At 72.2% G+C, this 55,810-nt stretch carries 53 protein-coding genes, 1 pseudogene and 1 riboswitch (2 of these 55 only partly in view); of the genes and pseudogenes, 28 read left to right on the top strand and 26 right to left on the bottom strand.

Annotation, left to right across the window (positions count from 1 at the left end; all coding sequences use genetic code 11):
* The 3 genes from JO379_RS10620 to JO379_RS10610 form a co-directional block, all read right to left on the bottom strand.
* Positions 1-183: the start of a DoxX family protein gene (locus JO379_RS10620; RefSeq protein WP_130877557.1), read on the bottom strand. 297 nt of this gene lie to the left of the window's left edge; the window shows 183 of its 480 coding nt (coding positions 1-183); its start codon is at positions 181-183; the stop codon falls past the left edge of the window.
* A gap of 82 nt (positions 184-265) precedes the next feature.
* Positions 266-2,086 (bottom strand): alkaline phosphatase D family protein, encoded by a 1,821-nt coding sequence (locus JO379_RS10615; protein ID WP_209514733.1) that lies wholly within the window; start codon positions 2,084-2,086, stop codon positions 266-268.
* An 86-nt stretch (positions 2,087-2,172) separates the two neighbouring features.
* Positions 2,173-2,841, bottom strand: a complete 669-nt coding sequence (locus JO379_RS10610; protein ID WP_130877555.1) for an HNH endonuclease family protein — start codon at positions 2,839-2,841, stop codon at positions 2,173-2,175.
* A 214-nt stretch (positions 2,842-3,055) separates the two neighbouring features.
* On the opposite strand from JO379_RS10610, the gene JO379_RS10605 reads away from it, so the two are divergent.
* Positions 3,056-3,847: an ABC transporter permease gene (locus tag JO379_RS10605; protein WP_130877554.1), complete on the top strand. Its 792-nt coding sequence runs from the start codon at positions 3,056-3,058 to the stop codon at positions 3,845-3,847.
* Positions 3,848-4,052: 205 nt separating this feature from the next.
* Entirely contained in the window at positions 4,053-4,634 is a 582-nt protein-coding gene (locus JO379_RS10600; RefSeq protein WP_130877553.1) for a TMEM165/GDT1 family protein, read from the top strand.
* Here JO379_RS10600 and JO379_RS34095 read toward each other — a convergent pair.
* The gene (locus tag JO379_RS34095) at positions 4,606-4,818 is read right to left on the bottom strand and encodes a DUF6255 family natural product biosynthesis protein (RefSeq protein ID WP_372449065.1); all 213 of its coding nucleotides are present in this window, start codon (positions 4,816-4,818) and stop codon (positions 4,606-4,608) included. The two genes, JO379_RS10600 and JO379_RS34095, sit on opposite strands and share 29 nt — an antisense overlap.
* Positions 4,819-5,191: 373 nt before the next feature.
* On the opposite strand from JO379_RS34095, the gene JO379_RS10595 reads away from it, so the two are divergent.
* The 6 genes from JO379_RS10595 (at position 5,192) to JO379_RS10570 (ending at position 8,514) form a co-directional block, all read left to right on the top strand.
* The gene (locus JO379_RS10595) at positions 5,192-5,947 is read left to right on the top strand and encodes a DUF5919 domain-containing protein (protein ID WP_209514731.1); all 756 of its coding nucleotides are present in this window, start codon (positions 5,192-5,194) and stop codon (positions 5,945-5,947) included.
* Positions 5,940-6,416 (top strand): NUDIX hydrolase, encoded by a 477-nt coding sequence (locus tag JO379_RS10590; protein WP_209514729.1) that lies wholly within the window; start codon positions 5,940-5,942, stop codon positions 6,414-6,416. Before JO379_RS10595 ends, JO379_RS10590 begins: the two co-directional genes overlap by 8 nt.
* 30 nt (positions 6,417-6,446) lie before the next feature.
* Positions 6,447-6,875 (top strand): NUDIX hydrolase, encoded by a 429-nt coding sequence (locus tag JO379_RS10585; protein ID WP_245381433.1) that lies wholly within the window; start codon positions 6,447-6,449, stop codon positions 6,873-6,875.
* Between the two features lie 106 nt (positions 6,876-6,981).
* Positions 6,982-7,290: a putative quinol monooxygenase gene (locus JO379_RS10580; RefSeq protein ID WP_209514725.1), complete on the top strand. Its 309-nt coding sequence runs from the start codon at positions 6,982-6,984 to the stop codon at positions 7,288-7,290.
* Between the two features lie 46 nt (positions 7,291-7,336).
* Entirely contained in the window at positions 7,337-7,945 is a 609-nt protein-coding gene (locus tag JO379_RS10575) for an NsdA family TPR-like regulatory protein (RefSeq protein ID WP_245381432.1), read from the top strand.
* Between the two features lie 29 nt (positions 7,946-7,974).
* Positions 7,975-8,514, top strand: coding sequence for a GNAT family N-acetyltransferase (locus JO379_RS10570; RefSeq protein ID WP_209518633.1), 540 nt, complete (start codon positions 7,975-7,977; stop codon positions 8,512-8,514).
* A 224-nt stretch (positions 8,515-8,738) separates the two neighbouring features.
* Here the strand turns inward: JO379_RS10570 and JO379_RS10565 are convergent, their stop codons facing one another.
* From JO379_RS10565 to JO379_RS10555, 3 genes and pseudogenes are all read right to left on the bottom strand, one after another.
* Positions 8,739-9,917: an IS4 family transposase gene (locus JO379_RS10565; protein WP_209514724.1), complete on the bottom strand. Its 1,179-nt coding sequence runs from the start codon at positions 9,915-9,917 to the stop codon at positions 8,739-8,741.
* Between the two features lie 81 nt (positions 9,918-9,998).
* Positions 9,999-10,832: pseudogene (locus JO379_RS10560) on the bottom strand (IS5 family transposase).
* Positions 10,833-10,963: 131 nt separating this feature from the next.
* Positions 10,964-12,322, bottom strand: a complete 1,359-nt coding sequence (locus JO379_RS10555; RefSeq protein ID WP_307841944.1) for a helix-turn-helix domain-containing protein — start codon at positions 12,320-12,322, stop codon at positions 10,964-10,966.
* Between the two features lie 229 nt (positions 12,323-12,551).
* Here JO379_RS10555 and JO379_RS10550 point away from each other — a divergent pair, with 229 nt between their 5' ends.
* From JO379_RS10550 to JO379_RS10540, 3 genes are read left to right on the top strand one after another with little or no spacing between them, the layout of a single operon-like run.
* Positions 12,552-13,553 carry a Gfo/Idh/MocA family protein gene (locus JO379_RS10550; protein ID WP_209514720.1) on the top strand — a complete coding sequence of 334 codons (1,002 nt, stop codon included), beginning with the start codon at positions 12,552-12,554 and terminating at the stop codon, positions 13,551-13,553.
* On the top strand, positions 13,550-14,803 hold the full coding sequence (locus JO379_RS10545; protein WP_209514718.1) for a DegT/DnrJ/EryC1/StrS family aminotransferase: 1,254 nt from the start codon (positions 13,550-13,552) through the stop codon (positions 14,801-14,803). The genes JO379_RS10550 and JO379_RS10545 overlap by 4 nt, the downstream gene beginning before the upstream one ends.
* On the top strand, positions 14,800-15,252 hold the full coding sequence (locus JO379_RS10540; RefSeq protein ID WP_307841943.1) for an NUDIX hydrolase: 453 nt from the start codon (positions 14,800-14,802) through the stop codon (positions 15,250-15,252). Before JO379_RS10545 ends, JO379_RS10540 begins: the two co-directional genes overlap by 4 nt.
* Positions 15,253-15,364: 112 nt before the next feature.
* On the opposite strand, the gene JO379_RS10535 is transcribed toward JO379_RS10540, so the two are convergent.
* The 3 genes from JO379_RS10535 to JO379_RS10525 all read right to left on the bottom strand — a co-directional run bounded on the left by JO379_RS10535 (position 15,365) and on the right by JO379_RS10525 (position 16,846).
* Entirely contained in the window at positions 15,365-15,832 is a 468-nt protein-coding gene (locus JO379_RS10535; protein WP_209514716.1) for a nuclear transport factor 2 family protein, read from the bottom strand.
* 52 nt (positions 15,833-15,884) lie between these two features.
* A complete protein-coding gene (locus JO379_RS10530) occupies positions 15,885-16,061 on the bottom strand; it encodes a hypothetical protein (RefSeq protein WP_165451508.1) in 177 nt (58 codons plus the stop codon).
* 113 nt (positions 16,062-16,174) lie between these two features.
* Positions 16,175-16,846: an HAD-IA family hydrolase gene (locus JO379_RS10525; protein WP_209514713.1), complete on the bottom strand. Its 672-nt coding sequence runs from the start codon at positions 16,844-16,846 to the stop codon at positions 16,175-16,177.
* A gap of 295 nt (positions 16,847-17,141) precedes the next feature.
* On the opposite strand from JO379_RS10525, the gene JO379_RS10520 reads away from it, so the two are divergent.
* Positions 17,142-19,220 carry an MFS transporter gene (locus JO379_RS10520; protein ID WP_130877549.1) on the top strand — a complete coding sequence of 693 codons (2,079 nt, stop codon included), beginning with the start codon at positions 17,142-17,144 and terminating at the stop codon, positions 19,218-19,220.
* A gap of 40 nt (positions 19,221-19,260) precedes the next feature.
* On the opposite strand, the gene JO379_RS10515 is transcribed toward JO379_RS10520, so the two are convergent.
* Together JO379_RS10515 and JO379_RS10510 are read right to left on the bottom strand one after the other, a co-directional pair.
* Positions 19,261-19,776, bottom strand: a complete 516-nt coding sequence (locus tag JO379_RS10515; protein ID WP_209514711.1) for a GNAT family N-acetyltransferase — start codon at positions 19,774-19,776, stop codon at positions 19,261-19,263.
* 88 nt (positions 19,777-19,864) lie between these two features.
* Positions 19,865-20,200, bottom strand: coding sequence for an antibiotic biosynthesis monooxygenase family protein (locus JO379_RS10510; RefSeq protein ID WP_209514709.1), 336 nt, complete (start codon positions 20,198-20,200; stop codon positions 19,865-19,867).
* A gap of 626 nt (positions 20,201-20,826) precedes the next feature.
* On the opposite strand from JO379_RS10510, the gene JO379_RS10505 reads away from it, so the two are divergent.
* The 4 genes from JO379_RS10505 to JO379_RS10490 all read left to right on the top strand — a co-directional run bounded on the left by JO379_RS10505 (position 20,827) and on the right by JO379_RS10490 (position 25,545).
* A complete protein-coding gene (locus JO379_RS10505) occupies positions 20,827-22,281 on the top strand; it encodes an MFS transporter (protein ID WP_307841941.1) in 1,455 nt (484 codons plus the stop codon).
* Positions 22,282-22,395: 114 nt separating this feature from the next.
* Positions 22,396-23,001 carry a response regulator transcription factor gene (locus tag JO379_RS10500; protein WP_130877546.1) on the top strand — a complete coding sequence of 202 codons (606 nt, stop codon included), beginning with the start codon at positions 22,396-22,398 and terminating at the stop codon, positions 22,999-23,001.
* A 249-nt stretch (positions 23,002-23,250) separates the two neighbouring features.
* Complete coding sequence (gene rpmB / locus JO379_RS10495; RefSeq protein WP_130877851.1) at positions 23,251-23,475, top strand: 50S ribosomal protein L28; 225 nt, start codon at positions 23,251-23,253, stop codon at positions 23,473-23,475.
* A 624-nt stretch (positions 23,476-24,099) separates the two neighbouring features.
* Positions 24,100-25,545, top strand: coding sequence for an MFS transporter (locus JO379_RS10490; protein WP_207303887.1), 1,446 nt, complete (start codon positions 24,100-24,102; stop codon positions 25,543-25,545).
* Positions 25,546-25,648: 103 nt separating this feature from the next.
* Here the strand turns inward: JO379_RS10490 and JO379_RS10485 are convergent, their stop codons facing one another.
* A complete protein-coding gene (locus tag JO379_RS10485; RefSeq protein ID WP_207303886.1) occupies positions 25,649-26,323 on the bottom strand; it encodes a TetR/AcrR family transcriptional regulator in 675 nt (224 codons plus the stop codon).
* A gap of 309 nt (positions 26,324-26,632) precedes the next feature.
* Between JO379_RS10485 and JO379_RS10480 the strand changes: the two genes are divergently transcribed.
* Positions 26,633-28,606, top strand: a complete 1,974-nt coding sequence (locus JO379_RS10480; protein ID WP_209518627.1) for a bifunctional glycosyltransferase 87/phosphatase PAP2 family protein — start codon at positions 26,633-26,635, stop codon at positions 28,604-28,606.
* Positions 28,607-28,687: 81 nt separating this feature from the next.
* Here the strand turns inward: JO379_RS10480 and JO379_RS10475 are convergent, their stop codons facing one another.
* From JO379_RS10475 to JO379_RS10460, 4 genes are all read right to left on the bottom strand, one after another.
* The gene (locus JO379_RS10475; protein WP_130877545.1) at positions 28,688-29,371 is read right to left on the bottom strand and encodes a hypothetical protein; all 684 of its coding nucleotides are present in this window, start codon (positions 29,369-29,371) and stop codon (positions 28,688-28,690) included.
* Positions 29,372-29,635: 264 nt separating this feature from the next.
* A complete protein-coding gene (locus tag JO379_RS10470) occupies positions 29,636-30,190 on the bottom strand; it encodes a DUF6114 domain-containing protein (protein WP_242626009.1) in 555 nt (184 codons plus the stop codon).
* Between the two features lies 1 nt (position 30,191).
* On the bottom strand, positions 30,192-30,812 hold the full coding sequence (locus JO379_RS10465; protein ID WP_130877544.1) for a DUF6230 family protein: 621 nt from the start codon (positions 30,810-30,812) through the stop codon (positions 30,192-30,194).
* Between the two features lie 300 nt (positions 30,813-31,112).
* Complete coding sequence (locus JO379_RS10460) at positions 31,113-32,345, bottom strand: cytochrome P450 (RefSeq protein ID WP_130877543.1); 1,233 nt, start codon at positions 32,343-32,345, stop codon at positions 31,113-31,115.
* Between the two features lie 285 nt (positions 32,346-32,630).
* On the opposite strand from JO379_RS10460, the gene JO379_RS10455 reads away from it, so the two are divergent.
* The gene (locus JO379_RS10455) at positions 32,631-33,800 is read left to right on the top strand and encodes a steroid 3-ketoacyl-CoA thiolase (RefSeq protein WP_130877542.1); all 1,170 of its coding nucleotides are present in this window, start codon (positions 32,631-32,633) and stop codon (positions 33,798-33,800) included.
* 134 nt (positions 33,801-33,934) lie between these two features.
* Here JO379_RS10455 and JO379_RS10450 read toward each other — a convergent pair whose 3' ends face one another.
* From JO379_RS10450 to JO379_RS10420, 7 genes are all read right to left on the bottom strand, one after another.
* Positions 33,935-34,378 (bottom strand): aggregation-promoting factor C-terminal-like domain-containing protein, encoded by a 444-nt coding sequence (locus JO379_RS10450; RefSeq protein WP_130877541.1) that lies wholly within the window; start codon positions 34,376-34,378, stop codon positions 33,935-33,937.
* Between the two features lie 230 nt (positions 34,379-34,608).
* Positions 34,609-35,556: an ECF transporter S component gene (locus JO379_RS10445; RefSeq protein WP_130877540.1), complete on the bottom strand. Its 948-nt coding sequence runs from the start codon at positions 35,554-35,556 to the stop codon at positions 34,609-34,611.
* Positions 35,553-37,175 carry an ABC transporter ATP-binding protein gene (locus tag JO379_RS10440; RefSeq protein ID WP_130877539.1) on the bottom strand — a complete coding sequence of 541 codons (1,623 nt, stop codon included), beginning with the start codon at positions 37,173-37,175 and terminating at the stop codon, positions 35,553-35,555. Before JO379_RS10440 ends, JO379_RS10445 begins: the two co-directional genes overlap by 4 nt.
* Entirely contained in the window at positions 37,172-38,341 is a 1,170-nt protein-coding gene (locus tag JO379_RS10435; RefSeq protein WP_209514707.1) for a CbiQ family ECF transporter T component, read from the bottom strand. The genes JO379_RS10440 and JO379_RS10435 overlap by 4 nt, the downstream gene beginning before the upstream one ends.
* On the bottom strand, positions 38,338-39,009 hold the full coding sequence (locus JO379_RS10430; protein WP_372449064.1) for an SCO2322 family protein: 672 nt from the start codon (positions 39,007-39,009) through the stop codon (positions 38,338-38,340). The genes JO379_RS10435 and JO379_RS10430 overlap by 4 nt, the downstream gene beginning before the upstream one ends.
* Complete coding sequence (locus JO379_RS10425) at positions 39,006-40,268, bottom strand: SCO2321 family membrane protein (protein WP_242626007.1); 1,263 nt, start codon at positions 40,266-40,268, stop codon at positions 39,006-39,008. The genes JO379_RS10430 and JO379_RS10425 overlap by 4 nt, the downstream gene beginning before the upstream one ends.
* A gap of 224 nt (positions 40,269-40,492) precedes the next feature.
* A riboswitch (cobalamin riboswitch) is annotated at positions 40,493-40,610 on the bottom strand.
* 148 nt (positions 40,611-40,758) lie between these two features.
* Entirely contained in the window at positions 40,759-41,442 is a 684-nt protein-coding gene (locus JO379_RS10420; RefSeq protein WP_130877536.1) for a helix-turn-helix domain-containing protein, read from the bottom strand.
* Positions 41,443-41,526: 84 nt separating this feature from the next.
* Between JO379_RS10420 and JO379_RS10415 the strand changes: the two genes are divergently transcribed.
* The 8 genes from JO379_RS10415 (at position 41,527) to JO379_RS10380 (ending at position 52,051) form a co-directional block, all read left to right on the top strand.
* Positions 41,527-41,898, top strand: a complete 372-nt coding sequence (locus JO379_RS10415; RefSeq protein ID WP_130877535.1) for a DoxX-related protein — start codon at positions 41,527-41,529, stop codon at positions 41,896-41,898.
* Positions 41,899-41,984: 86 nt separating this feature from the next.
* Positions 41,985-43,097: an NAD(P)/FAD-dependent oxidoreductase gene (locus JO379_RS10410; RefSeq protein ID WP_209514705.1), complete on the top strand. Its 1,113-nt coding sequence runs from the start codon at positions 41,985-41,987 to the stop codon at positions 43,095-43,097.
* Positions 43,098-43,268: 171 nt separating this feature from the next.
* Entirely contained in the window at positions 43,269-44,729 is a 1,461-nt protein-coding gene (locus JO379_RS10405) for an aldehyde dehydrogenase (RefSeq protein ID WP_209514703.1), read from the top strand.
* Entirely contained in the window at positions 44,729-44,965 is a 237-nt protein-coding gene (locus tag JO379_RS10400) for a ferredoxin (protein WP_209514701.1), read from the top strand. Before JO379_RS10405 ends, JO379_RS10400 begins: the two co-directional genes overlap by 1 nt.
* 167 nt (positions 44,966-45,132) lie before the next feature.
* The gene (lanKC, locus tag JO379_RS10395) at positions 45,133-47,814 is read left to right on the top strand and encodes a class III lanthionine synthetase LanKC (RefSeq protein ID WP_209514698.1); all 2,682 of its coding nucleotides are present in this window, start codon (positions 45,133-45,135) and stop codon (positions 47,812-47,814) included.
* A 1-nt stretch (position 47,815) separates the two neighbouring features.
* Positions 47,816-47,953 carry a SapB/AmfS family lanthipeptide gene (locus JO379_RS10390; protein WP_130877530.1) on the top strand — a complete coding sequence of 46 codons (138 nt, stop codon included), beginning with the start codon at positions 47,816-47,818 and terminating at the stop codon, positions 47,951-47,953.
* Between the two features lie 143 nt (positions 47,954-48,096).
* On the top strand, positions 48,097-49,986 hold the full coding sequence (locus tag JO379_RS10385) for an ABC transporter ATP-binding protein (RefSeq protein ID WP_209514696.1): 1,890 nt from the start codon (positions 48,097-48,099) through the stop codon (positions 49,984-49,986).
* Between the two features lie 307 nt (positions 49,987-50,293).
* Positions 50,294-52,051 carry an ATP-binding cassette domain-containing protein gene (locus JO379_RS10380; protein WP_209514694.1) on the top strand — a complete coding sequence of 586 codons (1,758 nt, stop codon included), beginning with the start codon at positions 50,294-50,296 and terminating at the stop codon, positions 52,049-52,051.
* A 34-nt stretch (positions 52,052-52,085) separates the two neighbouring features.
* Here the strand turns inward: JO379_RS10380 and JO379_RS10375 are convergent, their stop codons facing one another.
* Together JO379_RS10375 and JO379_RS10370 are read right to left on the bottom strand one after the other, a co-directional pair.
* Positions 52,086-52,697: a response regulator transcription factor gene (locus JO379_RS10375; protein ID WP_130877527.1), complete on the bottom strand. Its 612-nt coding sequence runs from the start codon at positions 52,695-52,697 to the stop codon at positions 52,086-52,088.
* 217 nt (positions 52,698-52,914) lie between these two features.
* Positions 52,915-53,676: a TetR family transcriptional regulator gene (locus JO379_RS10370; RefSeq protein ID WP_130877526.1), complete on the bottom strand. Its 762-nt coding sequence runs from the start codon at positions 53,674-53,676 to the stop codon at positions 52,915-52,917.
* A gap of 220 nt (positions 53,677-53,896) precedes the next feature.
* On the opposite strand from JO379_RS10370, the gene JO379_RS10365 reads away from it, so the two are divergent.
* Positions 53,897-55,255, top strand: coding sequence for a glycosyltransferase family 4 protein (locus JO379_RS10365; protein WP_130877525.1), 1,359 nt, complete (start codon positions 53,897-53,899; stop codon positions 55,253-55,255).
* Between the two features lie 94 nt (positions 55,256-55,349).
* Positions 55,350-55,810 carry the 5' portion of a class I SAM-dependent methyltransferase gene (locus JO379_RS10360; protein WP_130877524.1) on the top strand. 319 nt of this gene lie beyond the right edge of the window, so only the first 461 of its 780 coding nucleotides appear in the window; its start codon is at positions 55,350-55,352; its stop codon lies off the right edge, out of view.

The following is a 55,810-nucleotide window of genomic DNA, read 5'->3' as shown; positions in this document are numbered from 1 at the left end:
GCCGGGCCAGGTGCCGGCGTCGATCGTGCCGCCGCCGACCGCGCCACCGAGGACGCCGAACAGCGAGGCGGCGCCGTGGCAGGCGAAGAGCAGGCCGACCACGACGCGGAAGGCGGAGAGGACGTAGGGGCGGGCGGCGTCGAGCCGGGCGGTGAGCGCCGAGGCCGAAGACGTGGGGGGCATGGGTGGGCTCCTCGTGGCGGGGACGGGAAGGACGAGGGCTCCAGGTTAGGTACCCCTAACGATACTTGCAAGTTCAAGTTTCTTATTTCATTCGAACGCGCGCCCTGGTATCCGGGGCCTCGTGCACGTCCTTGGCCGGGCCCTTGGCCGGGTCAGTGACCGTGGCCGTGTCGACCTCCATGTCCAGGACCGTGGCCAGCCGCTTCCCGGCGTCATCGGTCTCCGCGCGCGCCTGGTCGAGCCGCAGCCGGGCGGCGCGGCCGCGCAGCGTCAGCGTCATCAGCTGATTGCCGAACCAGGGACCGCCGCCGACCCTGTCCCAGCCGAACGGCGCCCGCCCCACCCGCCCGTGCCGCGTCAGCGCCCGCCCCAGCCACCGCCCCGGCCCGCTCCAGCCGAAGCGGAAGCCGAGCCGCACGATGGTGTGGATGTTGTTGTGCACCGGGGAGCAGGTGAGCTGGAGGACCCGGCTGCGGACGGCGTCCGGCAGGGCGGGCTCGGCGACGTACGCGTGGTGGACGTCACCGGCCAGCACACTGATCGTCGCGGGCGCGTCCGGTCCGCTGCCCGCCGTCGTGATCAGCTCGGTCAGCTCCGCGAACGACGCCGGGAACGCCGCCCAGTGCTCCAGATCCGCCCGCTGGCGCATGGTCTCGGCCACGCGCGCCCAGCGCGGACCGCGCTCCCCGGCGCACAGCGCCGCGTTCCACACCTCGGCGTCGTGCACCGCCGGTGGCAGCAGCCAGGGCAGCGACGAGCCGATGAGGAGGTGGTCGTACGAGCCGTGGCCGGCCAGCACCTCGCCGCGCAGCCAGTCCGCCTCGGCGGGGGCGAGCATCGCCCGCGCGCTCTCCCCGAGGACCCGGGTCGTACGGGTGTCGACCATCACCAGCCGTACGCGCCCGAAGTCCCGTCGATAGCTCCAGCGGGCCTCGGCCGGGTCGTCGTCGACGCGGGCGGCGAACTCCCGCAGCGCCTCGGTGCCGTCCGGGGCGGAGCCGACCGCCTTGTAGAGCTCGTCGCGGGCCAGCTCGTCGGGGGAGAGGTTGCCCAGGTGCTGGTACACCCAGTACGACATCAGACCGCTGACCGCCCGCTCCCGCCACCACGGCGTCGCCCGCATCCGGTCCCGCCAGGCCTCGCTGGTGTTCCAGTCGTCTATGACGTCGTGATCATCGAAGATCATCAGACTCGGGACGGTGGAGAGCAGCCAGCGGACCTCCGGGTCGCGCCAGGACTCGTCGTAGAGCCGGGTGTACTCCTCGAAGTCCGCGACCTGGTGCCACGGCGGCTCGGTGAGCGGGCGCCGCTCGGCGATCCAGCGCCGGGTGGCCTCGGAGGTCTTGTCCGCGTAGACCTGGTCACCCAGCAGCACGAGGACATCGGGCCGGTGACCGCCGGGGTCGTCATCGGCTTCCGTACGCGCCATGTCACGGGCCATGTCACGCGCCATGTCGCTCGCCAGGGTGTCGAGCGCGTCCGGTCCGAACGGGCCGAAGGGTTTCAGACGGGCCCGCGCGCCGACGCCTTCCGCCTCCGGGGGCGGCGCGGACCACCGGCAGGACCCGAAGGTGACCCGCACGGTGTCGTCACCGCCGCCGGCGCCGATCGCGGGCGTGCGGATCGTGCTGTCGGGGAAGGGCGACCCGGCGGGCGGCCACACCGGCTCACCGTCCAGGAACACGCCGTACGCCGTCTCGCTGCCCGGGGTGAGGCCGGTGACCGGCACCAGGGCGTAGTGGTGCCCGGCGACCTGCCAGGTGCGCGCCGAGCCGCCCGCGCCGTCGGCGCAGCGGACCTCCGCCTCGCAACTCCGGTCGCTCTCGACCCACACGGTGGCGCTCGTACCGCTCTGCCAGTCGACGTACCGCAGCAGCGGGCCCAGGCGCAGGGCTGCCGTCATGCCGGTCTCCCCTCCGTCATTCCGTACGGTACGAAACGAGGGAGGGGAGCACGGAGTTTCCCATTCCGGGGTGAAGTCCGCGCGGGTCAGCAGCCCTTGAGGACGGCCGCCAGCTTGTTCTTCTCGGCGGGGTCGACCGTCAGCTTGTAGTGGTGCTTCACCGTGACCCACATCTGGCTGTACGTACAGGCGTAGGACGCGAGCGGCGGCATCCACTGCGCCGGGTCCTTGTCGCCCTTCGCCTGGTTCACCCGGTCGGTGACGGCGATCAGCTGCGAGCGGGTCAGGTCGTTGGCGAACGCCTGCCGCTGCGCGGTCGTCCACGTGTTGGCGCCCGAGCGCCACGCCTGCGCCAGCGGCACGATGTGGTCGATGTCGATGTCCTGGGCGTCCTCCCAGGTGGCGCCGTCGTACGGCGAGACCCAGCGGCCCTCCACCGCGGCGCACTTGCCGTCCTGCTGGACGTCCTCGCCGTCGCGCTTGAGGACGACCTCACGGGTGTTGCAGGCGCCGCCCTGGCTGCTCCAGTGCGGGAACTTGGACCGGCTGTAGCCGTCCATGGAGCCCTCGCTCTTGACCGTCAGCTCGCCCAGGTACGTACGGGCGGTCGCGGCGTCCGCCGGGGCGGGCGGCGCGGCGTGGGCGGCCGGGCCGCTGAGGACGATGGTGCCGACCAGGGCGGCGAGCCCGCCGCCGACGGCCGCACGACGCGCGTAGACGCCGCGCGGAGCAGAGGTGACGCGTATACCGGACATGGGAACTCCCTTGAAGTGGGGGGTTGTCGGCCGTCGGGGCGCGGCCAGCATCGCGGCGACGGATTACCGAGGGGTGGTCGCCGGGTAACAGCGTGGCGACGCGACCATGTCAAAGCAAGGGGGCGGGAGCGTGATCCACCCCTCGGACGGGTTCGCTGACACGCCGCCACCCGCGCGCGTCAGCAGGGATGTTCAACAACCGTAGGGTGACCGGGTGCTCGCCGCCGAAGTCCTGCTGCCCGTCGACACCACCCTCGGGGTGGTCCTCGCGGCCCTGCTCGTCGCCGCCGTCACCGTCGCCGCGCTCGCCCGCCTCACCGGCGACCGGGGCCGGGGCTACGCCCGCCAGATCGCCGTCGCGGGACTGCGCGCCGCCGTGCAACTGGCGGCGGTCTCCGCACTGATCGGCTGGGTGGTCCGGGCGGCCCCGCTGCTGCTGTGCTTCGTGCTGCTCATGTTCGCCGTCGCCGTCCGGACGGCGGGCCGCCGCGTCACGGACAATCGCACCTGGTGGTGGGCGGCCGTGCCGATCGGGGGCGCGGTGCTGCCGGTCGTCGCCGCGCTGCTTCTGACCGGGCTCGTGCCGTACCGCGGTATCGCGCTGATCCCGGTCACCGGCATCCTCATCGGCGGCGGCCTGACCGCGACGGTCCTCGCCGGCCGGCGCGCGCTGGACGAGCTGCGCACCCGGCACGGCGAGGTGGAGGCGGCCATGGCCCTCGGCTTCCTCGACCGCGAGGCCCGGCTGGAGATCGCCCGCCCGGCCGCCTCGGACGCTCTGCTGCCGGGCCTGGACCAGACCCGGACCGTGGGCCTCGTCACGCTGCCGGGCGCCTTCGTGGGCATGCTGCTGGGCGGCGCCTCACCGCTGCTGGCGGGCGCGGTGCAGCTGTTCGTGCTGGTCGCGCTGATGGCCGTGCAGGTGGTGGCGGTGGCCCTCACCCTGGAACTGATCGCCAGGGGCCTGCTGCACCGGGGTGCCCCCACCGAGGTACCTGTACCCTGAAGGGAGCAGAAGGGGAGTAGCTCTTCGCCGGACCGTCGACATACTGCTGAGTTCGCTCAGCCGGCGCCCGGAGGCGGAGGTTTTCACATCCGCCAGCGAGACCTTCGGCCGCAGTGTCCACGACGCTGCCGTGCCGAAGCGACCCCTGATCCCCACGCAGGCCCCGTCCCTCGGTGCGCGCAGCCCCACCGACAGAGGAAACCCTGTGTTCAGCTTCACCGTCGCCGCCCTGGTCTTCGGGGTCGTCTTCCTGGCCGAGCTGCCGGACAAGACCGCTCTCGCCGGCCTGATGCTCGGCACCCGCTACCGCGCGAGCTACGTCTTCGTCGGCGTCGCCGCCGCCTTCGCCGTCCACGTGGCCCTGGCCATCGCCGCGGGCAGCGTCCTGACCCTCCTGCCGCACCGCCTCGTCCAGGCCGTCGTCGGCCTGCTCTTCCTCGCGGGCGCGGCGATGCTGCTGCTGAAGAAGGACGACGGCGAGGAAGAGATCAAGAAGCCCGCCGACCAGTCCTTCTGGAAGGTCTCCGGCGCGGGCTTCATGCTGATCCTGGTCGCGGAGTTCGGCGACCTGACCCAGATCATGACCGCCAACCTCGCGGCCCGCTACGACGACCCCGTCTCGGTCGGCGTGGGCGCGGTCCTGGCCCTGTGGTCGGTGGCGGGCCTCGGCATCGTGGGCGGCCGCACCCTCATGAAGCGGGTGCCGCTGGCTCTGATCACACGGATCGCGGCGGTGCTGATGCTGGCGTTGGCGGGGTTCAGTCTGTACGAGGCGGTGGCGGGCTGACGGCTGTACCGCTTGGGCGCAGTGTGCCGCTGCCTGTGCCCGCGGCCCCGCGAGGCGCGCCTTCGGGCAGACCGATCGCGGGGCCGAGGGCCCGGTAGTCCACGAAGCGCCGCGTGCCGCACCTGCCGCATGCGGCGATGCCGGCGCTTGTGGTCCACTCGTCTTCGGGGTGCGTGCACGGCATGGGCGGAGCCCGGTCACCGTGTGCCGGTACGCGGCATCTGCCAGTTGGCAGCGCAGGCGGCGCACGCTCTGAGGTGCCACGTGCTGGCTACCCCGGCCCAGTCGGTGACCTCGACGCGGCCGGCGGGCACATGGCCTCCTTCTGGGAGACGGCACCAGCAACAGGCGTCACCGCGTAGCTGACTCTCCGAGTAGGCGGTCGGTGAGGGGAGTGACGCACGTCGGTGTGCCGGGGAGCTCGGGGTGTCGTGCTGAATGTCGGACATGACACTTACCTTCATGCCTCGAAGGGGTCGTTCCTACCGCGTTCCGGGGACGTTGGGAACGCAGCAGCCTTAGCGTGCGATGTGTTCCCAACGTCCCCGGGGGTACTCGTGAACGAAGCCCTGCGCCGAGCCATGGCCGATGCACGGTTGACGGACGACCAGCTGGCCGAGCGGTGTGGTGTCGACATCAAGACAGTGGGCAGGTGGATCACTCAAGCGGGACGTGTACCCCGCGCCCGGCACCGGTGGGCGGCTTGCGAGGCACTCGGAGAGGATGAGGCGGTGCTCTGGCCGGAGGCAGCGAGGAAGGCCGTCAAGATCGGGCCGGACCGGGAGATCGTCTCGGTCTACCCCTATCGGTCCGGATGCCCGGCATCCCTGTGGCGTTCGCTGATCACCAATGCCACGGAGGATCTGACCTTCGCCGGATACACCAACTACTTCCTCTGGCTTGAGCAGGCGCGCTTCGGTACGGCGCTACGCCGGAAGGCCGCCCAGGGGTGTCGAATCCGTTTCCTGGTCGGCGATCCCGACAGCGACCTGACGCGCGCAAGGGAGAGGGACGAGGCGGTGCCGCTGACTCTGTCCACCCGCATCCGCGTCACCCTTGCCGAGCTGGAGAAGATCAAGGCCCAGCCGGGGATCGAAGCGAGATTCAGCGGTGGTCATGCCCACCTCTCGGTCTTCCGCTTCGACGACGACATGATCGTGACCCCCTTGCTGACCCATCGAGTCGGCCATGACGCCCCTACGCTTCACCTACGGCGCCGTCAGGACGATGGGCTGTTCGACCGTTTCGCCTCTCACGTAGCGGAGTTGTGGGAGAGCGGGAGCCCAGTCTGGCAGGGAGACGCTCATGGTTAGGCGTGACTTCGAGGACGACCCCGACGCCCCGGCCGCCAACAGCCTCGTCCCGGCGGCTTCGGCCGTGGTCGTGGATGTCGGCGGTCGTGTCCTGCTCCAGCGTCGAAGCGACAACGGGATGTGGGCACTGCCCGGCGGTGCCATGCGTATTGGCGAGTCCCTTCCCGAATGCGCCGTACGGGAGACGAAAGAGGAAACCGGCCTGAATGTCACAGTGACCGGCATCGTGGGCACGTACAGCAATCCCAGGCACGTATTCGCCTACGACGACGGGGAAGTACGGCAGGAGTTCTCCATTTGCTTCCTCGCCCGCCCGGTCGCGGGGGAGACGGGCAACCTTGCGGTGTCGGACGAGTCCACGGATGTGCGCTGGTTCGACCCGGAGGAAGTGGATGCGCTGCCCATGGTTGCCGGTGTGCGCAAGCGCGTGGACGACTGGCGGCACGGGCGTATGCCCGCGATCCGATAGGGCGGGGACGCGATGAGCGGGCACGATTCCATGCCGCTTCACTCGGTCTCGGTGGCGGGAGCTGTCGTGCGCGAGGACGGACGGGTCCTCGCGATCAGGCGCAGTGACAACGGGCGGTGGGAGCTGCCGGGCGGAGTGCTGGAGATCGACGAGGCGCCCGAAGAGGGAGCCTGCCGGGAGGTGCTGGAGGAGACCGGCATCGAGGTCGAGGTGGAACGGTTGACGGGCGTCTACAAGAACATGACGCGCGGGATCGTGGCTCTGGTCTTCCGCTGTAAGCCCGTGGGCGGTGCGGAGCGGACCTCCGATGAGTCCGTGGCTGTCTCCTGGCTGACTGCGGAGGAGGTGCGTGCGGCGATGACCGAGGCCTACGCGGTCCGGATTCTGGACGCATTGGTCGACGGCGGTACCCCGCACGTGCGGATTCACGACGGTCAACGGCTGATGCGTGCCGGCTGAGCGCTGATGCCTTCGAGAACCGTGCAGGCTCGACCGGAAGCCGGGGAATGCCTCTCGCCGGCGGTCGTGATCTGGGACTCTTGGCCCGACCGAAGGGGGAGTGCCCATGACCTCGGGCTTTGGACTTGTCGTGCGCTTCACGCTGCGCGACGCCGACGCGGCGGAAGCTTTCGACGAGCTGGTGTCACGGACCCTGGAAGGGATCCGGCGGCACGAGCCGGGCACCGTCGTCTACATGAACCACCGCGTACCTGGTGAGCCGGAGGTGCGGATCTTCTACGAGCTGTACGAGGACCGCGCCGCGTTCGACGCGCACGAACAGCAGCCGCACATCAAGCACTTCCTCGAAGCGCGCGAGGAGTTCGTCTCCCGCACCGAGGTGACCTTCCTGGAGCACGTCGACGGAAAGGCGTGAGAAGGCTGGCGCCCCCCGAAGGACGGCGTGCGTGTGTGGTCATCGCGTGATTGCCACGGTGGCGAGGCCGCGCAGGAACGCCCTGGAGGGCGCGTGGGAGGCGGCGAGTGCGGTCGAGAACGCGTACCGGCTCGCCACGCGCGCGGGCGCCGGTCACACGGTGCACCTGGTGATTGCGCTGCGGGATACGAATGTCGCGACCCACGCGGGAGACTTGTCCGGGGCGCGCCGCGCGCTGAGTCGGGCCGTCAGTCACCAGGGACGCGCGGACACGGATGCCGAGGTGCCGAAATGGGCTCAGTTCGTCGGCCCGTTCGAGGTCGACTACGCCACAGCGGACATGTACGTGCGGGCCGAGCAGCCGAAACAGGCCGTGCCATTCCTGCGCGCCGCCGTGCGCGGCATCGGCGGCGACCTGGCTCGCAACGGCGTCTCGTACCGCGTGAAGCTCGCAGGCGTGTTGCTCGCCGCCGGGGAGGTCGACGAAGCTTGCGCGGAGATGGGTGCTGCTCTCGACGCGTTCGGCGGTATCGCCTCTCCGCGGCTGCTGGGCAAGATCCGAGGGTTCCAGCGAGCTGCGGCCGGCATCGACAGCATCGCGGCCCGCGAGTGCGGAGAGCGCATCCGCGGGACCATCCGAGGAGGCACGACGTGACGCAGCAAGGGGCCATCACGGTAGAGCGCATGGACGGCCCTGCCGCCGCTCGGGCCGAGGACGCGTTCAGACTGGTCTACGCCGAGGCATTCGCCGAGCCGCCGTACAGCGAGACCGCAGACGATGTGGCAGCCACCTTCCGGCGCTTCCGCTCCCAGACCCGCAAAGGCACCTTCCGCGCCGCCCTGGCCTGTGCCGAGGACGGCGAGCCGGTCGGCATGGCGTACGGCCACCCCCTCGGGCCCAACACGGGCTGGTGGGACCAACTGACCGAACCCGTGCCCGAAGAGATGCGGCGCGAGGACGGGCACCACACCTTCGGCCTCATGGAACTTGCTGTGCGCGAGTCGTGGCGCCGGCAGGGCATCGCGCGCTGCCTGCACGAGACGCTGCTCGACGGCGTCGAGGCCGAGCGCGTGCTGCTCAATGTCCACCCAGACAGCAAGACTGCGTCGGCCGCCTACCGGGCGTGGGGATACCGCAAGATCGGCGAGGCGCGCCCGTGGGAGGGCGCGGACCTCCATGACGTGATGCTGCTCGACGTTAGGCCCGATCAAAAGAGCGTCTAGGGCCAATGCCGTTGCGTTACGGTCTGGCCGTTCTCGGTGGGTGGATGAGGACGGCCTGGGTGGGGGTTTGGGTGGGTTGTGGCCAGTGGCGGTGTGCGGCTCTTTTGAGCCGGTAGTTGGACATCTTGCGTTTCACGACCCGTGGTTGACTGCGAAGTCGGCGTGGGGGCCGAAGGCCGTCCAGGCTGTCGTCACGCCACCGCGTCAGGTGTCCGATCAGCAGTTCAGGGGGAAAAGACACCTGGCGAGGTGGTGACGCTGCGCCGGACGGCGCGCAGCGTGTCGGTGAAGGAGAGCCGGTCCGGATCGGTTCTTTGGGCGGTGGCGCATCGGACCATCAGAGACCGCAGGGCGTAGTGGACCAGCAGGTGCGCCCAGATCTGCTGGCGCACACCCTCGGGCGTCTTGCTGGAGAGCACGACCCGCGGACCGCGCTGCTGCGTCTTGATCTCGGCGAATACCGATTCGGCCTCCCACCGCTCGCAGTACACGGCGGCCAACTCCGCTGCGGGGTAGAGCTCTTCGTCGAGGAGGTCGGTGACCAGGCGGTACTCCTCCACTCCCGAACGGGGACCGATTCCTTCGAGCCCGTAGGCGATCACCCGCACCCGGACCGGGTCACGCTTCTTCCCGTCGGTGCCGGCATGCAGGCGGCTGAGCCAGGAGCCGTCCGCAAGCCGCTGCTGAACGGGAAGCACCCGGTTCGCCGAGACCCGCCACAGCAGATGGGCACCGGTCGCGGTGAAGGCCCGCCACAACGGCACACCGAGGAACTCACGGTCGGCGAGCACGAGCATGTCCGGGCCGGTTGAGCGCACCAGCCGGGCCGACAGGGTCAGCTCGCCGACCCGGCAGCCGCCCAGCTCCGCGTCGAGCACCGCATGCGTCCCGCACTCAACCAACGCGGCCATTCGTACCTGCGGGAACGCCGACCGGTCCGGCTTGCGGGTGTTGCCCGGACGGCCGAACTCCGCAGCATTCGCAGGTGAGTCGGCGACGTCCCAGCAGGTGCCGTCCACTGCCGTCAGCCGAAGTCGCCGCCAGGACGCACCGGGTGTTCCCGTCCCGGCCAAGGGCCTCGCGGTGGCGGCGAACAGCACCCGCAACGGTTCAGCCCCGAGCCTCTCCCGGGCCCTGAACAGGGATGACTTGGCGGGGATCCGCCAGTCGCCCCACAGGCCGGCACTCCGCAGGCCCTCGGCCAGATGCCTCAGCACCTCCAGATACGGCGCCGGGGAGAACAGCGCCAGACCCAGCACGAAATAGACCGTAAGCCGAGCCGGCAACAGCCGTCTGCGCTGTTCGGTCCGGCCGCACGCCGCCACCACCCGATCCACCAAGCCCGGCGGATACACCCAGGTCAACAACCCCAGACCCGCCAGCTCAGGCACACGCTCAGCCATCGGCACCACCCCCGGAACAGCACCCAAAGCCTACGCCCACAGCTATCGCAACGGCATTGCGTCTAGGGCGTGTCCGCAAAGTCAATTGGGGAGCCATAGCCGCAGGCAGGCGAGGGTGACCAGGGCTTTGTAGTGGCGGGCTCGTTTGTCGTAGTGGGTAGCAAGGTCCTTGTTCTGCTCGAGGCGGTTGAAGCAGCGTTCGACGACGTTGCGGCGCCGGTAGATCTCGTGGTCGAGGCGGCACAGGCTTTCGCCGCGTCGTCGGCGTCCGCTGATCTGGTCGGCACGCTCGGGAATGGTGCAGGCGATGCCGCGTTGCCGCAGGTAGGCACGGATCTTGCGGGATGAGTAACCTTTGTCTCCAACCACCCGGGCTGGCCTGGTCCGTGGCCGGCCGGGCCCGCACCGGGCGATCCGGATGCGGGCCAGAACCGGCTCGAGCTGCGTGCAGTCGTTGGCGTTCCCGCCGGTGACGGTGAACGCCAGCGGACGGCCATGGCCGTCCGCTGGCGAGGTGGATCTCCGTGCTCAGTCCGCCGCGGGACCGGCCGAGTGCCTCACCAGTCCAGGGCCCTCTTTTCGGGCTCCGGCGGCGTGCTGATGGGCTCGTACGATCGTCGAGTCGACGCAGACGAGGGACCAGTCCACTGCGCCGACCGCGTCCGAGTGCTGCTGGACATGGGCAAGGAGCCGCTCCCAGGTCCCGTCCGCAGACCAGCGGCGGAACCGTTCGTAGACGGTCTTCCGTGGCCCGTACCGCTCGGGCAAGTCCCGCCAGGCTGCCCCGGTCGACAGCTTCCACAGGATTCCGTTGAGGACCTGCCGCCGGTCCCGGACAGGACGGCCCATCCGGGGCGGGGTCAGCAACGGCTCGATCACTGTCCAGGCCTGATCAGTGAGTTCATGACGACGCACCACGAACGGAGCAACGACCAACCGACTTTGCTGACACGCCCTAGTCCGGGGGAAGCGGCGAGCAGGCCGGAGGAGGCGGGTCCGTTCGGCCCGTACGGTGATGATGGCCCGCCATGCACTCGAGTGAACCGTCAGGTGAGGACACCGACGCGGGCTGCGAGCCCGCGAAGCTCGGTGGTCGTCCGCCCCGAGACCAGCAGGCCGGAGATCAGGGACTTCACCGCCGGGCGGGCGTGTGTCTCTTCCGGGGCGTGGTGTTCGGCGGCAAGGAGCGCGCGGATGCAGTCGTTCCGGCGATTCCAGCGGGCGAAGGCGGTGGCGACGTCGGTGTAGTAGCGGGCCCGCCGCTCGGTGCTCGGTAGGTTCCCGGGCACTACCGCCTTGGCCGCCGCGAGCGCGGCAGAGGGGTCGCCGGCGGAGTTCTCTGCTGAGACCAAGTGGAGCTGGACGGTGGTCGGGCTGAAGCCGCCGCCGTGGTCCCGCAACACGGCGGCCGGGCCGAGCTCCTGGGCGATGGCAGCTGCCTCGCCGGTCAGCTCCCGCATCCCGGCCGCGTCCCCGGCGCGGGCGGCGGTGTAGGCGGCGGACTGGATCAACAGGCCCCGCTGGGCCGCCAGTGCCGGCTCCCCGCCACGGATGGCGGGGTTGTCGGCGGCCGCCAGGGCGATGGACAGTGCCTGCTCGTGCCAGTCGGCCTTACGCGCCAGAACCGCGAGCTGGCGCGCGGCCTCCGCGACCAGTAGGGGCTCGTCGACGGCTTCGGCGGCCTGGCGTGCACGGTCGGCGGCCATCCAGCCGAGCTGCTGCTCGTCCAGCTTGATCAGCATGCGCGTGGCCAACAGATAGCTGCGCACCAGCAGCCCGTCACCCTCGGTGCCCTCACCACCGGCCCGGGCGTGGGCCGCACAGATCAGCCGGGGCAGCCGTACAGCCAGGCTGCCGTACGCGCAGGCGTGGAAGTCCGTGAAGGCCCGGCCCAGATCCGTGTGCAGGACCGCCGTCGACGGCACGGTGACGTCTGTGTGGAGGCCGAGCATGGCGTCCCGCACGCGGGCGACCAGTGCCTCGCCGACGGCGCCTTCCTCGGAGGGCGTCTTGCCGGTGGGAAGGACGGGGACGCCAACGGCCGCGGCAGCTGTGACCGCGAGATTCGCGAGCAACTTCCTGCGCCGCACCGGGTCCTCCCCGCCTTCTCGACGAGCCGTCCCTGCCACCCTAGGGCCCGGAAGGCGGGGGTAGGCGGTGGCAGGGCCGATCGCATGGCCGTGCCGGACGTCCGGTTGCGGGGTCAGGCCGAGGGCGTGTGGCGGGATGTTGAGGGCGTCAGCGAAGCGTCGCAGCACGGTGACGTCGGTCAGCGGCGAGATACCGCGCTCGTACCGTGATACCTGGGCGGCCGAGAACCTGGTCAGCACGCCGAGCTGGGCCAGGGTCAGGCCCTGTTTCTTGCGCGTCTGCCGGACCAGGTCGCCCACGGTCGTCTGAGACACCGGCTGTGCTTGGACCGCGTCCATACCGTCCCCGCTCGTCGGCGAGAGTTGGGCCGCCGCTCACCGTACCGGCGCCCGCCGCCGCAGGACAGGGGCTTTGCACGGGATGCAAACGGCTTTGCGGTCTACGGCAACGCCCCTGCCACCGATGACGAGGCCGCGGTGTCCTCGGAGGGCAGGCGGCCCGGACGGCGGGGCGCCGCGGCGCATCCGAAAGGGGATGTGAGGGATGAGCGTACGCAAGAGGGCCGCGATGGTGGGCCTCGGCGGCCAGGCCACCAACGACCACCTGCCCGGCCTTGCCCAGTGCCACCTCGCCGAGCTCGCCGGGATCTGTGACGTCGACGCCGACCGGGTCACCGCCGCGGCCGCCACGCACCAGGTGCCCGGCTTCACTACCGTCGAGCGCCTGCTGCAGGAGGTTCGGCCGGACTTCGTCATCGCCGCGGTACCGCACCACGCCGGGCAGCAGGTCGTCGCCGCGTGTGCCGAGGCCGGGGTTCACGTGCTCAAGGAGAAGCCGTTCGCCACCGGCCCCCACGAGGCAGCCGACCTGGCCACGCTGTGCGAGAAGACGGGGATCGAGCTGATGGTCACGGTTCAGCGCCGCTTCCACCCCGTCTACGCCGCCGCCCTCCAACTGCTGGAGCGGATCGGCACCCCCTACCTGGTCGAAGGGCGCTACACCTTCCACTGCCCGGACCCGGCCGCCGGCTGGCGCGGCCGCGCGAAGCTCGCCGGTGGCGGGTGTCTGGCGGACATGGGCTACCACCTCATCGACCTGCTGATCTGGTACCTCGGTCTGCCCGACCGCGTCCTCGCGGACACCTCGACCGCCGCCGCGCCGGGCGCCGAGTACGACGCGGAGGACACCGCCCTGGTCCACCTCGCCTACGACCGCGGCCTTTACGGCTCGCTGCTGGTCTCCCGCTCCGCCGGCCCGAAGACCGAGCGCCTGGCCGTCACCGGCCCGCACGGCACGCTCGCCGTCGAGCGCGGCACCGTCCGTCTCCTCGACCCCGGCGGGCAGGTCGTCGAGTCGCTGCTGCGCGACCCGGCCTGGCCCTGCCCGCCCGCCGCACAGATCGACCGCTTCTGCCGCGTCCTGGACGGTACCGCCCCCAACCCTTCCGGCCCGGCCGCCCACCTGCCGCACACCGCGTTCTTGGCCGCCGCCTACGCCTCCGCCACCACCGCCCGCCCCGCAGACCCGAAGGAGTTCCTGGCATGAATGACTCCGCACTCGCCCTGCTCGGCGGCGAACCGGCCGTGACGGCCTTGGGCCCGCACTTCGTCTGGCCGCCGATCGAGGACACCGACCGGCGCGCCGTCGCAGCCCAGTTGGAGACAGCCGTCTCGATCCCCGACCGCTCCGGCGTCGTCGCCGACCTGGAGGACGCGCTCGCCTCCTGCCTGGGTGTCCGGCACGTCGTAACAACCTGCACGGGCACGGCCGCGCTGCACTCGATGTACGCGGCCGCGGGCATCGGTCCCGGCGACGAGGTCATCGTCCCGGCCCTGACCTTCCACGCCACCGCTACGCCGCTGTTCCACCTCGGCGCCCACCCCGTCCTCGCCGACGTCGACGACCGCGGTCGGCTCGATCTCCGCGACGCCGCCCGGCGGCTCACCGCCCGTACGAAGGCCGTCGTCGCGGTGCACCTGTGGGGCCTGCCGGAGGACATGGACGCGCTGGTGTCGTTCGCGGACGAGCACGGGCTGATGCTGCTGGAGGACGGCTCCCACGCGCACGGCGCCACCTGGAACCGCCAGGTGGTCGGCACGTACGGTACCGCGTCCGCGTTCAGCCTCAACGGCCCCAAACCGCTCTCGGCCGGCGAGGGCGGCTTCGTCGCCACCGACGACACCGAGCTGTACTACCGCGTCCTGCTGCACGGTCAGTACAACAAGCGGTGCCGCCGCGAGATCCCCGCCGACCACCCGCTCGCGCGCTTCGCCGTCACCGGCATGGGCTTGAAACTGCGCATCCACCCCCTCGCGGCCGCGCTCGTCCGCGCCCAGCTCACCCGCCTGGACAGCTATCTCGCCGGACGGCAGGCCATCGCGGCCCGCATGTGCGCGGCCCTCGACGATGTGCCGGGCATCCGGGTACCGCACGTACCGGTCTCCGCCCGGCCGTCCTGGTACGCGCTGCCGCTGCGGTACGAGCCGGCCGAGCTCGGGGGGCTGCCGCTTCAGCGGTTCCTCGACGCCCTACGTGCCGAAGGCGCCACCGAGGCGGACCGGCCGGGCTCGACCTGCCCCCTGGGCACTCATCCGCTGTTCCAGGCTCCTGGAGCCCTGCTGCCTGGATACGCTGACCGACAGGGCCCCGCCGCCGGTGACTGCCCGGCAGCGGAGTACGTGCACTCCACCACCTTCAAGCTGCCGGTCTGGCACCGCAAGGAGGACGTCCGCCTCGCCGACGCCTACACCGCAGCCCTCGCCAAAGTCGCCTCCCACGCCAAGGATCTGCTGTGAGCTCCCTCGACACCGCTCTGCTCGCCGACCTCGTCCGCACCGCCGAACGGGACGGCATCACCAAGAGCGTCGTCGGCGCGGTCATCGCCGACGGCGACGGCAAAGTGCTGCTGCTGCACCGGTCGGCCGACGACTACCTCGGCGGGCTGTGGGAGCTGCCCTCCGGCGGCGTCGACGCCGGTGAAACCCTGGTCGAGGCCCTGCGCCGGGAGGTCGCCGAGGAGACGGGGCTGACGGTCACGGCCGTCGGCGGCTATCTCGGCCACTTCGACTACCGCTCCGGCAGCGGACGCGCCACCCGCCAGTTCAACTTCACCGCTACCGTCGCCGGGGAGACGGTCACGCTCACCGAGCACGACGCGCACCTGTGGGCCGACCGCACCCGGCAGAACCAGGTGTCCAGCGCCGTCCGGACCGTCCTCGACACCTGGCGCCGCCAGATCGCCTGACCGGCGCCCGAGGCCCGTAGCTGTACGCGGCCGGACCGGGAGCCCAGGCGTATGCCGAGCCCACGGCCGGACGTGTCCGCCGCTGCCGGTGGCGCCGGGAGCCGATGCGGCCTCAGCCTCGCGTGAGCTCGGGCGGCAGCACCGGCGGGTTGCCCTGCGTCCATGTGATGTGCAGATCCGCGCGGCGTAGCCGCCAGCCGTCCACGGTCCACACCAGCTCGTTGTCCGTGCGGCCGCCGGAGAGGAACAGGGTGCCGTCGTCGGCGAGTACATGCGTGCTGAGCTGGTTGCCGCGCAGGGTCGCGCGCTCGCCGTCCACCTCGATGATGTAGTTGGAGCCGAAGTGCACTGTGCGGTCGAAGAGCCGCATCGCGGTGCGTACGTTCCCGAGGACGGCGTCACGTCCCCGCACCGCTCCCGCGGGGGTCGCGGTGGTCGCGTCCTCGGTGAAGAACGACGCGGCCCACGATGCGTCGAACTTCCGGTCGTCGAGGGATCGCAGATAGCGGTCGAAGAGGTCCGTGATCTCGGCGCGGTGGATCAGGGCCAGGATTTCGGTGCGCGACGTCTCGTTGTCCATGACGGCGATCATCCGACCTCAACTTCGGTCGAGGTCAAGCGGGACGCCGCCGTCACACCCCCGCGCCGCACCGATCGCGGCGGTCCGCCGCGTGCCACGCCGCGAGGAGGCGCTCGTACATCCTCCGCTCCGACCTGGTGAGCAGGCCCCGGCGCGTGGCCAGGAAGGCGCGGATGGTGTCGTTTATCTCCTCGGGCGACAGCTGGTCGGTAGTCGAGTCGGGTGACATGGGACCAGGCTACGAGCAGGAGGCCGCCTTAAACCCCCAGACTCGATCAAGTTCGCGGAACGCTCATCAAACGGTCATCAAGACGAACGCTCATCGAGACCCGTGGCAGCTTCTTACCCGACCGTCAGCGCGATGCCGCCGTCCGGCCCCGCCGTGACCCGGACCTGCTCCAGGTCCATGACGTGTACGTCCGGCGCGTGGGCCGCGGCGCGCGGGCCGACGCCCACGACGCGCATGCCGGCCGCCTTGCCCGCTGTGATGCCCGCCTCGGAGTCCTCGAAGACGATGCAGTCCTCCGGGGCGAAGCCGAGGGCGGCGGCGCCCTTGAGGAAGCCCTCCGGGTCCGGCTTGCTCGCGCCGACGCTCTCCGCCGTGACGCGGACCTCGGGCATCGGCAGGCCCGCCGCGCCCATGCGGGCCGTGGCCAGGGCGCGGTCGGCCGAGGTCACGAGGGCGTGCGGGAGGGGGGCGAGGGCGGCCATGAAGGCCGGGGCGCCGGGGACCGGGACGACGCCGTCGACGTCGGCGGTCTCCGCCGCGAGCATGCGGCGGTTGTCGGCGTGGTTCAGCTCCATGGGGCGGTCCGGGAGGAGGACGGCCATCGTCGCGTAGCCCTGGCGGCCGTGGACGACCTTCATCACCGCGTCCGCGTCCAGGTCCTGCTCGGCCGCCCACTGGCGCCAGCAGCGTTCCACGACGGCATCGGAGTTGACGATCGTGCCGTCCATGTCCAGGAGCAGGGCGCGGGCGGTCAGCGTGATCGGGGTGCTTGCGTTGGCCGGCATCGGCGGACTCCAGGGCGCGGGAGCAAAAAAGACAAGTGGCTCCGCCCGCCGGTCAGGGTATACGGACGGAGCCACTTTGTTTCTTCACGATACAAAAAGGGCGCAGCGAACGCCAATGTCGCTGGTCGCAGCCGTCCGGGAGCGGGCCGGGAGCGGGCCTGAGGCGGTCCGGGGGCCGTCCGGGGGCTGCCAATGGGCTATTCCAGCGGGCCGCGGGCGCGGATCCGGATCACGATGGATGGACGCGGGGCGCCGAGCGCATCCGCAGGACCCGAACCGCATTCGAGGAGCGCTCATGGCGGAGGACACCCCGGGCCGGGCCGAGCACCCCCCGGGCCCCTCCCTGGCCGCGGCGAAGCCCTACGTGCCCGGCGAGGGGCAGTCCCCGCGCACCGTCCTGGTCGCGATCGGCGCGCTGCTGCTCGGGCTGCTGCTGGCGGCGCTCGACCAGACGATCGTCTCCACCGCGCTGCCCACCATCGTCAGCGACCTCGGCGGCCTCGAACACCTCTCCTGGGTCGTCACCGCCTATCTGCTCGCCTCCACCGCCGCGACCCCGCTGTGGGGCAAGCTCGGCGACCAGTACGGGCGCAAGAGGCTCTTCCAGACCGCCATCGTCATCTTCCTCGTCGGCTCCGCGATGTGCGGCGCCGCACAGAACATGCCGCAGCTCATCGGCTTCCGGGCCCTGCAGGGCCTCGGCGGCGGCGGGCTGATCGTGCTGTCGATGGCGATCGTCGGCGACATCGTGCCGCCCCGTGACCGCGGCCGCTACCAGGGCCTGTTCGGCGCCGTCTTCGGCGGTACGAGCGTCCTCGGGCCGCTGCTCGGCGGGCTGTTCGTCGACCACCTCAGCTGGCGCTGGGTGTTCTACATCAACCTGCCCATCGGCATCGTCGCGCTGCTCGTCATCGCCGCCGTGCTGCACATCCCCACCCGGCGCACCCCGCACCGCATCGACTACCTCGGCACGTTCCTCATCGCCGCCGTCGCCACCTGCCTGGTGCTGATGACCTCACTCGGCGGCGTGAGTTACCCCTGGGGTTCCTGGCAGATCATCGGCCTCGGCGTGCTGGGCGTCGCACTGCTCGTCCCCTTCGTGCTCGTGGAACGCCGCGCGGCCGAGCCCGTCCTTCCGCTGAAGCTCTTCACCATCCGCACCTTCGCGCTCTGCTCGGTCATCGGCTTCGTCATCGGCTTCGCGATGTTCGGGTCCATGACCTATCTGCCGACCTTCCTCCAGGTCGTCCAGGGCGTCTCCCCGACCATGTCCGGGGTGCACATGCTGCCGATGGTGGCCGGCATGCTGATCTCCTCCACCGCCTCCGGCCAGATCGTCAGCCGCACCGGCCGCTACAAGGTCTTCCCCATCGCCGGCACCGGGCTGACCGCCCTCGGACTTCTCCTGCTGCACCGGCTCGACCCCGCCAGCGGCGTCGGCGAGATGAGCGTCTACTTCTTCGTCTTCGGCTTCGGGCTCGGCCTGGTCATGCAGGTCCTCGTGCTGATCGTGCAGAACTCCGTCGGCTACGAGGACCTCGGCGTCGCCACCTCCGGTGCCACGTTCTTCCGCTCCATCGGCGCGTCCTTCGGCGTCTCCATCTTCGGCACGATCTTCGCCAACAAGCTCGGGCCGCGCATCACCGAAGCCCTCGCCGGCGCGAAGCTGCCCGCCGGTGTCACCCCCGAACAGCTCCAGGGCGACCCGCGCGCCGTGTCCGCGCTGCCACCCGCGGAACGGGCGGGGGTGCTCGACGCCTACTCCGTGTCGATCACCGATGTCTTCCTCTACGCGGTGCCCGCCATGGCCGTCGCCTTCGTTCTCGCCTGGCTGCTCAAGGAGGAACCGCTGCGCGGCAGCGTCACCGCCCCCGACACCAGCGAGGTGCTCTCCAGCAACCCCATCGAGCGCACCTCGCGGGACGAGTGCGCCCGCGCACTGTCCGTCCTCGGCAGCCGCGAGGGCCGCCGCAAGGTCTACGAGAAGATCACCGAACGGGCCGGGTTCGACCTGCAGCCCGCCTCCAGCTGGATGCTGCTGCGCATCAACCGCTACGGATCCGCCGAACCGGCCATGCTCGCCGAGCGCGTGCCCGTACCGCTACGGGTCATCACCGAGGCCGCACGGGAGTTGGAGGTGCGCGGCCTGGCCGTCCGCGAAGGGCTGCCGCTCGTCCTCACCGACCGGGGGCGCGACGTCGCGGCCAAGCTCTTCAGCGCGCGCGAGGAATCGCTCGCGGAACTGCTCGGCGACTGGTGGACGCCGGACCGGCCCACCGACCTCATGGAACTCGTGCGGGAACTGAACAGCGAGCTGTGCGGCTCGGACGCCGAACAGCCCCACAACGGACAGAAGGGCGACCACCGGCGCTAGCCGTGGCCGCTCCTTCCGCTGGCTGTAGCCGCACCTTCGCTCAGGCCAGTTCCTTCGCGAGCCACACCTCGGCGTACGGGCTCTCGTTGTAGCGCGGAATCGGCAGGTACCCGTGGCGTGCGTACAGCGCCCGCGCCTCCACCAGATCCATCCGGGTGTCCAGGACGATCCGCTCCACGCCCCACGCGCGCGCCGCGTCCTCGGCGGCGCCCAGCAGCACGGCCGCGCCGCCGAGACCGCGCTTCGTGGGCCGTACGTACATCCGCCGCAGCTCGGCGGTACGGGCGTCCAGCCGCCGCAGCCCCACGCACCCCGCCTGCTCACCGTCGTGCCGGCCCACCAGCAGCACGCCGTGCGGCGGGGCGAGGTCGTCGCTCGGGTCCTCGGCGAGGTGACGGTCGATCTCCTCGGGTGTGGAGGTCCGGGCGTGGTTCAGCTCGTACCAGCGGTCGGCCACATCGGTGAGGTACTCACGCAGCAGCAGGGCCGACCCGTCGGAGCCGACCGGCTCCGGTCCGACGGTCCAGGGCAGGCGAGTGGTCGAGGCATCGGTCATGCCGGGATCCTCGCACGTGGGACGCGCGCGACGCCCGGGATTTCCCCGGCGGGGGCGGGCGGCCCGTCCCCGCCGGAGTGCGGGGCGGTCAGCCGTTCTCCGGCGCCGCCTGCTGGACGACCTCGAAGGACCACAGCGTGGAGCCGGACGCCGCGGGCTTCTGCTTGGGGGCGCCGTCGCCGCCGCCCTCGCCACCGCCGTGCGCGGCCTTCATCGAGCCGTTCATCCACGCCTGGAAGTCCTCCTCGGCACGCCAGCGCGTGTAGACGAGGTAGGTGTCCGTTCCCTCGACGGGCCGCAGCAGCTCGAACCACTCGAAGCCGTCGGAGTTCTCGACGGAACCGGCCCGCGCCGCGAACCGCTTCTCGAGCGTCTCCCGCTGCTCGGCGGGGACGGTCAGCACGTTGATCTTTACGACGCTCACATGACACCTCTCATCGGGAGGAGCCCCTGGCGGGCCCCTGCTCCGGACCGTGTTGTTGCAGTCTCCTACACCGGCCGTCCGGGCAGGTGCGGGGGCCGCTCCGGAGCGGCGCAACCGCCTGCCCCACCGGGAAGGGGGTGCGCCCTGAGGAGCGCGTGCTGAATGCACGAAGCGGCGTGCGTTCAGCACGACCTGGCACCGGGACGGCACGCCCGGCGCGGCAGCCCGCTGGGAACCTGAAGTCCACTGGTGCTCAAGGGAGTTGTACTGACGGGTCGTTGTCCGGTCCGAAATGCGTGACTGTGTCCCCAGGTGGCGAGTCGGCCTGGAAGGCCCAAAACCACTCGCGCCTTCGCGGTCGGGGACGTAGCGTGATGGCGCTCATGGAGCCGTGTGCTCCGTTCGTATGCGTCGCGAGGTGATGACTTATCTCCCAGGCCTGATCGCCGCCTGTCGTGAGGCTTGACCCCCTGCCCTTTTTCCGGCAGCGCGCGGTCGCCTCAGCAGCGGCCCACCCATCGGCCTGGGCATCGTCGTACCCGTGTCCTCCTGTCACGCAGTGAGCGGGACGGGCGTGCCTGGCCTGCCCATTTCCCCCTTCTGCCCGCCAGAACAGGAACCTCGCCGTGTCCGCCGACACCGACACCCTCCCCCTTCGATCCACCTCTCCCGAGATCCGCACAGGACGCCGCCGCACCATCACGCTGGTCGTCGTCCTCGTCGCCGAGTTGATGAACGCCCTCGACGGTTCCGTCGTCTACACGGCCTTGCCGGCCATCCAGAACGACACCGCCGCCTCCGCCGCCGCCGTGCAGTGGATCCACGCCGCCTACGCGCTGACCTTCGCCCTCGGGCTGATCACCGGCGGCCGCCTCGGTGATCTCCACGGCCGCAAGCGGGTCTTCCTGCTCGGCACCGGTGTCTTCACCGCGGCGTCGTTGCTCTGCGGTCTCGCCGGCACCCCGGCCCTGCTGATCACGGCCCGTGTCGTCCAGGGCGGCGCCGCGGCGGTCATGGTCCCCCAGGTCCTGGCGACCCTGCACGTCACCTTCGACGAGGGATCCAGGGCCAAGGCGTTCAGCCTGTACGGCACCATCATGTCGCTCGGCAGTGTCGCCGGGCCGGTCCTCGGAGGCGTCATCACCGGTGCCGATCTCTTCGGCCTCGGCTGGCGCCCGATCTTCCTGATCAACCTGCCCATCGGCCTGGCGGCGCTGCTCCTCGGCCTGCGTCACCTCCCCGAGTCCTGGGACCACCAGGCCCTGCGCCTGGACCTCGGGGGCGTGGCGCTCTCCGGCCTGGGCCTGCTGCTGATCGCCCTTCCGCTCACGGTCGGCGGCGAACGTCACTGGCCCGCCTGGAGCTTCGTCATGCCGGCAGCGGGTCTCGTGACCCTGACCGTCTTCGTGCTCCACCAGCGAGCCAGGACAGCACGGGGCGGCGCCCCGCTGGTCGTCATAGCGCTGTTCGGGAACCGGGCCTTCAGCGCGGGGCTGGCCGCTCAGCTCGTCTTCGGGCTGCTGTCCGGCGTGTTCTTCCTGACCTGGACCCTGTTCATGCAGGACGGCCTCGGCCTGACCCCCGGGCAGGCCGCCCTGGGCTTCGTGGCGGCCTCCCTCGGCGAGATGGGCGGTGCCTGGCTGGCGATGAGCCTCGCCGCCCGGCAGGGGCGGCGTGCCCCGCAGGCCGGAGCCCTGCTGGCCGCCGTCACGCTGGGCGGCTACGCGTGGCTGATCGCCGGACAAGGACCCGGCCTGCCCTTGGTGTGGACCGTGGCGCCGATGCTGCCGTTCGGGCTCGGCCTGGGGATGATCGGTGCAGCACTGGCCGACATGACGCTGAGCGAGGCCGACCGCGCCCACGCCGGCTCCGCGTCGGGGCTCTTCAACACCTCGACCCAGCTCGGCATCGCGCTGGGCACGGCACTGACGTCCGTGGTGTTCTTCGCCCACGCACCGGCGAGCAGCCGGGGGTCCACGGTCACCACGGCGTTCACCGGCGCCATCTGGTACGTCGTGGGTGCCCTGTTGGCGATGTGGGCCCTCATGCTGCTGCTGCCCAAGCGCACTCCCGCAGGCTGAACTCCCGTCCCGGCCTCGGCCCGTGCGGCCGGGGCCGGGACCGCCGCGGCCCGAACCCCCGAACTCACCGGCCGACAGGTCTTTCAGGTCTTTTGAAGAGGAACAACCACCCCCATGATCCGAGTGCTGATCGCCGATGGTCTGCGACTGCCACGCGAAGCGCTGTCCGCTGTTCTCTCGTTGGAGGCAGGCATGCACGTGGTCGCGCAGGTGCCGCGGGGCGACGACGTCGTGCCGAGCGCCCTGCGCGCCCGTCCGAACGTGGCGCTGCTGGACGTCAACCTCCCGGGGCTGGACGGGATCTCGGCCGCGGCGCAGCTCAAGGCCGCCCTGCCCGCGTGCCGCGTCATCGTCGTGACCGCTCACGAGCGCCCCGACGTGCTCGGGGCTGCCCTGAAGACAGGGGTGGAGGGGTTCATGGGCAAGGGCGCGTCGGTCAAGGAGCTGGCTGAAGCGGTCCGCAAGGTGGCCCGCGGCGACCATGTGCTCGATCCGCGGATCGTCGCCGACGCCCTGCAGGCCCCCGACAATCCGCTCGGCCCGCGCGATATCGACATCCTCCGACTGGCCGCACAAGGGCACACCCCCGCAGAGATCGCCGAGGCCCTGCACCTCTCGCCGGGAACGGTCCGCAACAACCTGGCCGCCATCAACCGCAAGGTCGGCACCCGCAACCGCATCGAGACGATACGAACCGCTTCCGCGCGCGGCTGGATCTAAGGGGCCCGACTTCCCTGCGGCGGCTTCCCGTTGGCATGCAATCTGCACGCCAATCGAGGCACTTTGCCTTTGTCGGAAGCTGTCACGGGGGTGCCCAGATGGGCCCGACATCCGCGTATTCCCTGGTCAGCGCGTTGCCGACAAGGAATTCTCGCAGCGGAAAGCGGTCAACGGTCCCGCGTGGATCCGGCAGCATTCGAGTCAGTCAAGGAAGAGCGGCGACGACAGCCGCCCGGATCGGGAGAAACCATGTCCAGTCGATGTGACGTATGCGGTAAGCAGCCGGGCTTCGGGAAGCGCGTGGCCCGCGCCGGGCTCCGTGCCCAGGTGCGGCACGTCAAGGGACGGTCGAATCGCCGATTCAATCCGAATATCCAGCCGGTCCGGGCCGTCAAGGACGGCACGCCCGTGCGTATGAAGGTGTGCACTTCCTGCATCAAAAAGGGCAAGGTGGAACGTCGCGTCTCGGCGTGAGTCCCATGTGGCATCGCCGCCGCCTCGAGCGGGACGAGTTCCCCTGCCACGATTGCGGATTGCCGACCGCGCCCCTCGACGGTCCGCACGAGTGGTACATGGTGTTCGACAGTGTGTGGGGGCGCGCTCGGGCCTCGGAGGACAGTGTCCTGTGTGTCGGGTGCCTTGAGGTCCGGCTCGATCGCCGGCTCCTGCCCACGGATTTCACCGCCGCTCCTCTCAATGATCCGAGTGACGGCCGGCACAGCAGGCGATTGCTGAATCGTCTGCGGCCCCGGGGTAATGGCTGACGGAACACCTGTGGGCGCGGGACGGATCTTCGCCACCGGAAAATCAGTTTGCCCGGGTCGGAGCCCGCTCTACCCTGGAGGACTGCGAGTCGCGTCCGCGCCTCGCCCGTGTTCTGTTTCGAGGTGATGACGTATCTCCCAGGCCCTGTAGCCACTCGTTTTGAGGCGCTCTTTCCGGATGTCCGCTGCGGCGGGCTTCCGACGTATGCCTCGACGGTGGCGCACCCCATGGCCTGGGCTTCGTCATACCCTTTTCCGCTTCTGCGCGCAGTGGACGTACGGGCATGCCCAGGCTTGCCCTTCCCCCTATACGCGAACAGGAATTGTTGTTTCCGTGTCTACCGACACCCATATCTCCGATGGGCCGCGCGCCGGCGCCGAGCCGGGCCGTGCCCGCACCATCACCTTGGTCGTGGTGCTGATCGCGGAGCTGATGAACGCGCTGGACGGCTCGATCGTCTATACCGCGCTGCCATCGATCCAGGCCGATACCGGGGCCTCCAGCGCCGCGGTGCAGTGGATCCCGGCCGCGTACACCCTCACCTTCGCCCTGGCTCTGATCACCGGCGGCCGGCTGGGCGATCTCTGCGGCCGTAAGCGGATCTTCCTCGTCGGCACGGGGGTGTTCACGCTGGCGTCGCTGCTGTGCGGCGTCGCCACCGGGCCCGAGCTGCTGATCGCGGCCCGGGCCGTCCAGGGTGCCGCCGCGGCGGCGATGGTGCCGCAGGTCCTGGCCACGATCCACGTCACCTTCGACGGGGAATCACGCGCCAAGGCCTTTGGTCTGTACGGGATGATCATGTCGCTCGGCGGGGTGCTCGGCCCCGTCCTGGGCGCCGCCCTGACCAGTGCCGATCTCCTCGGCCTCGATTGGCGGCCGATCTTCCTGATTAACCTGCCGATCGGTCTGGCCACCGTCCTGCTCGGCCTCCGGTTCCTCCCGGAGTCCCGCGACCTGCAGGCCCGGCGCCTGGATCCGCTGGGCATGGTGCTCTCCAGCGCGGGTCTGCTGCTGATCGCCTACCCGCTCACCGTGGGCGGCGAGCGGCACTGGCCGGCCTGGAGCTTCGCCATGGCGGCGGCCGGGGTCGTCGTGCTGGCCGTTTTCGTGGCGCAGCAGCGGGCGAAGACCGCCAAGGACGGCTCGGCGCTGGTCGCCCTCTCGCTGTTCCGGGGCAAGGCGTTCGCCGGCGGGCTGGCCGCCCAGCTGGTCTTCGGACTGGTTTCCGGTGTGTTCCTGCTGACGTGGACGCTGTTCATGCAGGAGGGCCTGGGCTTTTCGCCGGCCGAGTTCGCTCCGGGGTCGATCGCCGTGTCGATCGGCGGCATGGCCGGCGCCATGCTCGCCTCGAAGGTGACGGCACGTCAGGCACGGCGCGTACCGCAGGCGGGTGCCGTGCTGGTCGCGGTCACCCTGGTCGGCTACCACCTGCTGATCACCGCCCAGGGCACCGGTCTGCCGTTCGCGGCCGCCGTCGCCCCGATGATCCTCTTCGGGGCCGGCTTCGGCATGATCGGCGCCGGGCTGGCGGGCCTGACGCTCGGCCAGGTGGGGCACGAGGACGCGGGGTCCGCGTCCGGGCTGTTCAACACCGCGATGCAGCTCGGCACCGCCCTGGGCATCGCGCTGGCCTCCGTGGTGTTCTTCCGTCACGCCCCCGCGGGCAGCCACGGCGCCACCGTGACCGGTGCCTTCGCCGGCACCATCTGGTACGTCACCGGGGCGCTGGTGGTGATGTGGGGCCTGATGTTCCTGCTTCCCCGCAGGGCGCGCGGCTGACCACCCCGGCGCCCCCTCCCGCATCCGCGGAGGGGGCGCCGGCTTTTTGCCCGGAGCCACCGGCCCCCGGCGGGTCGGCTTTTGACCGTGCCGTGGAGCCGTCTCACCCCGTTTGCGGCCTCGGGCGGCCCGAGCCGAGGTCGGCCAGGACCGTGCCGAGCTGTTCGAACGTCAGCGGGGGTGCGGGCAGGGGGCGGGCGGCCTCGGCGCGGAGGCCGTCGAAGAGGAGGGCGAGCTGGCGGCGCCAGGAGCCGGGGGCGACGGCGGCGGAGGAGGGGACGCAGCGGCCGACGGCGGCGAGGGCGAAGAGGAGGTCCTCGGCCACGATGTCCGGGCGCATCGTGCCCTGTTCCTGGGCCCGGCGGACGAGCAGGCCGACCGTCTCGTGGTTGTGCTCGCGCAGGGTGGCCAGGGTCGGGCCGGCGGGAATGGCGGTGGTCATCAGGTCGATGGCGCCCCGGTCGGCGGCCAGCCCCTCGAAGACCGCCTCCATGTAGCCGACGAGGGCCGCCCAGGCGTCCTCCGCCCGGCGGGCCTCCTCGCCGAGGCGCAGCCCCGTGCTGAGGGTCTCGTGGAAGACCGCCTCGATGAGGTCCTCGCGAGTGGGGAAGCGCCGGTAGAGGGTGGCGTTGCCCACCCCCGCCCGGCGGGCGATGTCGTCCAGGGGGGCCTCCAGGCCCTGCTCGGCGAACAGCTCGCGGGCCGCCGCGATCAGCAGCTCCCGATTGCGCTGCGCGTCGCGCCGCAGGACTGGCGGCTTGTCTGCACCGGTGCTCATGGTGCGCACCCTAACAAGTGTGGACTCATCCCCGTTTGTATCGAGTCCGCCGTCGGGTCCGGTGCCGGGGCCGGTGCCGTGCGCGGCGCGGCGCCGGCCGGCCCGGTCCGGTTGCGACGAAATAAGGACACCTGTGGGAGGTTGTCAAGTGACCTGGGGGTGACCTGCGTCTGTTCTTCAGGACTCAGTAAGGTCTCAAACAGCCCTACGAGGCTGACCGAGCTGGGCGTAGTGGAGGAGCGGCGGGGCGTGGCGAACGCAGAGGGGGGCGGGCTGGGGAGTCCGCCGAAAACGTTTTCGCGGATCGGCATGGCGCTGGGAGCGCTGTGGCTGCTCGCCGGGATGCTGGCGGTGCGTCAGGCGGCGGTGGTGCTGCGGCTGCCGCCGGAGCGCCGCTTCACCGACCTCGAACGATGGATCGGTGACAACGGTGTCCTGCACGTCCGGGGCTCGCTGTACGACAAGGACGGCTTCACCGGCACCCCGTTCGCGGGCCTGGTGCTCAAACCGCTGACCCGGGCCGCCGAGCAGAGCCTCGGCATCGCCTTCACCTTCGGAACCCTGCTGCTCGTCGTCGCCCTCGCCCTCGTTGCCGCCCGCGCCCTGCCCGGCCCGGTCTCCCGTCGCACCGCCCTGCTCGCCGCCCCGGTCACCATCAGCCTGACCGTGCTGTCGCTGCCCGTACGGAACACCTTCACCCTCGGCCAGACCAGCATCCTCCCCGTCCTGCTCGTGCTCCTCGGATGCTGCCTGCCCCGCGCGGTGAAGGGCACCGGGCGCACCACCGGCGTCCTCGTCGGCCTCGCGGCGGCGCTGCAGCCCGTCGTGCTGCTCTTCGCGGCCCTGCTGTGGTTCACCGGGCGCCGTCGCGCCGCCCTCACCACGGGTGCCACCTTCGTGGCGTGCTCCGCGCTGGCGTGGGCGACCATGCCGGACGACTCGTGGACGTACTGGGTGCACCACATCGCCGGGGCCGGCCTCGGGCAGGCGCCCGACGGGCTCGCCAACCAGTCCCTGCACGGCCTGCTGCTCCGCATCGGCCTGCGCGGCCCCGTCGAGACAGTGCTGTACGCGCTGCTCGCCGCCGGTGTCACCGCGCTCGGCCTGCGCCGGGCCGTGGCGTACGCCAAGGACGGCCAGGCGCTGCTCGCGATCGCCATCACCGGCTGTGTCGCGGTCGCCGTCTCGCCCACCGCCTGGCAGCACCAGCAGTTGTGGATCCTGCTCGCCGTCGTCGGCCGGGTCGGCAAGCGCCGCGCCGACCGGCTGGTGTGGCCCGTGCTCGTCGTGCTCGTCATGACGCTCACGAGCACCGCCCTGATGCCGCACAACCGCGTCCAGGGCCCCATCGCCGACCACGCTCCGCTGCTCGCCGCCCTCATCGCGGCCTGCGCGGTGCCGTTCCTGACGCGCACCTCGCCACTGTGGGAGAAGCCGCTGCCCACCCCGGTCAGCGAGCCGCAGCCGGGCCGCTTCTCCTGGGTGCCGCTGCTGCGCTTCTGGAAGCGCCCGCTGTCCCGGCCGAACGTGCTGCTGGAACTGATGCTGATACGCGCCGGTTACTGGCTCTACTCCTTCATCCGCTCCCAGGTGCCCGACGAACGGGCCCTCGCGGAATCACACGGCCGGCAGATCCTCGATGCCGAGCAGTTCCTGCACATCGACATCGAACACGGTTTCAACCAGTTCGTGGCGCGCACCGGCTGGCTCACCGACAGCATGAACTACTACTACGGCACCTTCCACTTCCTGGTGCCCGTCTCCCTGCTCGTCTATCTGTACCTGCGCCGCCCCGGCACCTACCGCTGGGCCCGCACCGCGCTGTCCCTGGCGACGCTCATGGCGCTCATAGGGTTCTGGGCCTACCCGCTGGCCCCGCCACGGCTCATGCCGGGCCTCGGATACGTCGACACGGCCAACGGCCCGCAGGACCTGGAGAACCCGGACTTCGGTGCGCTGACCGAGCTGTCCAACCAGTACGCGGCGATGCCCTCGCTGCACATCGGCTGGTCGCTGTGGTGCGGCGTCGTGATCGCCATCATCGCGCCGAAGCTGTGGATGAAGGTGCTGGGCCTGCTCTACCCGCTGCTGACGTTCTCCGTCATCCTCGGCACCGCCAACCACTACGTGCTGGACGCGGTCGGCGGCGCGCTGGTCGTAACCGCCGGGTTCGCCATCCAGTACGCGCTGACCGGCCCCGGCCGCACGGAGGGGGTGCCCACAGCAGGGCGCCCCGGGAACGACGACGCCCGGGAACGGAAACCGGCCGAGGTCGCCGGCTGACCCGGGTGGGGACACAGGTGCGGGGTGCGCGTACGGGAACGGTCCGTACACGCACCCCGCTCTCCTTTCACGGTGTCCGGGTCAGCCGCTCACCGTGATCTGGGAGGCCGGGTCCGTCACGTCCGTGACGTCGTACACCGCGTTGAACGCCGACGTCACGGCACCGGTGGGACAGCCGAAGCCACCGGTGACCTTCACCGGGACCGCCGCGTTCACGAAGGTGATCTTCGACGGGCTGCCGTTGGTCCAGGACCCGGTGACGGAGCTGGGTCCGGTGGGCGCGGACGTCACCGTACAACTGGCGAGCCCGCTGGTCTGGAGCACGAAGCCCGCGGTGGGCACGGTCAGCGTGGCGCTCGCCGGCGAACCGTTCTGCATCGAGACGCCCCAGGTGCCGGTGGTGGTGACGGTCGCGGTCACGCCCGGCATGTTGGTCGTGCAGGACGAATACGTGGGCGGGTTGATGTCACTGGCCACCGGGCCCGCGGGGTTGGTGTTGTCCGGCGCCTGGGGGATGTGGTTGTTGGTGCCGGTGTCCGACGGCTGCGACACGGACACCGAACACGTGAGGGTCACCGAACCGGCCTTGAACGTGGCCTTGCCGTTGACCTTGGCGGCGAAGGCGTGGCCCGCCGGGGTGACGGTGGTCGAGTCGGCCGGGGCGGCCGGCGCGGGCCGGGCGTCCGCGACGCCGGTGCCGGTCAGGGTGAGGGCGGCGGTGACCAGTCCTACGCCGGAGGCGAGCCACGTTCTTGACTTCGTCATGGGGGGACTCCTTGTGTGGGAGGTGAGTGGGGGACGTGGTGCGGTACGCACTGCGTGCGTGCGGTGCGGGTCTGTGAGGTGTGCGGTGCGCGCCGTTGCGGGGCGGGCCCGTGCCGCTCCGGTGGGTCGCGGGACTGCTTCGCTTTGCGTCCCGCGACCCACCTGCGCGTCCCGGGCCCTCACGCCGGTGGGTGAGTGGCTGCCGGCCGGTGTGCCCGAGCGTTTTCGGGCAGGCCGGGACACCGGACTGCTCGGGCTGCCGGACTAGCGGGTGGGGCGCGACTCGGGAGGCGGCTCGGTCCCGAGGGTGGGTGGACTGACGAGATCAGGCTTCTGGCCGGGGGGTACGGGCTGGTGCCCCGGCGTCGATTCCGGCTCGGGGCCCGGCTCGTTCCCCGATTCGGGGCCGGGATCCGGTTCCGGCCCCGCCGGCAACGGTTGCCACGCGAAGATCATGGCGCCGCCGATGGTGCCGATGATCGTGCCGAAGAGGAACCCGCCGAGGTTGGACATGACCAGCGTCGCCGTGGCGACCATGACCGTGAGCACCCCGGCGAGCGTGCGGTACTGCGGGGCGAACCACGCGGTCAGCCCCATCACCACCATGACCAGGCCCATCAGGACCGACGGGATGCCCGCGATGCCCTGATGGAGCATGATCTTCAGCGGTGCGAGCGGGATGGCGCTGATCTCCGCGCCCGCGACGATCGCGGCCAGGCCGCCCCAGAAGGGGCGCCCCTTGCGCCACTGACGCCACGCGACCCACGGGCTGCGCCGCACGGTGCCGGGCTCGGTGCCACGACGCGAGGCGGTGGCCACGTCAGAAGCATTCCCGCTTGCCCTTGGCGACCTTCATGCTCAGCCCGGAGAGCTTGAACGTGCCCGCGTTGGTCGCCCAGGCGACCTGCTGAAGGTTGGTGATCCTGACGGAGTCGGCCTGCTGGGCGAAGAGGTCCTGCATGCCCTGGGCGTTGTCCGGGCCCTTGTCCAGCGTGGAGGCGTCCCGGCCGATCTCGATGTTCTTGAAGACCGCGTTGCCGGAGAGCTGGGTCGCGTCCACGAACAGGTCGCTGGCCTCGACGGGGTCCTTCCCGCCACCCGCGCTGAGGTTCAGTGAGATGTCGCCGATGATGGGCAGATGGGTCACCACGGACTGGCAGAGCTTCTTGAGCTCGGCCTTCTTGATGGCGGTCACGGCGACGGGCAGCAGGTCGCCGCGGGCGTTGGTGTCCACGCTGCCGTACTGCGCGAAGCCCTGGCCCTCCAGACTGTCCGCGGAGACCTTGAACTGCTGGCCCGACACGGCGAACGAGGCAGCCAGTGCCCCGTCGGCCAGCGCGACCGCCAGCGCGGCCGTGGCCGCGAATCCCGGGACGGCCAGAACGGCGAACTTCCGCCACCGCACGCGGCCCGTCACCTGTCTTCCTTGAGCGTCTTTCATGCTGATTGTCCCCTCGGAGAGCGTTGCACAGCGCAGGCAGCGCTGCTGGGGTGCTGGGGCCCGGTGGTGCGCACGGGGAGAAGCGGCTCTTGCGGTGCGCGAAGCCGATCACGGCGGCATGCGACGGGCATACGGTGCGGAGATCGTGCGGCGCGACGGGTCGTGGGGTGCGGCGCACACGCGACGTATCGAACATGCCACCCTCGAAGGTGTACCCGAGAGTAAGTCCGCGCATGACGGCTGACAAGGTTCTGGTACGGACCGATTCCGGCCTATCCAGGGCCAGTTGACGATCTGCGGCTAGGCGTAGCGCACCCGCAGCTCCTTGATCCCGTTCAGCCAGGCCGACCTCAACCGCCTTGGTTCGCCCGCGAGTTGGATGTCCGGGAGGGCGTCGGCGATCGCGTGGAAGACGAGGTCGATCTCCATGACGGCCAGCGACTTGCCGAGGCAGAAGTGCGGACCGCCGCCGCCGAAGCCGAGGTGGGGGTTGGGGTCGCGGGTGATGTCGAACTTCTCGGGGGTGTCGAAGACCTCGGGGTCGTGGTTGGCGGAGGCGTAGAAGAGCCCGACGCGCTGGCCCGCTTCGATCCGGGTGCCCGACAGTTCGGTGTCGCGGGTGGCCGTGCGCTGGAAGGAGACGACCGGGGTCGCCCACCGCACGATCTCCTCCGCCGCCGTCGCCGGCCGCTCCCGCCGGTAGAGCTCCCACTGGTCGGGGTGGGTGAGGAAGGCGTGCATGCCGTGGCTGATGGCGTTGCGCGTGGTCTCGTTGCCGGCGACGGCCAGCAGCAGGACGAAGAAGCCGAACTCGTCGGAGCCGAGATTGCCCTCGCCCTCGGCCGCCACCAGCCGGCTCACGATGTCGCGCGCCGGGCACTTCGCGCGGTCGGCGGCGAGGTTCATGGCGTACGCGATGAGCTCCGCGGCGGCCTCGGTGCCGATCTCCTCGGTGATGGCCAGCTCGGGGTCGTCGTAGCCGATCATCTTGTTGGACCAGTCGAAGATCCGCGCCCGGTCGTCCTGGGGTATGCCGATGAGTTCGGCGATGGCCTGGAGGGGCAGTTCGCAGGCGATGTCGGCGACGAAGTCGCCGCTGCCGCGCTCGCGCGCCCGCGCCGCGATGGCCCCCGCCCGTTCGCGCAGGGCCGCCTCCAGGGCGCGGACCGAGCGCGGGGTGAAGCCGCGCTGGACGATCTGACGGACCCGGGTGTGTTCGGGCGGGTCCATATTGAGCATCATCAGCCGCTGGGCCTCGATCTCGTCCCGCCCGATGTGCTCGCTGAAGCGGATCACCGAGGTGTTCAGCCGGGCCGAGAAGTCCTCCGGCCGGGTGGAGACCTCCCGGACGTCCGCGTGCCGGGTGACGGCCCAGAAGCCCTCGTCGTCGAAGCCCGCCACGCCGCGCCGCTGGGCGTTCCACCACACGGGGGCGGTCCGGCGGCAGGCCGCGAACTCCGGGAGCGGCACGCGGTGCTGATAGAGATCGGGGTCGGTGAAGTCGAAGCCCTCGGGCAGCGCGGGACAAGGCATCGGGCACTCCGTTCCTGACGGCATCGCTGCCGTCATTGCTGACGGCCCATCAGAAATGCCCGAAGGTAATGACGGGCCCCGAAGGAGGCAAGGCCGACGACGCCATCTGTTGCGCACGCGCTGGTTGCGCGACCCTTGCGTACCGAGGTGGCAGTCATAAGACTGCGAGCGGAACTAGAACGCGTACCAGTTCGGCCAGGGGTCGGTGGTGGTCAGGCAGGGCCCCGGGAAGACACAGCTCCGTGGGCGCCGGGACGTCCCGCGGCGCTCACGAGAGGACGAGTCATGGCCGCGGAACCCGTCATCGTCGAAGCCGTGCGCACCCCCATCGGCAAGCGCCAGGGGGCGCTCGCCAATCTCCACCCCGCCTATCTGCTGGGGGAGACCTACCGAGAGATCATCGCCCGCACCGGCATCCAGCCCGACTGCGTCGAGCAGATCGTCGGCGGCACGGTCACCCACGCCGGTGAGCAGTCCATGAACCCGGCACGCACCGCCTGGCTCGCCATGGGCCTGCCCTACGAGACCGCCGCGACCACCGTGGACGCCCAGTGCGGCTCCTCCCAGCAGGCCAACCACCTGGTGGCCAACATGGTCGCGGGCGGGGTCATCGACATCGGCATCGCCTGCGGCGTCGAGGCCATGAGCCGGGTCCCGCTGGGCAGCGGCTCCAAGCACGGGCCGGGAAAGCCCTTCCCCGACGAGTGGAACGTCGATCTGCCCAACCAGTTCGAGGCGGCCGAGCGGATCGCCCGCAGGCGCGGTCTGACCCGTGAGCGGGTCGACGCGCTCGGGCTGCTCTCCCAGGAGCGGGCGGCCCGGGCCTGGGCCGAGGAGCGCTTCAAGCGGGAGGTCTTCGCGGTCCAGGTGCCCACCACCGAGGAGGAGCAGTACGCCGGGCAGGGCATGTGGCGGCTCGTCGACCGCGACGAGGGATTACGCGACACCTGCGCCGAGGCGCTCGCCGGGCTCAAGCCCGTCATGCCGACGGCGGTGCACACCGCCGGGAACTCCTCGCAGATATCCGACGGGGCGGCGGCCCTGATGTGGGCCTCCAAGCGCATGGCCCGCGCCCTGAAGCTGCGCCCCCGCGCCCGGATCGTCGCCCAGGCCCTGGTCGGCGCGGACCCGCACTTCCACCTCGACGGCCCGGTCGACGCCACGCGGGCCGTGCTCGGCAAGGCGGGCATGTCGCTGCGGGACATCGACCTGGTGGAGGTCAACGAGGCCTTCGCGTCCGTGGTGCTGTCGTGGGCGCAGGTCTTCGACCAGGACCTGGAGAAGGTCAACGTCAACGGCGGCGCGATAGCGCTCGGCCACCCGGTGGGCGCGACGGGCGCGCGGCTGATCGTCACCGCGCTGCACGAGCTGGAGCGCGCGGACAAGGAATTCGCGCTCATCACGATGTGTGCGGGCGGGGCGCAGGCCACGGGCACGATCATTCAGCGCTTGTAGTGCGGGTTGTCCTGCGGACTGCGGGCCGTCTTGCCGCCTGCGGCGGCGGGCGCCCTGCGGGCGCGTCCTCAAACGCCGGACGGGCTGCTTGTGGCTGAGCTCAGCCACAAGCAGCCCGTCCGGGGCGGCTTCCATCAGTACCAGTTGTGCGTCTGCCAGAAGGCCCACGCGCCACAGGGGCTGCCGTAGCGGTCCTTCATGTAGTCCAGGCCCCACTTGATCTGGGTGGCGGGGTTGGTCTGCCAGTCGGAGCCGGCCGAGGCCATCTTCGAGCCGGGCAGCGCCTGGACCAGGCCGTAGGCGCCGCTGCCGGCGTTGGTCGCCTTGTGGTTCCAGCCGCTCTCGTGCTCCACGATCTTGCTGAAGCACTGGAACTGCGCGGAGTCCTTGATCATCTGCTTGGCGGTCTCCTGCGCGGCGGCCTTCGGGGCCGCGGTCGCGGCCTGAGCCGGCACGGAGGCGAACACGACTCCGGCGGTACCCAGGGCGAGAGCGGCACCGGCGACAGTGGCCAGCTTGCGGGAGGCGGCACGGCTGATGGTCGAGAACGTCACGTAGGAACCTTCCGTGGGGGACATGGGCGGTCGCCGGGCCGACTTGCGCTCCGGCGACTCCACCGACCATGGACGACACGGCGGGGCCTGGCAACGACCCCCCTCTCCTACCCGGCCTCGCAGGAAGGGGGCCGGGGCACGGGCCGCCGGGCCTTCGCGGAGGGGCGGACGGGCGTACGAAGCGGGGCCGTATGTGAACGGGGTCACGTGGGGGCGTTCACACATCGGTAATGGTTGAGCGCGGCTCTTGGCTGTTACTTGGCGCCCGTTTCGGCGTCCCCGAAGCGCACCGGGGCGTCGAAGGCCGCGCGGCGGGTGGCGCGGCGCAGGGCCTTCAGCACGGTGGGGCCCAGGGCGAGGGTGGCCGTCACCGTCACGATCGCCCGGGGCACGTCCCAGCCCAGGGACGTCGCCAGGCAGTACGCGACGAAGCGGGCGAGATTCTCGGGGAGCGGGTCGCCGGGGACGAAGGAGACGCCCGTGGCGAGGGAGCCGATGTACGGCCAGCCCTGAAGGTTCATGATCGTGCCGTAGAGGAGGGACGCCACCGCCCCGTATCCGGCGAGCAGCACCAGCTCCCGCCGTCCCCGCAGCCGGTCCGGCCCCGGCAGCAGTCCCGCGCCCATCGCCACCCAGCCCATGGCCAGCATCTGGAAGGGCATCCACGGCCCGACCCCGCCCGTCAGCAGCGCGGACGCGAACATCGACACCGAGCCGAGGACGAATCCGAAGCCGGGTCCGAGGACCCGGCCGGACAGCACCATGAGGAAGAACATCGGCTCGATACCGGCCGTCCCGGCCCCCAGCGGCCGCAGGGCCGCGCCCGCCGCGGCCAGCACGCCCAGCATCGCGATGGCCTTCGCGTCCAGACCGGTATCGGCGATGGTTGCCGCGACCACGGCGAGCAGCAGCGGCAGCAGCGCCGCGAAGAGCCAGGGGGCGTCCTTGGAGTGGGCCAGGCCGGAGGCGGTGTCGGCGAGCAGTGGCCAGCCGAAGGCGGCTACGCCTGTCGCTGAGACGAGGATCAGGACGGCGATGGATCTCGGGCCCAGGCGGACGGCTCGCGCCTGGCGGTCCGTGCCGGTGGCTCGCGCCTTGCGGTCCACGTCGGGGCTCCGCCCCGGGCCCCGGTCCTCGAACGCCGGACGGGCTGGGTTTTCGGGCCTGCGTTCGTCCTCGAACGCCGGACGGGCTGGACTCATGGTGTCTCCCCCAAGGCTTCGCGGACCTGCGGCACCGTGAGCCACGGTGACGGGGCCAGGATCTTCGCGACCTGGGGGGCGAAGGCCGGGGAGGAGACCACGACCTCGGGGGTCGGGCCGTCCGCGACGATCTCTCCGTCGGCGATGACGATCACCCGGTGCGCCAGCTCCGCCGCCAGTTCCACGTCGTGCGTGGCCAGGACGATCGCGTGGCCCTCGGCGGCGAGCGCGCGCAGGATCTCCACCAGGCGGGCCTTGGCCGCGTAGTCGAGGCCGCGGGTCGGCTCGTCGAGCAGGATCAGCGGCGGGCGCGCCGTCAGCACCACGGCGAGGGCGAGCGCCAGCCGCTGGCCCTCGGACAGATCGCGGGGGTGGGTCGTGTCGGACACGTCCGGCAGCAGCTCGGAGACCAGGGCCCGGCAGGTGCCCGGTGCCGCCGCCGCGTCGCCGTCGGCGGCCTCGCACTCCGCCGCGACGGTGTCCGCGTAGAGCAGGTCGCGCGGCTCCTGGGGCACGAGGCCGACGTGGCGCAGCAGCTCGGCGGGGGCCGTGCTCTGCGGGTTCACGCCACCGACCCGCACCGAGCCCGAGGCGGGCCTGTGCATGCCGACCAGCGTGCGCAGCAGCGTCGACTTGCCCGCGCCGTTGCGGCCCATCAGCGCGACGGTCTCCCCGGCCCGTACGGTCAGGGCGACGTCGTGCAGGGCGACGACCCGGCCGTGCCGGACGCCGAGGCCGGTCACCGACGCGGGTGCGGGGCCGTCGGTGACCGATGGGGCTTCCGGGGCGGCGGGGGCGTCCAGCCCTGCCAGCCGCTCCCGCAGCGGGGCGGCCTTGCGGCGCGCGTCCCGGACGGACAGGGGCAGCGGCGACCAGCCCGCGAGCCGCCCCAGGGCGACCACGGGCGGGTGGACGGGCGAGACGGCCATGATCTCGGCGGGGTCGCCGACGACGGGGGCCGCGCCCGGCGCGGGCAGCAGGATCACCTGGTCCGCGTACTGCACGACCCGCTCCAGCCGGTGCTCGGCCAGCAGGACCGTCGTGCCGAGGTCGTGCACGAGGCGTTGCAGCACGGCGAGGACCTCCTCGGCGGCGCCGGGGTCCAGCGCGGACGTCGGCTCGTCGAGGACCAGCACCTTGGGGTGGGTGGTCAGCACCGAGCCGATCGCGACGCGCTGCTGCTGCCCGCCGGAGAGGGTGGAGATGGGGCGGTCGCGCAGGGTGGCGAGCCCCAGCAGATCGAGGGTCTCCTCGACGCGGCGGCGCATCACGTCGGGCGCGAGGCCCAGGGACTCCATGCCGTAGGCGAGCTCGTCCTCGACGGTGTCGGTGACGAAGTGGGCCAGCGGGTCCTGGCCGACGGTGCCGACGACGTCGGCGAGCTCGCGCGGCCGGTGCGTGCGGGTGTCACGGCCCGCGACGGTGACCCGGCCGTGCAGGGTGCCGCCGGTGAAGTGCGGCACGAGCCCGCTGACGGTGCCGAGCAGCGTCGACTTGCCGACGCCGGACGGCCCGACGAGCAGGCACAGCTCCCCTTCGGGGACGGTGAGGTCCACCCCCCGCAAGGAGGGGGCTGCGGCGTCGTCGTAGGTGACCGACACCTGCTCGAAGTGGATCACCGGTTCTCCTCGGAGTGGGACGGATGGGTGGACGGGCCGACCGGCCTCGGCGCCACGAACGCCGGCAGCAGACCGAGCAGGATCGACGCCGCCGGCCACAGCGGCAGCTCCGGTGAGGTCAGCGGCACGGCCGGGGGGTGCAGGGCCTGCGGGGCGTACGAGCTCGCCCAGATCGTCAGGGCCGCGACCGCCGCGCCCGAACCGGACACCAGCCACGCGCGCGTGCCCCACCGGTCGGGCCGGTAGCGGGTGCGGACCGAGCGGCGGCCGCCCAGCCACAGGCCCGCCAGCGCGGCGGCGAGCCCGGCCACCAGCACCGCAAGGCCGTAGCCCGCTCCCTGGTCGGCGAGCAGTCCGTAAGTACCGGCGCAGACGCCCAGCAGTCCGCCCAGCGTCAACGCCGTCGTGGTGTGCCGGACGGCGCGCGGGACCTCGGCGCTGCGGCCGTAGCCGCGCGCGTCCATGGCCGCCGCCAGCGCCACCGAACGCTCCAGCGCTCCCTCCAGCACCGGCAGCCCCACCTGGAGCAGGGCCTTGAGTCCCCGGTCAGGGCGGCCGCGCAGACGGCGGGCGGCGCGCAGCCGCTGGACGTCCGCGACGAGGTTGGGTGCGAAGGTCATGGCGACGACGATGGCCACCCCCGCCTCGTACAGCGCGGCGGGCAGGGACTTCAGCAGCCGGGCCGGATTGGCGAGCGCGTTGGCCGCGCCGACGCAGATCAGCAGGGTGGCCAGCTTCAGGCCGTCGTAGAGCGCGAAGACCAGCCCCTCGGCGGCCACCCGGCCGCCGATCCGTACCCCCTTCGCCCAGTCCGGGAGCGGGACCTCGGGGAGGGTGACGAGGATGTGCGTGCCCGGGATCGGCGAGCCGAGCACGATCGCGAACACCAGCCGGATGGCGATCACGGCCAGGCCGAGCTTGAGGAACGCGCCGTACGAGCGCGCCCACGGGGCGTCCGTGCGCCGCGCGGCCACCACGTATCCGGCGACGGCGACCAGCAGGCCGAGCAGCAGCGGGTTCGTCGTGCGTGAGGCGGCGGTGGCCAGCCCGAGCGCCCATATCCACCAGGCGCCCGCGTGCAGCGCGGACGCCCGTGCGGTGACGGGCGCGGGGCCCGCCCGCCCGGTCCGGTGGCCGCCGGCCCGCGGCGGGGTCGTCCCACTCATGCGCGGCGGCGGGCCTGCCACACGGCGGCGCCGCCGAGGACGACCACGGCGGCGATACCGACGAGCAGACCGGCGGAAGGACCGTCGTCGTCCCCGCCGTCGGACTTCTTCGAGGCGGAGGCGTCGGCGGACGGCTGCTGCCCGGACTCCTGCGCGCCCACCTGCTCACCGCAGCCCGACTTCGGGTAGCCCGCGATGGCGCACAGCAGTGCCGCGGAGTTGTAGCGCAGCGGCTTGGCGACGGCCGCCAGCGCGTCACCGGCGCGGGCGTCCTCACCGACCTGTGCGCACGCGATGCGCTGCCGGGGCGGGCGCTCGCCGCCCGGCGCGTGCTCGGGTATGCCGAAGTCGAGGACGACCGCGACGCGCTTGCTGCCGTCCTTCGCCGGCGTGGCGGCGCAGATCGCCGAGAAGTCGCCCTTGTCGCGGGGTTTCGCGGCGTGCGCGGAGTCCTCGCTGACCGCGAACCGGAAGCCGATGGTGTCCCCGTCGTCCGGCCGCAGCACCGAAGGCCCCTGGGTGGCGTACGCCCAGCCGCTGCCGGTGTGCTCCCAGAACGACCAGTACCGGTACCCCGCCGCCTGCGCGGGCACGGCCCCCAGGACGGCGAGGAGCCCGGCTATCAGCAGCGGGCCGACGGCTCGCGCGGCGGAACGCGCCACCGTCACAGCTGCTGCTTCTTGTTGCGGCCGCTGATCAGGAAGCCGACACCGACGCTCGCGACGAAGAAGATGCCGACGATCCACCAGATGCCGATGGTGTCGTCGTCCTTCTTCTTCTCGTCCTTGGTCTCCGTCGATGACGGAGAAGCCTCCGCCTTCGGACCGGTCGCGGTCAACTGCTGCACCAGGTCCACACCGGCGAAGTCACGCGGGTTGCCGCCGGCGGCATGCACGGCGAGCACGAGCTTGGAGAGCCGGCCGGGGTCGCCCTTGGCCCAGTCGGCGGTCTTGTTGGCGCCGTCACCGAGCCACTTCAGCGGCTTGGCCGCGGCGTCGCGGTGGCCGCCCGCCGCGAGGGCGAGGGTGGCGTCGGCGGTGAGGGCCGGATCGGCCCCGCCCTGCGGCATGGCGGACTTCATGAAGCCGTTGTTCGCATCGGTCTTCGCGGCCAGGTAGGCGGCCGCGGCGGCACCGGCGGACGGCGCGTCCTTGGGCTTGGCCGACTCGTCGTCGGCGCACTCGAGCGGCTTGACGGGCATGTCGCCGCCCTTGACGGGTGTGACGAGGTAGCCCTTGCCGAGCGCGGCCAGCGCGGCGGCGGTCGTGGCCAGGTCGTTGGGGGTGAGCTTGCCCTTCTGGTCCGGGTAGGCGAAGACGCCCCGCTCGTCCTCCTTCTGGTCACAGCCGAGCTGGAAGCCGATGAGCGCGTCGTAGGGGTTCTTGCCGTCCTTGGCCGTCACCTTGGCGGGGTCCTGGCCGGTGGCCGCGTAGGCGCCGATCGCGGTGGAGGTGGAGTTGGGGTCGCTGGGGGCGCCGGGGGTCATGCCCCAGCCGCCGTCCTCGTTCTGGTGGGCCTTGAGCCAGGCCAGGCCCTTCTTCACCGCGTCGCCGTGCCCGCCGGTGGCCGCGAGGCCCTGCACGGCGAGGGCGGTCTGGTCGGTGAACTCGCCGGCCTTGGCGTCGCACGCCTTGGCCGTGTCCGCCCGGTACGCGGCGAAGCCGCCGTCCGCGCACTGCTGCCCTGCGAGCCAGTCGGTGGCCTGCTTCGGCGGGGCGACGTCCGTCGCCTTCTGTGCGAGGAGGGCCAGGGACTGCCGGAAGACACCGTCGAACTGCGGGTCCTTCTTGCCGTACAGCCCCGGGGCGGTGGCCGGGGACGGTGAGCCGTCGGCGAACGCGGCAGGGGCCACGGCCGCGCTGAGGACGGCCGCGGTGGCCAGGGCCGCGGCGCCGCGGCGCGCGTGGACGGCGAAGGAGGGGGCCATGGAAGTCGGTGCCTCTCGGTGGGTGTGTCTCGCTGCGGTGGGCGGCATACGGCTGGGTGCTGCGGGTGGTGCACAGCCTCGCACGGCAGCCCAGCCGCGCACCTCACGCGGTGGCACCGGGACGTCGGCTCCGTATACCTCGACGGCGCCGGTGTCCGGACGGCACCGCACGCGGCACGACCGGCTCCGGGGACCTGCCGCCACGGAGCGGGAGCTCCGGCTCACCCGGCCCGCACCGGGGTGCGGGCCGCGCTCACGGTTGCGGGTCAGCGCCGGATTCGCACCGGCTTTCCCCGTTCCGAGGCGGGATGAAGTTGTCACGCACACTTTAGCTGTCGCTTTACGGACACCGGATGCCCTCCGGGCGGGCGGGGCGAAGGCGGCGCGGTGGCCCGGCCGGGGCCTGGCCGCTCGGGGCGGGGCTGCCGCTGCGGGGCGCGGCTGCCGCGTCGCGGCGGGGTGCGGTGGGGGCCGGGGCGTGCCGGGCCGGTCAGGGCGCGCCCTGCGCTTCGGCGCGTCGCAGCGAGGCCGGCGTGCGCCCGGTGAAGTCCCGCGCGGTACGGGTGAAGTGGGCCTGGTCGGCGAAGCCCGCGGTGGCCGCGGCCAGGGCGGCGGTCGACTCCGGCAGGCCGGCGACCGCGGTGGAGAGCCGGCCCCACTGGCGCAGGCGGACCAGCGCGATGCCCACGTCCCGGCGGACCAGGGCGCGCAGCCGCGGGGCCGACAGGCCGACCTCGTCGGCGAGGGAGGCGATGGGCAGGTCCGGGTCGCGCGACGTGCACAGATGGATGGCGTGAGCGACTCTCGGATCGAGTGGGACCGGGTCCCCGGCGAGTGCCCGTAGCTCGGTGTATCCGGCGGCAAGGTCCGCGTCGGTGCCGGGGCCGTCGGAACCGGTGGTGCCGAGCGCGGCGAGCAGGCGGCGGACCACGCCGGCATCGAGCCGGACCGGCTCCGGGCGGGAGGGCAGCAGCCAGGCGTCGATGAACAGGGCGGCATAGGGAGAGGTCGCCGCACAGCTGTGGACCAGCTGCGGCGGCACGATCAGCCCGGGCGCCGTCACCACGGGCCGTCCCGGCCGGTGGAGTTCGGCGTGGCCGCCGATCGGCAGCACGGCCTTCCACGCGGGCAGCCGGTGCGGGGCGACACGGAACGGGCGCGATTCGGCGAACATCGTCGCTCCGGTGTCGCGGGCGAAGACGACGCGGCGATCGTTTTGTTCAAGTGCCCAGGCACGCGGTGAACGGATCATCGTGCCATGCACGCTATCGCTGCCGCCGGGTTGGCGGTGTTCCTGGTCGTCACGGGGGTCCTGCACTTCCTGACCCCCGGCTACTTCCGCGTGCTGGTTCCCGCATGGCTGCGCCGGGAGCGGCTCCTCGTGGCCGTCACGGGGGCGGCGGAGGTCGTGGTGGGCGCGCTGGTGCTGGTTCCGCGCAGCCGGGCGGCCGGGGGCTGGGCCGCCGCCGCCCTGATCGCCTGCTACCTGGTGTCCCACGCGGACGCGCTGCGACGCGCGCGGCCGGACCGGCCCCGGCTGCTGGAGCGGCCGGCCGGCGCGGTGGCCCGGCTGGTGGTGAACGTCCTGTACATCGCGTGGGCGGTCGCCGTGGCCGCATCAGCGGCCTGATGCCGGTGCACGGGGACCGGTCCGTCCCAGGCGGCGGCGAAGGCCGGCGCGGTCAGAGTCGTCGCAGTCAGAGAGGAAGTCATGCCATGAGTCATCGCATCGTCGTCGTGGGCGCCGGTTACGCCGGTCTGTTGGCGACCAAGCGCCTCGCCCGCAAGCTGCGCCGCGGCGACGTCACCATCACGCTGGTCAATGCCTCGGACCGGTTCGTGGAACGCGTACGGCTCCATCAGTTCGCCGCCGGGCAGCCATGGTCGGCGGCGTCGTTGCGGCGACAACTGAGCGGTACCCCGGTCCAGCTGGTCGTCGCACGCGTGACGGAGATCGACCCCACCGGCCGGAGGGTGTGTCTGGACGTCGCGCCCGGAGCGATCGGCTACGACACCCTGGTGTACGCGGCGGGCAGCCGGGCGCGGCTCGACGAGGTCCCCGGAGCGGCCGAGCACGCCTACGCCGTCGCCGACCTCGAGCAGGCGACGCGGTTGCGGCACCGGGTCGCCGAGATCGCGTCCGGCGGCACGGTCGCGGTGGTCGGCGGAGGGCTGACCGGCCTGGAAACCGCCGCGGAGCTGGCCGAGAGCTGTCCCGGGCTGCGCGTCCGGCTGTTCACCGGTGCCGATGACGTCGGCTCCGGGCTCGCGCCGCGAGCCCGGACCCATCTGCGGCGGGCTCTCGACCGGCTGGACGTCTCGGTTCATCCGAGGAGCGTCGTCGCGGCGGTGCGGGAGGACGGCCTGGACATCCGCGGGGGTGCGTCGTTCGCCGCTGACGCCGTGGTGTGGACCACCGGGTTCCGTGCGCCGGAGCTGGCCCGCGAGGCAGGGTTCGCCACGGATGGGAGCGGCCGGATGCTCGTCGACGCCACCCTGCGCTCGCTCTCGCACCCCGAGGTGTACGCCGTCGGCGACGCGGCTGCCGGGGTGTCGGTGACCGGGGCACCGAGCCGGATGTCCTGCCAGGCGGCCCTGCCGATGGGCCGGGGTGTGGCCGATGTCGTCGCGGCTCGGCTGACGGGCCGGGAGCCCGGTCCCGTCCGGATCGGTTACGCCTTCACCAACATCAGCCTCGGCAGGCGTGACGGTGTCGTCCAGTTCACCCGCGCCGACGACCGCCCGCGCGGGTTCGCCCTGACAGGACGCGCCGCGGCAGTTTTCAAGGAGGCTGTCGTGCGCAGCACGATCCGTTCCGAGGCGGGGTGAAAAAACAGCCCGTCCGGCGTTTGAGGACGCGCCCGCAGGGCGCTTGCCGCCGTAGGCGGCACCCCCGCAGTCGAAGGTCCGCATTGCCTCTGTCCATCGGAACTGCTATCAGTTCTGATGCAGCGTCAGATCGGGGGCCGGGTCGCCGGATCGTCGTGGGAGGTAGTGCGGATGCGTGGAGTCATCGAGCACGAACAGCTCTTCATCGGCGGGGTGATGGTCGATCCGGGCGGTACGGACACCATCGACGTCGTCTCGCCGCACACCGAGCGCGTCATCGGGCGGGTGCCGCACGCCACGCGCGCCGACGTGGACCGGGCCGTCGCGGCGGGGCGGGCGGCGTTCGAGTCCGGGGTCTGGGCGCGGCGGCCGCTCGGCGAGCGGATCGAGGTCGTCACGCGGATCAAGGACGCGATCGCCGCCCGGCACGAGGAGATCGCCGAGGTCATCTCCGCGCAGAACGGGTCCCCCTACTCCTGGAGCGTCCTCGGGCAGGCGCTCGGCGCCATGATGGTCTGGGACTGCGCGATCACCGTCGCCCGGGACTTCCCCTACGAGGAGCGGCGGGCCGGTGTCCTCGGACCGCTGCTCGTGCGGCGCGAGCCGGTCGGGGTCGTGGCGGCCGTCGTGCCGTGGAACGCACCGCAGTTCGTGGCGGCCGCCAAGCTCGCGCCCGCGCTGCTGGCCGGCTGTTCGGTCGTCCTCAAGCCGTCCCCGGAGACACCGCTGGACGCCTATCTGCTCGCGGAGATCGTCGCCGGGGCAGGGCTGCCCGAAGGCGTGCTGTCGATCCTGCCCGCCGGCCGTGAGGTCGGCGAGTACCTCGTCGGGCACCCCGGCATCGACAAGGTGTCCTTCACCGGCTCCGTGGAGGCGGGCCGGCGGGTCATGGCGACCGCCGCCCGCAATCTCACCCGCGTCACCCTGGAGCTCGGCGGCAAGTCCGCCGCCGTCATCCTCCCCGACGCCGACCTCGACGCGGCCGTCGCCGGCATCGTGCCCGCCGCCTGGATGAACAACGGCCAGACCTGTGTGGCCCAGACCCGCGTCCTGGCGCCCCGCGCCCACTACGACGAGCTCGCCGAGCGCTTCGCCGCCGCCGCGTCCGCCTTCGTCGTCGGCGACCCGCTGGACGCCGCCACCCAGATCGGCCCGCTCGTCGCGGAGCGCCAGCGGCGCCGGTCGCTGGACTACATCGCGCTCGGGCAGCGCGAGGGCGCCAAGGTCCTCGCCGGGGGCGGCCGGCCCGCCGGGCAGGAGCGCGGGTGGTACGTCGAGCCCACCCTCTTCGGCGACGTCGCCAACACCATGCGGATCGCCCGCGAGGAGATCTTCGGCCCGGTCGTCTGCCTCCTGCCGTACGAGGACGAGGAGGAGGCCGTCCGCATCGCCGACGACTCCGACTACGGGCTCTCCGGCAGCGTCTGGACCCGTGACGTCGAGCGCGGCATCGATGTCGCGCGACGGGTGCGCACCGGCACGTACTCCGTGAACACCTTCAGCCTCGACATGCTCGGCCCCTTCGGAGGCTACAAGAATTCCGGCCTGGGGCGGGAGTTCGGGCCCGAGGGCTTCGCCGCCTATCTGGAACACAAGACGATCCACCTGCCCGCCGGTTACGAGGCACCGTGATGAGCGAGCGCTGGCACGTGGAGGTCGACCGGAGCGTCTGCGTCGGCTCGGGGATGTGCGCGGGGATCGCACCGTGGGCGTTCCGGCTCGACACCGCCCGGCAGTCCCACCCGGCCGAACCGGAGACCGACGCGGCCGGGCCCGTGCTCGCCGCCGCGGAGAGCTGCCCCGTCGAGGCCATCACCCTGCGGACCCTCGACGACGGTGCCGCGGTCTTCCCGCCCGAGGACGCATGACCGGGGGCCCGGGGACGTACCGGCAACCGGAACGGAGAGAGCCCACAACCGGAACACGCGTCGCCTTGTTACTCGTGCGTTCCTCATAGCGGGTTCATGACATATGCGACTGTCCCCTCGCGGTGACGCCGTGGAACCCTCACGACGTCACCGGACGAGGGAGTGCGATGAACAAGGGCTACGCCGTCTACTGCGACGCGGACCGCCGGTTCTACGACGCCCCGCACCGCCTGCCCGCCGACGGCGACGGCCCCACCGCCTTCTACGCGACCGCCCGGCGCGAGCCTCCCGCCGGCTGGCAGCGCCACGACTCCGCCGACTGGCGCGCCTACCGGCCGCTCGACGCCCAACTTCCCAGCCAGGGCTGGAAGATCCACCTCTCCGCGTGCCTGGACAACGCCGAGCGGATCCTCACCGCCGTCTGGGACTACTGCGTACCGCGGCGCATCGCCTTCAAGTGCGTGCCGAGCCCGTACCTCCTGCACACCCGCAACGCCAAGTACGCCGACCGGGGCGGCAGCGGGAAGTTCATCACCGTCTACCCCGCCGACGACGCCCAGTGCCGGGCCGTCGCCGAGGACCTCGACGCCCTGCTGACCGGCGAGGCGGGCCCGTACATCCTCACCGACCTGCGCTGGGGCGACGGGCCGGTGTACGTGCGGTACGGCAGCTTCACCGAGCGGCACTGCTACGACGACAAGGGCGAGCTGCGCCCGGCCGTCGAGAACGCCGACGGGGTGCTCGTGCCAGACCGCCGGGACCCCGCCTTCCACGTCCCGGACTGGATCAGCCTGCCCGACTTCCTCGCCCCGCACCTCGCGGCCCGCTCGGCGACGACGGTCAGCGACATCCCGTACCGGATCGACCGCGCCCTGCACTTCTCCAACGGCGGCGGCGTCTACGTCGGCACCGACCTGCGCACGGACCGGCAGGTCGTCCTCAAGGAAGGCCGCCCGCACGCGGGCCTGGCCGCCGACGGCGCCGACGCGGTGACCCGGCTGGAGCGGGAACGGGACGCCCTGCGCGCGCTGTCGGGGCTGCCGTACACCCCCGAGGTGCACGACTACTTCACCCTCGGCGACCACCACTTCCTGGTGCTCGAATTCATCGAGGGCCGGCCGCTCAACACCTTCTTCGCCCGGCGGCACCCGCTGGTCGACCCGGACCCCGGCGCCGAGGCCCTCGCCGCCTACACGGACTGGGCGATGCGGCTGTACCGGCTGGTCGAGGAGGCCGTCGACGCCGTCCACGCGCGCGGCATCGTCTTCAACGACCTGCACCTGTTCAACATCATGGTCGCCGAGGACGAGGAGTCGGTGGTCCTCCTCGACTTCGAAGCCGCCGCGCACATCGACGAGGGCCGCCGCCAGACCATCGCCAACCCCGGCTTCGTCGCCCCGGCCGACCGCAAGGGCTTCGACGTCGACCGCTACGCCCTGGCCTGTCTGCGCATCGCCCTCTTCCTGCCGCTGACGAGCCTGTTCGCCGTCGACCCGCACAAGGCGGCACACCTGGCGCGGACGGCGCGCGAGCAGTTCCCGGTGCCGCCCGGCTACTTCGACGAGGCGGTCGCGGAGATCGTCCACGGGCCGCGTGGCGAGCGTGCCGCGCCCGCCGCGGATTCCGTGCGGGGGAGCGGGCCCGACGGCCCGGCCGGCCCCGTCACCGCCGACGGCTACCTGCCCGTCGACCTCGCCGACTGGCCGCGCAGCCGCGACTCCATGACCGAGGCCGTCCTCGCCTCGGCCACCCCCCAGCGCGAGGACCGCTGCTTCCCCGGCGACATCGCCCAGTTCGCCACCGGCGGCGGCATCTGCTTCGCCTACGGCGCGGCCGGCGTGCTGTACGCCCTGGACGCCACCGGCGGACGCGACCGGTGCGGCGACGCCGAGGAATGGCTGCTGCGCCACACCAAGAGGCCCCGGCCCGGCACCCCCCTCGGTTTCTACGACGGACTCGCCGGCGTCGCCTGGGTCCTCGAACGGCTCGGCCACCGCGCCCGCGCCCTGGAACTCGCCGAGACGATCACCGCCCAGAACTGGGACCAGATCGCCCCCGACCTGCACAGCGGCCTCGCCGGCCTCGGCCTCGCCCTCGACTCCCTGGCCACCACCACGGGCGAGAGCGCCCTCCACGACGCGGCCCTGCGCTGCGCGGAACTGGTCATGGCCAAGCCGGTCGCCGAGGCGGGCGGCAAGCCCCGCGCCGGCCTCCTCCACGGCGCCACCGGCACCGCCCTGCTCCTGCTGCGCCTCTACGAACGCACCGGCGAGCCCGCACTCCTCGACCACGCCGCCGACGCCCTCCGCCGCGACCTCGCCCGCTGCGTCCTCGGCGTGGGCGAGGTCCTCCAGGTCGACGAGGGCTGGCGCACCATGCCCTACCTCGGCGCCGGAAGCGTCGGCATCGGCATGCTGCTCGACGACTACCTCGCCCACCGGCCCGACGCGGACTTCGAGCAGGCGCGGGGCCGGATCGTCCGGGCCGCCCAGGCCACCTTCTACGCGCAGCCCGGCCTCTTCCGGGGCACCGCGGGCATGGTGCTGTACCTGAGCCGCACCACGGCCGCCGGACCCGGCACCGCCCCCGCCGACCTGCACCGCCAGATCGGCTCCCTGGCCTGGGGCGCCGTCCCCTTCCAGGGCCATCTGGCCTTCCCCGGCGAGCAGATGATGCGCCTGTCGATGGACCTGTCCACCGGCACCGCCGGCTGTCTGCTCGCCCTGGGCAGCGCCCTCCACACCGCACCGGTGCACCTGCCCTTCCTCCCGCCGCTCCGGCGGCCCCCAGAGCCGGCCCTTCGGGGTCGTACAGAAAAACACCCCGTCCCCACGAGTGAGAGGAACTGACATGACCCTTCTCGACCTGCAGACGATGGAGACCCCCAAGGCCGAGGTGACCAACGAGTTCGGCGGTGGCGGTGGCGGTAGCCGCGCCAGCCTGCTGCTCTGTGGTGACAGCAGCCTGTCGGTCGTCACCTGCAACTGATCGCGGGCGCACGGCGGTCGCAGACCGCCACGTCACGATCGTGGTGACGTAACCCGCGCTCACGGTCGAACCGGTCCCGGGCGCACCGCCGCCCGGGACCGGTTCGCGCCCCGGCCACGCCCACGGACGAGGACCCACCGCGTATGGCCACGACGCCCCGCACACCGGGAGCCACGGACCCCGCACCGCCCGACGGACACAGGCCCCGCGACGAGGGCCGGGCGGGCGGTGACGCACGGGCGCGCGACAACGTACGGGTGGACGACGGCACACGGGCGCGCGACACCGCCGGGCCCTCCGCCGACCGGCTGCTGCTGGCAGCCGCCCGGCACAGCGCCGGCCGCACCACCGCGATCTGCCTGCTCAGCACGGTGACGGCGGGCTGTGCCCTCGCCCTGCCCGCCGCGCTCGGCCACACCCTCGACCTGACCCTCGGCCACGGCCCCTCCCCGTACCTCTGGACGGCCCTGTGCGCCGCCCTGATCGGCGCCGAGGTCCTCCTCGAAGCCCTGACGGCCTTCGTCACCGGCACCACGAACGCGCGCGCCGGCTCCTGGCTCCGCCGCCTTGGCGCCCGGAGGCTGCTCGCCGCCGGCCCGCACCACGCCTCCCGCTTCACCCCCGGCGACCTCGTCACCCGGCTGACCGGCAACGCGGCCGAGGCGGGCACCGCCCCGACGACCGCCGCCACCGGCCTCGCCGCGCTGATCACCCCGCTCGGCGGGCTGATCGCCCTCGCCTTCATCGACCTCTGGCTGGCCGCGGTCTTCCTCGCCGGGGCCCCGGCGCTGTTCCTCTTCCTGCGCGCCTTCGCCCGCAGCTCCTCCGACAGCGTCTCGCGCTACCAGCGCGTGCAGGGCGAACTCGCCGCCCGGCTCGTCGAGGCCCTCGGCGGCGCCCGCACCGTCGCCGCCGCCGGCACCGCCCGGCGCGAACGCGACCGGGTCCTCGCACCACTGCCCGAACTGAGCACCCAGGGGCGGCGCATGTGGCAGGTGTACGGGCGTGCCGTCGTCCAGGGCGGCATCCTGGTGCCGCTGTTGCAGACAGCCGTCCTCGCGGTCGGCGGGGTGCGCCTCGCCGCCGGCGACCTGAGCGTCGGCGAACTGCTGGCCGCCACCCGCTACGCGGCGCTCGCCGCCGGCGTCGGCTCGGTCATCGGCCGGCTCAACTCCCTGGTGCGCAGCCGCGCCGCCGCCCGCCGCACCGCCGAACTCCTGGCGCTGCCCGCCATGCCGTACGGCACCAGGCCGCTGCCGCCGGACGGCCCCGGCCGGCTCGAACTGAGGGGCGTGAGCGTCACCCGAGGGGGCTGCGAGGTGCTGCGCGGCGTCGACCTGGTGGTTCCCGGCGGTACGACGACGGCCGTCGTGGGCCGCTCCGGCGCGGGCAAGTCCGTCCTGGCCGCCGTCGCAGGCCGGCTGACCGACCCCGGCAGCGGACAGGTGCTGCTCGACGGCGTGCCGCTGACCGAGGCGGACCCCGTGCAGCTGCGGCGGGAGATCGGGTACGCCTTCGAGCGGCCCGCGCTGTTCGGCGACACGGTCGGCGGTGCCGTCGCCTTCGGGGCGTACGCCCCCGACGGGCCCGCCGTCGAGGCCGCCGCGCGCGCGGCCAGCGCGGACCGCTTCATCCGGCTGCTCCCACGCGGGTACGGCACCGCCCTCGCCGACGCGCCGCTGTCGGGCGGCGAGCTGCAACGCCTCGGCCTGGCCCGGGCCTTCGCCCACGCGGGCCGGCTGCTGGTGCTCGACGACGCCACCTCCAGCCTGGACAGCGTCACGGAGGTCCAGGTGGGACGGGCCCTGGTCGGCGAGGTCCGCGCGGGCACCCGGCTGCTGATCGCGCACCGCGTCTCCTCGGCGGCCCGCGCGGACCGCGTCGCCTGGCTGGAGAACGGCCGCGTCCGCGCCGTCGGCCCGCACGAGGAACTTTGGCAACTGGCGGACTACCGGGCGGTGTTCGCGGACGAGCCGGAGGATTCGGCGGAGCCGGAGGCCGAACGTGCCGACGGAACGGGGGCGGCCCGGTGAGTGACAGCGCGCGGGGCGTCACCCGGGGCAGCGAGCGGCCCGGCGGGCATGGCCGTGATCCGGCCGCCGCTCCTGCCGGTAGGCGCGCCACCGGGCGGGGTGTGTTCCGATGCGGCACCCGCACCCGCACGCGGCCCGGTCCCGCCCGCCGCGTGCTGCCGAAGGCCGTGTGGGTCGTCCGGCCGGGGCGAGGGCGCGCCCAGCGCACCATCGCTGCCGCGAGGTGGCGGACCACTCCGCCGGGACTCGGCCGGGCCGGGGCCGCCGCCCCTGCCGGTAGGCGCGCCGCCGGGCGGGGTGCTGCCCGGTGACCGGCACCCGCACGCGGCCCGGTCCCGCCCGCCGTGTCCTGCCGAAGGCAAAACGCTTTCTGGCGTGCCGCAAGCGCGTGCTGCTGACGCTCGGCGGCTGGTCCCTGCTGGAGTCCGCGCAGACCTTCCTCGGCGGCTACAGCGTCGCCCGCGCCCTCGACGACGGATTCCTGGCGGGCCGGCCCGGCGTCGGGCTCGGCTGGCTGGCGCTCGCCGCCGTGACGATCGTCGTCGGCGGACTCGCCACGGGCGGGGTGTTCCGTGGGCTGGCCGATCTCGTGGAGCCGCTCCGGGACGGGCTGGTGCGCCGGGTGGTGACCCGGTCGCTGGGGGAGGCCGTGACCGGCGGGGGGCGAGCCGACAGCGCCGTGGTCTCCCGGCTGACCCACCAGACCGAGCTGGCCCGCGACAGCTTCGCGGGGCTGGTGCTGGTGGCCCGCTCGTTCGTCTTCACGGCGGCCGGGGCGCTGCTGGGCCTCGCCTCCCTCGCGCCGCTCCTGCTGCTGGTCGTGGTGCCGCCCCTGCTGCTGGGTCTGGCGCTGTTCGTGGCCACGCTGGCGCCGATGGCCGACCGGCAGCAGGACTTCCTCAGCGCCGACGAACGCATGTCCACCGAGTTCGGCGCGCTCGCCGAGGGACTGCGCGACGTGGTGGCGTGCGGCGCGGAGCGGCAGGCCGCCGAGCGGACGGACGCGCTGATCTCCGCCGAGGTCCGGGCGGCCCGCTCGCTCGCCGGGTGGGCGGCCGTCCGCGCCCTGGCACTCGGCGTTGCCGGGCAACTGCCGGTGGTGCTGCTGCTCGTCGCCGCACCCTGGCTGCTCGACCGGGGCCTGACCGCGGGCGAGCTGCTCGGCGCGCTCACCTATCTCGTCCAGGCGCTGCTGCCCGCCCTGCACACCCTGATGAACGCCCTCGGGGCGGCGGGCACCCGGCTGCTGGTGGTGCTCGACCGCCTCACCTCGGGGCCCGACGGAGACCTGCCCGCGCACGGCGACGAGCGGGCGCCGGCGGCGCCCGCGCAGCCGCCGCGCGTCGAGCTGCGGTCGGTCACCTTCGCCTACGGGCCGCGCGCCCACCCCGTCGTCCGGGACCTCGACCTCGTGGTGGAGCCCGGCGAGCACCTGGTGGTGGTCGGCCCCAGCGGCATCGGCAAGTCCACCCTGACGGGACTCGTCGCGGGGCTGCTCGCCCCGGACCGGGGCGAGGTGCGGGTGGCGGGGCAGCCCGTGGCCGGGCCGGCGGCGGCCCCCGGCCGGGAGTGGGCGCGGCAGCGGGTGCTGATCCCGCAGCAGGCCTACGTCTTCACCGCCACCGTCCGGGAGAACCTGCTCTACCTCCGCCCCGGCGGGGCGCCCCCCGAGGCCGTCGCGGCGTCGGTGGCGGCCGTGGGGCTCGATGCGCTGGTGGAGCGGCTGGGCGGGCTGGACGCGGAAGTCGACCCGGCCGCGCTGTCACAGGGGGAGCGGCAGCTGATCGCGCTGGGCCGGGCCCATCTGTCCCCCGCGCCGCTCGTGCTGCTGGACGAGGCGACCTGCTATCTGGACCCCGCGGCGGAAGCGCGCGCGGAGCGCGCCTTCGCCGAGCGGCCCGGCACCCTGATCGTGGTGGCGCACCGGATCAGCTCCGCGCGCAGGGCCGACCGGGTGCTGGTGATGGACGGCGCCCGCGCCGTCTGCGGGCGCCACGACGAACTGCTCGACTCCTCGGTCCTCTACCGCGATCTGGTGGGGCGCTGGCACGCGGGGCACGTCTGAGCCGGGCCCGCCGCCGCCCGGCCTGGGGCTGCGGCTAGACCCACCCCGCGCACTGGGAGATCCGTATGGCGTCCACCCGGTTGCGGGCGCCGGTCTTACGGGTGATGGCGGCCATGTAATTGCGTACGGTTCCGTTCGACAGACACAGACTGCGGGCGATCTCCCCGATGGAGGCGCCCTCGGCGGCCAGCGACAATACGCTGAGTTCCCGTCGCGTCAGCGGCATCTCCGACGCCTCCAGGAAGCCGAAGCCGAGCGACTCGTCGATGTAGCGCTCGCCCTTGGCGACATGCCGGATGCCCTCGACCAGCCGATCAGGAGAAGCGTTTTTGCTCAAGAACCCCAGGGCCCTCTCCTCATAGGCCCGGCGCAGGGGACCCGGCCGTCCCGCGCTCGCCAGGGCCAGCAAGGAGAAACCACCGTCCCCTTCGTAACATCGACGGGACAGCTCCCGGATGCCGCGCGGACCGACCGCGTCGGCGCTGTCCATGTCCACCACGCACACCTGTGGCCGCAGCGTCCGCGAGGTCGCGACGGCTCCCGGCCAGGACGTGGAGGACACCTCGAGATCGGCCTCCCTGCCGATCAGCGCGGCCAGCGCCGTCCGCAGCAGATAGGTGTCGTGCACCAGAAGGACCCGGATCACGTTCCCGCCTCTCCCCGCTCGCGCTCCCCGGGTAGCGAGCGCTACGTCGGGCACGTCGGTAAATACTTACCGGCGTGTGCCACTGTCACGGGCGCCGAAACCGAACGTGCGGGGGGCGCAAGGGCGCACGAAACTCGCCGCGTGCGCCCCAAGTGTGAGCGAATGCGCCTCCCCATGCCCATGGACGCCGGAGCGGGAAGGTGGTCACGCGCGGCGGTCAGCGCCGTTTGGTGCGGCCCGGCTTGGTGCGACTCGTCGCGGTACGACCCGACTTGGCGCGCCCGTTGGCCGTTGCGCCTGTCGCTGCGCCTGCCGTTGCGCCCGGTGTGCCCGGCGCCGTCGGGCCGGGGCCCGCCGACGTCAGGTCGATCAGCCGGCAGACCGTCTCGATGTCTATCCTCACCTGCGCGATGGAGGCCCGCCCCGACAGCCAGGTGATCAGCGCCGAGTGCCAGGTGTGCTCGATGACCCGCACGGCCGAGAGCTGCGCGGGCGTGGGCGGCACGGTCAGCCCCATCGCGTCCAGGATGATCGTCGTCGTCAGCCGGGAGGCCGCGTCGACCTCGGCGCTCACCGACCGGTCGGCGAAGGTGAGGGCGCGCACCATCGCGTCGGCCAGATGCGGCTCGCGCTGCATCGCGCGGAACGCCCGCATCAGCGTCTGCGCGACCCGGGCGGCGGGCTCCTCCTCGGTGGGCGGCCGCTTGCGCAGCGTCTCGTGCAGGTGCTGGAGCTGGTCCTGCATCGTGGCGACCAGCAGATGGATCTTCGAGGGGAAATAGCGGTAGAGCGTGCCGAGCGCGACGCTCGAGGACTCGGCGACCTCCCGCATCTGCACCGCGTCGAAGCCGCCGCGGCCGGCCAGCTGGGCGGTGGCGTGCAGGATCCGGCGCCGCCGCGCCTCCTGACGCTCGGTCAGGGGGAGACCGGACGAGGCGATCGCGACCGAGGTGGTCGCCGACTTGGGTTCCGTCGTCATATGTCCCATTCCGTGGCAATCCATCCAGCGGTGTCTGTACAGCCCGGACGGCACAGCATGGCAGGGGCCGGGTCGTGGCGCGAATCACCTGATCCGGCTCCGGCGCGTTGCCGTGAGGCCGGTAGATTCGTGACTTCTGGACGACTCGGTCTGAAACTTGTTCTAGATTACCGCGACCGGTTACGCTCCGGCGGAATCGCAGTGAGAAGGAGGCCGCCGAGTGACCGCTGAGGCCGCTGAGGCAACGACATCCCACCTCCTTGACCAGGACGTCGGCCGACCGCTGCGCATCGCGATGCTCACGTACAAGGGGAACCCGTTCTGCGGCGGCCAGGGCGTCTACGTCCGTCATCTCTCCCGTGAGCTCGCCCGGCTCGGCCACACCGTCGAGGTCATCGGCTCCCAGCCCTATCCCGTCCTGGACGAGGGCACCGGACCCGGCGCGGTGACTCTCACCGAGCTGCCCAGCCTCGACCTCTACCGCCAGCCGGACCCCTTCCGCACGCCCAAGCGCGACGAGTACCGCGACTGGATCGACGCGCTGGAGGTCGGCACCATGTGGACCGGCGGCTTCCCCGAGCCGCTCACGTTCAGCCTGCGGGCCCGCCGCCATCTGCTGGCCCGGCGCGGCGACTTCGACGTCGTCCACGACAACCAGACCCTCGGCTACGGCCTCCTCGGCAACCTCGGCACCCCGCTGGTCACGACGATCCACCACCCCATCACCGTCGACCGGCAGCTGGACCTCGACGCCGCCGACAGCTGGCAGCGCCGCGCCTCCGTGCGCCGCTGGTACGGCTTCACCCGGATGCAGAAGCGCGTCGCCCGGCGGCTGCCGTCCGTGCTCACCGTCTCCGGCTCCTCGCGCCAGGAGATAGTCGACCACCTCGGGGTGCGCGACGAGCGCATCCACGTCGTCCACATCGGCGCCGACACCCAGCTCTTCTCTCCGGACCCGGCCGTCGCCGAGGTGCCCGGCCGGATCGTCACCACCTCCAGCGCCGACGTCCCCCTCAAGGGACTCGTTTTCCTCATCGAGGCGCTCGCCAAGGTCCGTACGGAGAACCCCGACGCCCACCTCGTTGTCGTCGGCAAGCGCGCCGAGGGCGGCCCGGTCGCCGCCGCCATCGAGCGGTACGGGCTCGAAGGGGCCGTCGAGTTCGTCAAGGGCATCACCGACGCCGAGCTCGTCGACCTCGTCCGCTCGGCGCAGATCGCCTGCGTCCCCTCCCTCTACGAAGGCTTCTCGCTGCCCGCCGCCGAGGCCATGGCGACCGGCACCCCGCTGGTGGCCACCACCGGCGGCGCCATCCCCGAGGTCGCGGGCCCCGACGGCGAGACGTGCCTCGCTGTGCCGCCCGGTGACGCGGGAGCGCTCGCCGCCGCACTGGGCCGGCTGCTCGATGACACCGGACTGCGCCGCCGGCTGGGCGCGGCGGGCCGCGAGCGCGTGCTGGCCCGGTTCACCTGGGAGCAGGCCGCCATCGGCACCGCCGAGCGCTACCGCGCCGCCATTGCTGCCCAGGGCGCCGGGCGCGGCGCCCCGGCCCGCGCCACCGCCAGACGCAAGCCCGCCTGACCACCGGCCCGGCGGCCGCCCGGCATGCGCCGCCACCGCTTCCGCACCCCACGACCCCGCTCGGACGCATTCCCCGAACCAGAAGGCAGAGCCCGTGCTGACCGTCGATTTCTCCCGCTTCCCGCTCGCCGCAGGCGACCGCGTCCTCGATCTGGGGTGCGGCGCAGGGCGGCACGCCTTCGAGTGCTACCGGCGGGGCGCGCAGGTCGTGGCCCTCGACCGCAACGGCGAGGAGATCCGCGAGGTCGCCAAGTGGTTCGCCGCCATGAAGGAGGCCGGTGAGGCCCCGGCGGGCGCCACCGCCACCGCCATGGAGGGCGACGCGCTGGCCCTGCCCTTCCCCGACGACAGCTTCGACGTCGTCATCATTTCCGAGGTCATGGAGCACATCCCGGACGACAAGGGCGTGCTCGCCGAAATGGTGCGCGTCCTCAAGCCCGGCGGCCGTATCGCCGTCACCGTGCCGCGCTACGGCCCGGAGAAGATCTGCTGGGCCCTCTCCGACGCCTACCACGAGGTCGAGGGCGGCCACATCCGCATCTACCGCGGCGACGA

It is taken from the genome of Streptomyces syringium, assembly GCF_017876625.1.
In the GTDB taxonomy this organism is placed as follows: Bacteria; Actinomycetota; Actinomycetes; order Streptomycetales; family Streptomycetaceae; genus Streptomyces; species Streptomyces syringius.
The sequence above is the reverse complement of the archived record's forward strand: the minus strand, read 5'-3'. Positions and strand labels throughout refer to the sequence as shown.

Bases quoted from the DNA above. Each gene is read 5' to 3' on its own strand.
- JO379_RS10410 (WP_209514705.1), top strand. From the start codon at position 41,985: ATGAGTCATCGCATCGTCGTCGTGGGCGCCGGTTACGCCGGTCTGTTG.
- JO379_RS10480 (WP_209518627.1), top strand. From the start codon at position 26,633: ATGGCGCTGGGAGCGCTGTGGCTGCTCGCCGGGATGCTGGCGGTGCGT.
- JO379_RS10545 (WP_209514718.1), top strand. From the start codon at position 13,550: ATGAATGACTCCGCACTCGCCCTGCTCGGCGGCGAACCGGCCGTGACG.
- rpmB (WP_130877851.1), top strand. From the start codon at position 23,251: ATGTCCAGTCGATGTGACGTATGCGGTAAGCAGCCGGGCTTCGGGAAG.
- JO379_RS10415 (WP_130877535.1), top strand. From the start codon at position 41,527: ATGCACGCTATCGCTGCCGCCGGGTTGGCGGTGTTCCTGGTCGTCACG.
- JO379_RS10515 (WP_209514711.1), bottom strand. From the start codon at position 19,776: ATGACCGATGCCTCGACCACTCGCCTGCCCTGGACCGTCGGACCGGAG.
- JO379_RS10370 (WP_130877526.1), bottom strand. From the start codon at position 53,676: ATGACGACGGAACCCAAGTCGGCGACCACCTCGGTCGCGATCGCCTCG.
- JO379_RS10445 (WP_130877540.1), bottom strand. From the start codon at position 35,556: ATGAGTCCAGCCCGTCCGGCGTTCGAGGACGAACGCAGGCCCGAAAAC.
- JO379_RS10385 (WP_209514696.1), top strand. From the start codon at position 48,097: ATGGCCACGACGCCCCGCACACCGGGAGCCACGGACCCCGCACCGCCC.
- lanKC (WP_209514698.1), top strand. From the start codon at position 45,133: ATGAACAAGGGCTACGCCGTCTACTGCGACGCGGACCGCCGGTTCTAC.
- JO379_RS10500 (WP_130877546.1), top strand. From the start codon at position 22,396: ATGATCCGAGTGCTGATCGCCGATGGTCTGCGACTGCCACGCGAAGCG.
- JO379_RS10450 (WP_130877541.1), bottom strand. From the start codon at position 34,378: ATGTCCCCCACGGAAGGTTCCTACGTGACGTTCTCGACCATCAGCCGT.
- JO379_RS10525 (WP_209514713.1), bottom strand. From the start codon at position 16,846: ATGCCGGCCAACGCAAGCACCCCGATCACGCTGACCGCCCGCGCCCTG.
- JO379_RS10615 (WP_209514733.1), bottom strand. From the start codon at position 2,086: ATGACGGCAGCCCTGCGCCTGGGCCCGCTGCTGCGGTACGTCGACTGG.
- JO379_RS10535 (WP_209514716.1), bottom strand. From the start codon at position 15,832: ATGGACAACGAGACGTCGCGCACCGAAATCCTGGCCCTGATCCACCGC.
- JO379_RS10455 (WP_130877542.1), top strand. From the start codon at position 32,631: ATGGCCGCGGAACCCGTCATCGTCGAAGCCGTGCGCACCCCCATCGGC.
- JO379_RS10460 (WP_130877543.1), bottom strand. From the start codon at position 32,345: ATGCCTTGTCCCGCGCTGCCCGAGGGCTTCGACTTCACCGACCCCGAT.
- JO379_RS10565 (WP_209514724.1), bottom strand. From the start codon at position 9,917: ATGGCTGAGCGTGTGCCTGAGCTGGCGGGTCTGGGGTTGTTGACCTGG.
- JO379_RS10425 (WP_242626007.1), bottom strand. From the start codon at position 40,268: ATGGCCCCCTCCTTCGCCGTCCACGCGCGCCGCGGCGCCGCGGCCCTG.
- JO379_RS10465 (WP_130877544.1), bottom strand. From the start codon at position 30,812: ATGAAAGACGCTCAAGGAAGACAGGTGACGGGCCGCGTGCGGTGGCGG.
- JO379_RS34095 (WP_372449065.1), bottom strand. From the start codon at position 4,818: ATGCCGTGCACGCACCCCGAAGACGAGTGGACCACAAGCGCCGGCATC.
- JO379_RS10400 (WP_209514701.1), top strand. From the start codon at position 44,729: ATGAGCGAGCGCTGGCACGTGGAGGTCGACCGGAGCGTCTGCGTCGGC.
- JO379_RS10390 (WP_130877530.1), top strand. From the start codon at position 47,816: ATGACCCTTCTCGACCTGCAGACGATGGAGACCCCCAAGGCCGAGGTG.
- JO379_RS10485 (WP_207303886.1), bottom strand. From the start codon at position 26,323: ATGAGCACCGGTGCAGACAAGCCGCCAGTCCTGCGGCGCGACGCGCAG.
- JO379_RS10570 (WP_209518633.1), top strand. From the start codon at position 7,975: ATGGACGGCCCTGCCGCCGCTCGGGCCGAGGACGCGTTCAGACTGGTC.
- JO379_RS10435 (WP_209514707.1), bottom strand. From the start codon at position 38,341: ATGAGTGGGACGACCCCGCCGCGGGCCGGCGGCCACCGGACCGGGCGG.
- JO379_RS10405 (WP_209514703.1), top strand. From the start codon at position 43,269: ATGCGTGGAGTCATCGAGCACGAACAGCTCTTCATCGGCGGGGTGATG.
- JO379_RS10420 (WP_130877536.1), bottom strand. From the start codon at position 41,442: ATGTTCGCCGAATCGCGCCCGTTCCGTGTCGCCCCGCACCGGCTGCCC.
- JO379_RS10590 (WP_209514729.1), top strand. From the start codon at position 5,940: ATGGTTAGGCGTGACTTCGAGGACGACCCCGACGCCCCGGCCGCCAAC.
- JO379_RS10585 (WP_245381433.1), top strand. From the start codon at position 6,447: ATGCCGCTTCACTCGGTCTCGGTGGCGGGAGCTGTCGTGCGCGAGGAC.
- JO379_RS10580 (WP_209514725.1), top strand. From the start codon at position 6,982: ATGACCTCGGGCTTTGGACTTGTCGTGCGCTTCACGCTGCGCGACGCC.
- JO379_RS10475 (WP_130877545.1), bottom strand. From the start codon at position 29,371: ATGACGAAGTCAAGAACGTGGCTCGCCTCCGGCGTAGGACTGGTCACC.
- JO379_RS10550 (WP_209514720.1), top strand. From the start codon at position 12,552: ATGAGCGTACGCAAGAGGGCCGCGATGGTGGGCCTCGGCGGCCAGGCC.
- JO379_RS10530 (WP_165451508.1), bottom strand. From the start codon at position 16,061: ATGTCACCCGACTCGACTACCGACCAGCTGTCGCCCGAGGAGATAAAC.
- JO379_RS10520 (WP_130877549.1), top strand. From the start codon at position 17,142: ATGGCGGAGGACACCCCGGGCCGGGCCGAGCACCCCCCGGGCCCCTCC.
- JO379_RS10610 (WP_130877555.1), bottom strand. From the start codon at position 2,841: ATGTCCGGTATACGCGTCACCTCTGCTCCGCGCGGCGTCTACGCGCGT.